At 70.5% G+C, this 55,814-nt stretch carries 57 protein-coding genes, 1 tRNA gene and 2 pseudogenes (2 of these 60 only partly in view); 28 read left to right on the plus strand and 32 right to left on the minus strand.

Annotated elements, in window-relative coordinates:
- Positions 1–327, minus strand: the start of a protein-coding gene (locus ACFUJR_RS04715; protein WP_383170199.1) for an SLATT domain-containing protein. 426 nt of this gene lie to the left of the window's left edge; 327 of the gene's 753 nt are visible here — the first part of the coding sequence; it begins with the start codon at positions 325–327; the stop codon falls past the left edge of the window.
- Between the two features lie 302 nt (positions 328–629).
- On the opposite strand from ACFUJR_RS04715, the gene ACFUJR_RS04720 reads away from it, so the two are divergent.
- The 7 genes from ACFUJR_RS04720 to ACFUJR_RS04750 all read left to right on the plus strand — a co-directional run bounded on the left by ACFUJR_RS04720 (position 630) and on the right by ACFUJR_RS04750 (position 7,336).
- Positions 630–965 (plus strand): YbaB/EbfC family nucleoid-associated protein, encoded by a 336-nt coding sequence (locus ACFUJR_RS04720; RefSeq protein ID WP_352190427.1) that lies wholly within the window; start codon positions 630–632, stop codon positions 963–965.
- Positions 966–1,115: 150 nt separating this feature from the next.
- Positions 1,116–1,715 (plus strand): recombination mediator RecR, encoded by a 600-nt coding sequence (gene recR / locus ACFUJR_RS04725; protein WP_383170136.1) that lies wholly within the window; start codon positions 1,116–1,118, stop codon positions 1,713–1,715.
- A 41-nt stretch (positions 1,716–1,756) separates the two neighbouring features.
- On the plus strand, positions 1,757–2,419 hold the full coding sequence (locus ACFUJR_RS04730; RefSeq protein ID WP_383170137.1) for a DUF5063 domain-containing protein: 663 nt from the start codon (positions 1,757–1,759) through the stop codon (positions 2,417–2,419).
- A 415-nt stretch (positions 2,420–2,834) separates the two neighbouring features.
- On the plus strand, positions 2,835–4,106 hold the full coding sequence (locus tag ACFUJR_RS04735) for an aspartate kinase (protein WP_383170139.1): 1,272 nt from the start codon (positions 2,835–2,837) through the stop codon (positions 4,104–4,106).
- The gene (locus tag ACFUJR_RS04740; protein ID WP_383170141.1) at positions 4,103–5,173 is read left to right on the plus strand and encodes an aspartate-semialdehyde dehydrogenase; all 1,071 of its coding nucleotides are present in this window, start codon (positions 4,103–4,105) and stop codon (positions 5,171–5,173) included. Before ACFUJR_RS04735 ends, ACFUJR_RS04740 begins: the two co-directional genes overlap by 4 nt.
- Before the next feature lie 280 nt (positions 5,174–5,453).
- Positions 5,454–6,185, plus strand: a complete 732-nt coding sequence (locus ACFUJR_RS04745) for a SigE family RNA polymerase sigma factor (RefSeq protein ID WP_383170143.1) — start codon at positions 5,454–5,456, stop codon at positions 6,183–6,185.
- Positions 6,182–7,336: a hypothetical protein gene (locus tag ACFUJR_RS04750; protein WP_383170145.1), complete on the plus strand. Its 1,155-nt coding sequence runs from the start codon at positions 6,182–6,184 to the stop codon at positions 7,334–7,336. The genes ACFUJR_RS04745 and ACFUJR_RS04750 overlap by 4 nt, the downstream gene beginning before the upstream one ends.
- A 161-nt stretch (positions 7,337–7,497) precedes the next feature.
- Here the strand turns inward: ACFUJR_RS04750 and ACFUJR_RS04755 are convergent, their stop codons facing one another.
- The 5 genes and pseudogenes from ACFUJR_RS04755 to ACFUJR_RS04775 form a co-directional block, all read right to left on the minus strand.
- Positions 7,498–8,238, minus strand: coding sequence for an SURF1 family protein (locus tag ACFUJR_RS04755; protein WP_383170147.1), 741 nt, complete (start codon positions 8,236–8,238; stop codon positions 7,498–7,500).
- Between the two features lie 22 nt (positions 8,239–8,260).
- On the minus strand, positions 8,261–10,084 hold the full coding sequence (locus ACFUJR_RS04760) for a S9 family peptidase (RefSeq protein WP_383170148.1): 1,824 nt from the start codon (positions 10,082–10,084) through the stop codon (positions 8,261–8,263).
- A 142-nt stretch (positions 10,085–10,226) separates the two neighbouring features.
- Positions 10,227–10,418, minus strand: a pseudogene (locus ACFUJR_RS04765) (hypothetical protein); the annotation flags it as partial.
- Positions 10,397–10,615, minus strand: a complete 219-nt coding sequence (locus ACFUJR_RS04770; protein ID WP_383170150.1) for a hypothetical protein — start codon at positions 10,613–10,615, stop codon at positions 10,397–10,399. The gene ACFUJR_RS04770 and the pseudogene ACFUJR_RS04765, both read right to left, overlap by 22 nt.
- A 94-nt stretch (positions 10,616–10,709) precedes the next feature.
- A complete protein-coding gene (locus tag ACFUJR_RS04775) occupies positions 10,710–11,798 on the minus strand; it encodes a protein kinase (RefSeq protein WP_383170151.1) in 1,089 nt (362 codons plus the stop codon).
- A gap of 198 nt (positions 11,799–11,996) precedes the next feature.
- On the opposite strand from ACFUJR_RS04775, the gene ACFUJR_RS04780 reads away from it, so the two are divergent.
- From ACFUJR_RS04780 to ACFUJR_RS04795, 4 genes are all read left to right on the plus strand, one after another.
- Positions 11,997–12,182 carry a hypothetical protein gene (locus ACFUJR_RS04780; RefSeq protein ID WP_383170153.1) on the plus strand — a complete coding sequence of 62 codons (186 nt, stop codon included), beginning with the start codon at positions 11,997–11,999 and terminating at the stop codon, positions 12,180–12,182.
- Between the two features lie 13 nt (positions 12,183–12,195).
- Positions 12,196–13,209: a hypothetical protein gene (locus ACFUJR_RS04785; RefSeq protein WP_383170155.1), complete on the plus strand. Its 1,014-nt coding sequence runs from the start codon at positions 12,196–12,198 to the stop codon at positions 13,207–13,209.
- Positions 13,210–13,341: 132 nt separating this feature from the next.
- Positions 13,342–13,779 (plus strand): NfeD family protein, encoded by a 438-nt coding sequence (locus ACFUJR_RS04790; protein WP_383170157.1) that lies wholly within the window; start codon positions 13,342–13,344, stop codon positions 13,777–13,779.
- Positions 13,780–13,809: 30 nt separating this feature from the next.
- Entirely contained in the window at positions 13,810–14,919 is a 1,110-nt protein-coding gene (locus tag ACFUJR_RS04795; protein WP_383170159.1) for an SPFH domain-containing protein, read from the plus strand.
- Between the two features lie 95 nt (positions 14,920–15,014).
- Here ACFUJR_RS04795 and ACFUJR_RS04800 read toward each other — a convergent pair whose 3' ends face one another.
- The 4 genes from ACFUJR_RS04800 to ACFUJR_RS04815 all read right to left on the minus strand — a co-directional run bounded on the left by ACFUJR_RS04800 (position 15,015) and on the right by ACFUJR_RS04815 (position 19,929).
- Positions 15,015–16,172: a site-2 protease family protein gene (locus ACFUJR_RS04800; RefSeq protein ID WP_383170161.1), complete on the minus strand. Its 1,158-nt coding sequence runs from the start codon at positions 16,170–16,172 to the stop codon at positions 15,015–15,017.
- Between the two features lie 431 nt (positions 16,173–16,603).
- A complete protein-coding gene (locus tag ACFUJR_RS04805; RefSeq protein WP_383170163.1) occupies positions 16,604–18,025 on the minus strand; it encodes a flotillin family protein in 1,422 nt (473 codons plus the stop codon).
- 54 nt (positions 18,026–18,079) lie between these two features.
- Positions 18,080–18,583 (minus strand): hypothetical protein, encoded by a 504-nt coding sequence (locus tag ACFUJR_RS04810; RefSeq protein WP_383170165.1) that lies wholly within the window; start codon positions 18,581–18,583, stop codon positions 18,080–18,082.
- Between the two features lie 284 nt (positions 18,584–18,867).
- A complete protein-coding gene (locus ACFUJR_RS04815; protein WP_383170166.1) occupies positions 18,868–19,929 on the minus strand; it encodes a PucR family transcriptional regulator in 1,062 nt (353 codons plus the stop codon).
- A gap of 228 nt (positions 19,930–20,157) precedes the next feature.
- Between ACFUJR_RS04815 and ACFUJR_RS04820 the strand changes: the two genes are divergently transcribed.
- Positions 20,158–20,559, plus strand: a complete 402-nt coding sequence (locus ACFUJR_RS04820; protein WP_383170168.1) for a hypothetical protein — start codon at positions 20,158–20,160, stop codon at positions 20,557–20,559.
- A gap of 70 nt (positions 20,560–20,629) precedes the next feature.
- Complete coding sequence (locus tag ACFUJR_RS04825; protein ID WP_383170170.1) at positions 20,630–22,609, plus strand: flotillin family protein; 1,980 nt, start codon at positions 20,630–20,632, stop codon at positions 22,607–22,609.
- A 220-nt stretch (positions 22,610–22,829) separates the two neighbouring features.
- Here the strand turns inward: ACFUJR_RS04825 and ACFUJR_RS04830 are convergent, their stop codons facing one another.
- Positions 22,830–23,315 (minus strand): nitroreductase family deazaflavin-dependent oxidoreductase, encoded by a 486-nt coding sequence (locus ACFUJR_RS04830; protein WP_383170172.1) that lies wholly within the window; start codon positions 23,313–23,315, stop codon positions 22,830–22,832.
- A gap of 103 nt (positions 23,316–23,418) precedes the next feature.
- Here ACFUJR_RS04830 and ACFUJR_RS04835 point away from each other — a divergent pair, with 103 nt between their 5' ends.
- Positions 23,419–24,075, plus strand: coding sequence for a hypothetical protein (locus ACFUJR_RS04835; RefSeq protein ID WP_383170174.1), 657 nt, complete (start codon positions 23,419–23,421; stop codon positions 24,073–24,075).
- Here ACFUJR_RS04835 and ACFUJR_RS04840 read toward each other — a convergent pair.
- From ACFUJR_RS04840 to ACFUJR_RS04860, 5 genes are all read right to left on the minus strand, one after another.
- Complete coding sequence (locus tag ACFUJR_RS04840; protein WP_383170176.1) at positions 24,033–24,560, minus strand: MarR family winged helix-turn-helix transcriptional regulator; 528 nt, start codon at positions 24,558–24,560, stop codon at positions 24,033–24,035. The two genes, ACFUJR_RS04835 and ACFUJR_RS04840, sit on opposite strands and share 43 nt — an antisense overlap.
- Before the next feature lie 43 nt (positions 24,561–24,603).
- On the minus strand, positions 24,604–25,617 hold the full coding sequence (locus tag ACFUJR_RS04845) for a PP2C family protein-serine/threonine phosphatase (RefSeq protein WP_383170177.1): 1,014 nt from the start codon (positions 25,615–25,617) through the stop codon (positions 24,604–24,606).
- Between the two features lie 829 nt (positions 25,618–26,446).
- Complete coding sequence (locus ACFUJR_RS04850) at positions 26,447–26,719, minus strand: hypothetical protein (RefSeq protein WP_383170179.1); 273 nt, start codon at positions 26,717–26,719, stop codon at positions 26,447–26,449.
- A 165-nt stretch (positions 26,720–26,884) separates the two neighbouring features.
- Entirely contained in the window at positions 26,885–27,094 is a 210-nt protein-coding gene (locus ACFUJR_RS04855) for a hypothetical protein (protein ID WP_383170180.1), read from the minus strand.
- Between the two features lie 4 nt (positions 27,095–27,098).
- Positions 27,099–27,656, minus strand: coding sequence for a DUF5994 family protein (locus ACFUJR_RS04860; RefSeq protein ID WP_383170182.1), 558 nt, complete (start codon positions 27,654–27,656; stop codon positions 27,099–27,101).
- Positions 27,657–27,931: 275 nt separating this feature from the next.
- Here ACFUJR_RS04860 and ACFUJR_RS04865 point away from each other — a divergent pair, with 275 nt between their 5' ends.
- Positions 27,932–28,426, plus strand: coding sequence for a DUF5994 family protein (locus ACFUJR_RS04865; RefSeq protein WP_383170201.1), 495 nt, complete (start codon positions 27,932–27,934; stop codon positions 28,424–28,426).
- 66 nt (positions 28,427–28,492) lie between these two features.
- On the opposite strand, the gene ACFUJR_RS04870 is transcribed toward ACFUJR_RS04865, so the two are convergent.
- Positions 28,493–29,692: a PP2C family protein-serine/threonine phosphatase gene (locus ACFUJR_RS04870; protein ID WP_383170184.1), complete on the minus strand. Its 1,200-nt coding sequence runs from the start codon at positions 29,690–29,692 to the stop codon at positions 28,493–28,495.
- 738 nt (positions 29,693–30,430) lie between these two features.
- Here ACFUJR_RS04870 and ACFUJR_RS04875 point away from each other — a divergent pair.
- From ACFUJR_RS04875 to ACFUJR_RS04885, 3 genes are all read left to right on the plus strand, one after another.
- Entirely contained in the window at positions 30,431–31,732 is a 1,302-nt protein-coding gene (locus ACFUJR_RS04875) for an ice-binding family protein (RefSeq protein WP_383170186.1), read from the plus strand.
- A gap of 169 nt (positions 31,733–31,901) precedes the next feature.
- A complete protein-coding gene (locus ACFUJR_RS04880) occupies positions 31,902–32,594 on the plus strand; it encodes a DUF5819 family protein (protein WP_383170188.1) in 693 nt (230 codons plus the stop codon).
- Entirely contained in the window at positions 32,584–33,816 is a 1,233-nt protein-coding gene (locus ACFUJR_RS04885; protein ID WP_383170190.1) for an HTTM domain-containing protein, read from the plus strand. The genes ACFUJR_RS04880 and ACFUJR_RS04885 overlap by 11 nt, the downstream gene beginning before the upstream one ends.
- Positions 33,817–34,044: 228 nt before the next feature.
- Here ACFUJR_RS04885 and ACFUJR_RS04890 read toward each other — a convergent pair whose 3' ends face one another.
- From ACFUJR_RS04890 to ACFUJR_RS04915, 6 genes and pseudogenes are all read right to left on the minus strand, one after another.
- Positions 34,045–34,575 (minus strand): NUDIX domain-containing protein, encoded by a 531-nt coding sequence (locus ACFUJR_RS04890; RefSeq protein WP_383170191.1) that lies wholly within the window; start codon positions 34,573–34,575, stop codon positions 34,045–34,047.
- Between the two features lies 1 nt (position 34,576).
- Positions 34,577–35,224, minus strand: a pseudogene (locus ACFUJR_RS04895) (tetratricopeptide repeat protein); the annotation flags it as partial.
- A 160-nt stretch (positions 35,225–35,384) separates the two neighbouring features.
- Positions 35,385–36,227: a hypothetical protein gene (locus tag ACFUJR_RS04900; protein WP_383170193.1), complete on the minus strand. Its 843-nt coding sequence runs from the start codon at positions 36,225–36,227 to the stop codon at positions 35,385–35,387.
- A gap of 93 nt (positions 36,228–36,320) precedes the next feature.
- A complete protein-coding gene (locus ACFUJR_RS04905) occupies positions 36,321–36,911 on the minus strand; it encodes a DUF488 family protein (protein WP_383170194.1) in 591 nt (196 codons plus the stop codon).
- A 360-nt stretch (positions 36,912–37,271) separates the two neighbouring features.
- Positions 37,272–37,345: transfer RNA gene (locus ACFUJR_RS04910), tRNA-Pro, on the minus strand.
- Between the two features lie 120 nt (positions 37,346–37,465).
- On the minus strand, positions 37,466–38,404 hold the full coding sequence (locus tag ACFUJR_RS04915) for a metallophosphoesterase (protein WP_383170196.1): 939 nt from the start codon (positions 38,402–38,404) through the stop codon (positions 37,466–37,468).
- Between the two features lie 74 nt (positions 38,405–38,478).
- Here ACFUJR_RS04915 and ACFUJR_RS04920 point away from each other — a divergent pair, with 74 nt between their 5' ends.
- Positions 38,479–38,943 (plus strand): GatB/YqeY domain-containing protein, encoded by a 465-nt coding sequence (locus tag ACFUJR_RS04920; protein ID WP_383170197.1) that lies wholly within the window; start codon positions 38,479–38,481, stop codon positions 38,941–38,943.
- Between the two features lie 86 nt (positions 38,944–39,029).
- Here ACFUJR_RS04920 and ACFUJR_RS04925 read toward each other — a convergent pair whose 3' ends face one another.
- Positions 39,030–41,264, minus strand: a complete 2,235-nt coding sequence (locus ACFUJR_RS04925; protein WP_383179565.1) for a transglycosylase domain-containing protein — start codon at positions 41,262–41,264, stop codon at positions 39,030–39,032.
- A 505-nt stretch (positions 41,265–41,769) separates the two neighbouring features.
- Between ACFUJR_RS04925 and ACFUJR_RS04930 the strand changes: the two genes are divergently transcribed.
- Entirely contained in the window at positions 41,770–42,114 is a 345-nt protein-coding gene (locus ACFUJR_RS04930; protein ID WP_026058363.1) for a WhiB family transcriptional regulator, read from the plus strand.
- 25 nt (positions 42,115–42,139) lie between these two features.
- Here the strand turns inward: ACFUJR_RS04930 and ACFUJR_RS04935 are convergent, their stop codons facing one another.
- The gene (locus ACFUJR_RS04935) at positions 42,140–43,525 is read right to left on the minus strand and encodes an ArsA family ATPase (RefSeq protein WP_383179568.1); all 1,386 of its coding nucleotides are present in this window, start codon (positions 43,523–43,525) and stop codon (positions 42,140–42,142) included.
- 29 nt (positions 43,526–43,554) lie between these two features.
- On the minus strand, positions 43,555–44,517 hold the full coding sequence (locus ACFUJR_RS04940) for an ArsA family ATPase (protein ID WP_383179562.1): 963 nt from the start codon (positions 44,515–44,517) through the stop codon (positions 43,555–43,557).
- Between the two features lie 72 nt (positions 44,518–44,589).
- Here ACFUJR_RS04940 and ACFUJR_RS04945 point away from each other — a divergent pair, with 72 nt between their 5' ends.
- From ACFUJR_RS04945 to ACFUJR_RS04965, 5 genes are all read left to right on the plus strand, one after another.
- Positions 44,590–44,748: a DUF4177 domain-containing protein gene (locus ACFUJR_RS04945; protein ID WP_017947820.1), complete on the plus strand. Its 159-nt coding sequence runs from the start codon at positions 44,590–44,592 to the stop codon at positions 44,746–44,748.
- On the plus strand, positions 44,748–45,230 hold the full coding sequence (locus tag ACFUJR_RS04950; protein ID WP_383179559.1) for a RidA family protein: 483 nt from the start codon (positions 44,748–44,750) through the stop codon (positions 45,228–45,230). The genes ACFUJR_RS04945 and ACFUJR_RS04950 overlap by 1 nt, the downstream gene beginning before the upstream one ends.
- Before the next feature lie 87 nt (positions 45,231–45,317).
- A complete protein-coding gene (locus tag ACFUJR_RS04955; RefSeq protein ID WP_383179556.1) occupies positions 45,318–46,355 on the plus strand; it encodes an NUDIX hydrolase in 1,038 nt (345 codons plus the stop codon).
- Positions 46,352–47,182: an MBL fold metallo-hydrolase gene (locus ACFUJR_RS04960; RefSeq protein ID WP_383179553.1), complete on the plus strand. Its 831-nt coding sequence runs from the start codon at positions 46,352–46,354 to the stop codon at positions 47,180–47,182. The genes ACFUJR_RS04955 and ACFUJR_RS04960 overlap by 4 nt, the downstream gene beginning before the upstream one ends.
- Positions 47,183–47,264: 82 nt before the next feature.
- Positions 47,265–48,149, plus strand: coding sequence for a prohibitin family protein (locus ACFUJR_RS04965; protein WP_383179550.1), 885 nt, complete (start codon positions 47,265–47,267; stop codon positions 48,147–48,149).
- A gap of 132 nt (positions 48,150–48,281) precedes the next feature.
- Here ACFUJR_RS04965 and ACFUJR_RS04970 read toward each other — a convergent pair whose 3' ends face one another.
- Positions 48,282–48,956, minus strand: coding sequence for a Crp/Fnr family transcriptional regulator (locus tag ACFUJR_RS04970; RefSeq protein WP_015034542.1), 675 nt, complete (start codon positions 48,954–48,956; stop codon positions 48,282–48,284).
- Positions 48,957–49,383: 427 nt separating this feature from the next.
- Between ACFUJR_RS04970 and nth the strand changes: the two genes are divergently transcribed.
- The 3 genes from nth to ACFUJR_RS04985 are packed head-to-tail and all read left to right on the plus strand — an operon-like array spanning position 49,384 to position 52,239.
- A complete protein-coding gene (nth, locus tag ACFUJR_RS04975) occupies positions 49,384–50,205 on the plus strand; it encodes an endonuclease III (protein WP_383171198.1) in 822 nt (273 codons plus the stop codon).
- Positions 50,206–50,265: 60 nt separating this feature from the next.
- Positions 50,266–50,982: an NUDIX hydrolase gene (locus tag ACFUJR_RS04980; RefSeq protein ID WP_383171128.1), complete on the plus strand. Its 717-nt coding sequence runs from the start codon at positions 50,266–50,268 to the stop codon at positions 50,980–50,982.
- A 57-nt stretch (positions 50,983–51,039) separates the two neighbouring features.
- Positions 51,040–52,239, plus strand: coding sequence for a MarP family serine protease (locus tag ACFUJR_RS04985; protein WP_383171132.1), 1,200 nt, complete (start codon positions 51,040–51,042; stop codon positions 52,237–52,239).
- Between the two features lie 149 nt (positions 52,240–52,388).
- On the opposite strand, the gene ACFUJR_RS04990 is transcribed toward ACFUJR_RS04985, so the two are convergent.
- From ACFUJR_RS04990 to acs, 5 genes are all read right to left on the minus strand, one after another.
- On the minus strand, positions 52,389–52,577 hold the full coding sequence (locus ACFUJR_RS04990; RefSeq protein ID WP_383171135.1) for a hypothetical protein: 189 nt from the start codon (positions 52,575–52,577) through the stop codon (positions 52,389–52,391).
- Positions 52,578–52,676: 99 nt separating this feature from the next.
- The gene (locus ACFUJR_RS04995; protein ID WP_383171138.1) at positions 52,677–53,621 is read right to left on the minus strand and encodes an alpha/beta fold hydrolase; all 945 of its coding nucleotides are present in this window, start codon (positions 53,619–53,621) and stop codon (positions 52,677–52,679) included.
- Positions 53,618–54,115 (minus strand): phage holin family protein, encoded by a 498-nt coding sequence (locus ACFUJR_RS05000; RefSeq protein WP_383171140.1) that lies wholly within the window; start codon positions 54,113–54,115, stop codon positions 53,618–53,620. The genes ACFUJR_RS04995 and ACFUJR_RS05000 overlap by 4 nt, the downstream gene beginning before the upstream one ends.
- A 37-nt stretch (positions 54,116–54,152) precedes the next feature.
- Positions 54,153–55,550 carry a Na+/H+ antiporter NhaA gene (nhaA, locus tag ACFUJR_RS05005; RefSeq protein ID WP_383171143.1) on the minus strand — a complete coding sequence of 466 codons (1,398 nt, stop codon included), beginning with the start codon at positions 55,548–55,550 and terminating at the stop codon, positions 54,153–54,155.
- A 250-nt stretch (positions 55,551–55,800) separates the two neighbouring features.
- Positions 55,801–55,814: the final stretch of an acetate--CoA ligase gene (gene acs / locus ACFUJR_RS05010; protein WP_383171147.1), read on the minus strand. 1,942 nt of this gene lie beyond the right edge of the window; only the last 14 of its 1,956 coding nucleotides appear in the window; the start codon falls outside the window, past its right edge — the gene reads right to left on this strand; its stop codon occupies positions 55,801–55,803.

The following is a 55,814-nucleotide window of genomic DNA, read 5'->3' on the forward strand; positions in this document are numbered from 1 at the left end:
CCAGCCCGCCGCACCGTCCGCCGCGCCCGTCAGATCGAGCAGCGGCAGCGCGGCGCCGACGACCACGCCCAGCGCCGTACCGAGCCGCAGCGCCCTGGCGCTGCGGCGCTTCCAGACCCGGTCGGACAGGTACCACTCCGCCGTGCTCAGCGCGTGCGACTCGACCCAGCGGTACAGCTCGTCCAGACGCTCCGCGGGCTCGCCCCAGTCGCCGAGCGGGAACGGTGTCCCGGTCAGATCGCGACGCGCGGCCGGCCGCCCGGGCTCTCCCGGTCGTCCCGGTTTCCCGGGCTGCGGCTGAGGCGGCTGCATCTCCGGCGGCTGCATCTCCGGCTGCTGGCTCACCGGGGCACTCCTCTGTTCAGCTCAGCGCTCGTGTCCTTCTGTGACGTGCGGTGCACGTGGTGCCTGCCCTTCCTACCGCCGAATGGTGGGCTGTGGGTCCGGAATCCCGGGATTTCCGCCCGCAAGAGGGTCTTGATCAGGTAGAGGAGCCCGCAGTTTCTCACTCGAAAGAGTTGTGGCGGCAGGCCGGGCACGGACCACGTAGGCTCGGCCGTACCGAACGTCAGTCGTCACATCAGTCGTCCGGATGTCATCCGTATACCGTCGAAATGCCAGGAGTGACCGTGATTCCCGGTGGTGGCCAGCCCAACATGCAGCAGCTGCTCCAGCAGGCCCAGAAGATGCAGCAGGATCTCGCGCGCGCTCAGGAGGAGCTCGCCGCGACCGAGGTCGAGGGCCAGGCGGGCGGCGGACTGGTGACGGCGACCGTGACCGGCTCCGGCGAGCTCCGCGGTCTGGTGATCGACCCCAAGGCGGTCGACCCGGAGGACACCGAGACGCTGGCCGACCTCGTCGTGGCCGCGGTCAAGGCCGCCAACGACAACGCCCAGCAGCTCCAGCAGGACAAGCTGGGCCCGCTGACGCAGGGCCTGGGCGGCATGCCGGGCCTGGGCTTCTGAGGCATTTGCCCGGGCCGTGTGGGCCGCTGAGGCACCTGCCTGGGCCGCCTGGGCCGCCGAGGTGCCCGGGCTTCCGGGGCGCTCGGGCTTCTAAGGCGCCCCCGCAGCCACTACCGTAAGAGACAAGCACTTCTGAGAAGGGCGCTCGCGTTGTACGAAGGCGTGGTTCAGGACCTCATCGACGAACTGGGCAGGCTGCCCGGCGTCGGTCCCAAGAGCGCCCAGCGGATCGCCTTCCACATCCTCCAGGCCGAGCCGACCGACGTACGCCGTCTCGCGCACGCGCTCCTGGAGGTCAAGGAGAAGGTCAGGTTCTGCGCGGTCTGCGGCAACGTGGCGCAGCAGGAGCAGTGCAACATCTGCCGTGACCCGCGGCGGGACATGTCGGTCATCTGCGTGGTCGAGGAGCCGAAGGACGTCGTGGCGATCGAGCGGACGCGTGAGTTCCGCGGTCGCTACCACGTCCTCGGCGGCGCGATCAGCCCGATCGAGGGCGTCGGCCCGGACGACCTGCGCATCCGTGAACTGCTCGCGCGGCTCGCGGACGGGACGGTCACCGAGCTGATCCTGGCGACCGACCCGAACCTGGAGGGCGAGGCCACCGCGACGTATCTGGCGCGGATGATCAAGCCCATGGGTCTCAAGGTGACGCGTCTGGCGAGCGGCCTGCCGGTCGGCGGCGATCTGGAGTACGCCGACGAGGTCACGCTCGGGCGTGCCTTCGAGGGGCGGCGACTGCTAGATGTATGACGACAGGGTCTGCGCGCCCGCGCCCGAAGGAGGCACCCGCGATGTCTGACGCCACACTGCACGCGATCACGCAGGACCCGGACGACTTCGCGGTCCAGATCGCCGACTCGATCGAGTCCTTCATCGTGGCGACCACGGAAGTGGCCAAGGGCGACGAGCCCGACAGCGCGGTGCCCTTCCTGCTTCTCGAGATCTCCCAGCTGCTGCTCGCCGGCGGCCGTCTGGGCGCGCACGAGGACATCCTCCCGGACGAGCGGTACGAGACCGACACGGGTCCGGAGCCGGACGTGGACGACCTGCGCGAGCGGTTCGCGACGATGCTCGACCCGGTGGACGTCTTCTCCGAGGTCTTCGACCCGTACGAGCCGCGCAAGGCGCCCGTACCGGCCCGGATCTCCGACAACCTCGCCGACATCGTCACCGACCTGCGGCACGGACTGGCCCACTACCGGGCGGGGCGCACGAGCGAGGCCCTGTGGTGGTGGCAGTTCTCGTACTTCTCCAACTGGGGCCCGACCGCCTCGGCGACCCTGCGGGCGCTGCAGTCCCTCGTCGCCCACGTCCGGCTCGACCAGCCCCTCGCGGCCCTGGACGGCCTCGACACGGACGAGGACCTGACCGAGGACGACCTCGCCGAGGAGGCGGGGCGCGTCATGGCGGAGGAGATCGCGGGCCCGCTGGGTCTGGACACGCTGAAGAAGTAGCTCCGCGCCACGGCGGGGCGTCCCGGCAGGGCGCCACGGCAGGGCGCCAGCGAGGCGTCTCGGCGGGGCGTCCCGGCAGGGCGCCAGCGAGGTGTCTCGGCGGGGCGTCCCGGCGGGGCGCCAGCGGGACGTCTCGACAGGCGCCACGGCAGGGCGCCGCGACGAGGCATCACGGCAGGCGAGCGTGCGGCGGCCGGTCGGCGGGGTGTGAGCCCGCGCACATCTCGGCCCGCCGCTGCGTACCCCCGGCTCTCCCGGGCAGGCAGACCCACCGGGCGGTCCGGTTCGCCCAGGGCGTGATCACTGACTGAGCGGGACATCTCAGGATGCGATATACGGTCGGCGATTCCGGGCCGCTCGTTAAACTGAGCCGACCGCAGTAATGACTGCGGCTGAGACTGACCGAGGAGCGCACGTGGGCCTTGTCGTGCAGAAGTACGGAGGCTCCTCCGTTGCCGATGCCGAGGGCATCAAGCGGGTCGCCAAGCGGATCGTGGACGCCAAGAAGAACGGCCACCAGGTGGTCGTCGTGGTTTCCGCGATGGGCGACACGACGGACGAGTTGATCGATCTCGCCGAGCAGGTATCCCCGATCCCTGCCGGGCGTGAGTTCGACATGCTGCTGACCGCCGGAGAGCGGATCTCCATGGCCCTGCTGGCCATGGCGATCAAAAACCTGGGCCACGAGGCCCAGTCGTTCACGGGCAGCCAGGCCGGTGTCATCACCGACTCGGTCCACAACAAAGCGCGCATCATCGATGTCACGCCGGGCCGGATCCGTACCGCCCTCGACGAGGGCAACATCGCCATCGTCGCCGGCTTCCAGGGAGTGTCCCAGGACAAGAAGGACATCACCACGCTCGGCCGGGGCGGCTCGGACACGACCGCCGTCGCCCTCGCCGCCGCGCTCGATGCCGAGGTGTGTGAGATCTACACCGACGTCGACGGCGTCTTCACGGCCGACCCGCGTGTGGTGAAGAAGGCGAAGAAGATCGACTGGATCTCCTTCGAGGACATGCTGGAGCTCGCCGCCTCCGGCTCCAAGGTGCTGCTGCACCGGTGCGTCGAGTACGCACGCCGTTACAACATCCCGATCCACGTCCGCTCGTCCTTCTCGGGGCTGCAGGGCACCTGGGTCAGCAACGAGCCGCAAGGGGACCGCAAGGTGGAGCAGGCCATCATCTCGGGCGTCGCCCACGACACGTCCGAGGCGAAGATCACCGTCGTCGGCGTGCCGGACAAGCCGGGCGAGGCCGCGGCCATCTTCCGGGCCGTCGCGGACGCCGAGATCAACATCGACATGATCGTGCAGAACGTGTCCGCGGCCTCCACGGGGCTGACGGACATCTCCTTCACGCTTCCCAAGGCCGAGGGCCGCAGGGCCATCGACGCCCTGGAGAAGGCGAAGGGCGCGATCGGCTTCGACTCGCTCCGCTACGACGACCAGATCGGCAAGATCTCCCTGGTCGGCGCCGGTATGAAGACGAACCCCGGAGTCACCGCCGACTTCTTCCGGGCGCTCTCCGACGCCGGTGTGAACATCGAGCTGATCTCGACCTCCGAGATCCGCATCTCGGTCGTCACCCGCGCCGACGACGTCAGCGAGGCCGTGCGCGCCGTGCACACCGCGTTCGGTCTCGACAGCGACTCCGACGAGGCGGTCGTCTACGGAGGCACCGGACGATGACCCCCAAGCCGACGCTCGCGGTCGTCGGTGCGACCGGAGCCGTCGGTGCGGTCATGCTCCAGATGCTCTCGCAGCACGCGGACGTCTGGGGCGAGATCCGACTCGTCGCCTCGTCGCGCTCGGCCGGCGGCAAGCTGGCCGTGCGCGGTGAGGAGACCGAGGTCCTCGCCCTGAGCGAGGAGGCACTGGAGGGCGTCGACCTCGCCCTCTTCCTGGTGCCCGAGGACATCGCGGCGCGCTGGGCGCCCATCGCCGCGGCCAAGGGCGCGGTGGTCGTGGACAGCTCCGCGGCGTTCCGGGCCGATCCGGACGTGCCGCTCGTGGTCCCCGAGATCAATCCGCACGCCGTACGGGTGCGGCCCCGGGGCATCGTCGCGAGCCCCGGCTGCTCCACGCTGGCGTTGATCGTCGCCGTGGGCGCGCTGCACGCCGAGTTCGGGGTCGGTGAGCTGGTGGTGACCGCCCAGCAGGCCGCGAGCGGGGGCGGGCAGGCGGGTGTCGCAGCCCTGCGCGAGCAGTTGTCGATGGTGGCCGGGACCGAGCTGGGCACGCACCCCGGTGACGTACGGCGGGCCGTCGGCGACGACACCGGACCCTTTCCCGGGCCGGTCGCGCTCAACGTGCTGCCCTGGTCGGGGGAGCTGCGGGAGGACGGCTGGTCCTCCGAGGAGGTGCGGCTGCGCGAGGAGACCCGCAAGATCCTCGGCCTTCCCGGGCTGCGTGTCGCGGCCACCTGTGTGCGCGTCCCGGTGGTGACCGGGCACTCGGTCTCCGTACACGCGCGTTTCGAGCGGCCGGTGAGCGTCGGGCGGGCGCACGAGATCCTGGCGACCTCGCCCGGAGTGGTGCTCTACGACGATCCGGCCGCGGGCGACTTCCCCACGCCCGCCGACGTCGTGGGCACGGATCCCGTCTGGGTCGGGCGTGTGCGCAGGTCGATGGACGACGAGCGGGCGCTCGAGTTCTTCGTCTGCGGCGACAACCTCCGCAAGGGCGCGGCGCTGAACGCCGTACAGATCGCGGAGTCGATCATTCGCCCCGAGCGTCCGGAAATCGACGACGACTGATCGTTCAGCTTTGTAGGATCTGTGGACGACCTGTGAGCAAATCGGCGTCAGGTGCCCCTTGAACTGGGATGACGACATGTTCGACGATGCTCTTCACCCCTTACCGCAACCGGTAGTTGGGTGTGATGCGTCTCTGGGCGCACCCATGTGGTGTGTCGGAGAACGTGCTGTGAAAACGGGGCATTGGGGAAGAACGGGTACGCATGAGGGTTATTGGTGCACCGTCAAAAACGGTGGCGTACTCGTACAACCCTGACGGGGGGACGCGTGTCCAACAGGCGTGGCAGAGGTACTCGACATCGCAGCCGTCGTCCCGCTCCGCGGCACGACAGCGGTCCCCGCGCGAGGGACGCTCACCGTTCCCGCACGCGGCACCGCGGGCTCCGTGGTGCGCCCGCTCAGGCGCCCGCGTCCGGCCGGCGGCATGCCGGTGATCGCCCCCATGCCCGCAGGGACCCGTACGACCGGCGTGTCAGGCATCCCCTCGCCACGCGAGAGCGCTGACGGCGTCGTGTCCGCGGGCACCTCCGTCGACCATCTGACCGAGACCTACCGAGCGCACTACCGCTCGCTGCTCGGTCTCGCCGCGCTGCTCCTCGACGACACGGCCTCCTGCGAGGACGTGGTCCAGGAGGCGTTCATCCGTGTCCACTCCGCGCGCAAACGGGTGCGGGACCCGGAGAAGACGCTGGCCTACCTGCGCCAGACCGTCGTCAACCTCTCCCGCTCCGCGCTGCGCCGCCGCATCCTCGGCCTCAAGCTGCTGTCGAAGCCGATGCCGGACATGGCGAGCGCGGAGGAGGGCGCGTACGACCAGCTGGAGCGGGACGCACTCATCAAGGCGATGCGCGGGCTGCAGCGGCGTCAGCGTGAGGTGCTGGTCCTGCGGTACTTCGCGGACATGACGGAGGCCCAGGTGGCCGAGACGCTCGGCATATCCCTGGGTTCGGTGAAGGCGTACGGCTCACGTGGCATCGCGGCGCTGCGCGTCGCTATGGAGGCGACGGCATGAGCACCGACGACACGAGGCCGGGCGGTACGAGGCCGAGTGGGCTGCCCGACGGCGACCGCGACGACATGGGACACGGGATTGTGAACGACGGGCCGGACAACGAGCGGGCCGACGGCCGCGACGACCTCTTCGGCGGCGACGAACTGACGCTGCGCAGGCTGCTCCACGGCGCGGTGGCCGACCTCGAGCCCACCGACGGAGCCCTCGACCACCTGCGCCGTGCCGTACCCGCACGGCGCACCCGCAAGCGTCAGGCCGTCGTCGGCTTCGCCGCGGCCGCCGTGCTGCTCGGAACCGCCGTCCCCGCCTTCGTGCACGTCGCCAACTCCGGCGGCATCACCGCCGACCAGGCCGTCAACGCCGGTCACGGCGAGCAGGCGCAGGGCGGTACGGGCTCCGAGACCGGTGTCGAGACCGGGGGGAACGGCGGCACGCCGACCGGCACCACCCCTCCGAGCCAGGGAGCCGAGGGCGGGGTCTCCGAGGACTCCACGAACGAGAGCGCGGGCGGCGGCTCGAAGTCCCCGTCCGGGGCCTCGCCGGTGTGCGACGCCGCGCAGCTGGCCGTCAGCTCGGTGCAGGCGGGCGGACCGGACGCCGAGGGGACGGTCTACGGCACCTTCCGCGTGGCCAACGTCTCCGGCGAGGAGTGCGTGGTGAGCGGCGACGGCAGCGTCGGCTTCCAGGCCCTCGGGGCGGCGAACCCGGCCAGGATCTCGGTCGTGGAGCACACCCCCGGGGACGCGGCGAGCGGCCTGCCCGACCCCTCGCAGGAGTCGTCCACGCTGCTCCTGAAGCCGGAAAAGGCGTACGAGGTGAAGTTCGCCTGGGTCCCGGCGGAGACGTGCCCGACCACGGACACGCCCCCGGACCCCGAGCCGACCCCGGACCCCGAGCCGAGCCCGAGCGTGGACCCGACTCCGAGTCCGACGAAGGACGGCGACGGCGCGGCGTCGGGAGCCTCGGGCTCGACCGGCAGCGGTGACGCCGTCGACGGCACGGCCCCTCAGTTCCGCCTGGACGGGACGCCCGCCGACGGCAGCGTCGCGATCAGCCACACGGCCGAGCCCGGCGGCCCCCAGGCGGCCACGACGATCCCCAACGCGTGCGCGGGCACCATCTACCGCACGGGCGTGCTGGACGCGTCGTAGCGCCCCTCCGGGGGCGCGGGTGGGCTGCCCGTGGCCCGGGGGCCGGGGGCGCGTGACCTGTGACCTGTGGCGCGGGGGCCTGTGGCCTGTGGCCCGGGGGCCGGGGCCCGTGACCTGCGGCCCCGGGCCCGTGACTCCCGCGGCCCGGGGCGCTCAGGCGTCTACAGGCCCAGGGCCGCGTCGCGGTGGGTCTCCGCCTCGCGGCGCAGGAGGCGGAACCACATGAAGACGACGAAGCCCGCGAAGACGAACCACTCCGCCGTGTAGCCGAGGTTCTGGAACGCCTTCAGGTCGAGCGACGTGCCCGCCGCGGCCGCCGCCGGGACCGGGGTCAGCCCGTCGGGGGAGTCCGTGAGCGTGATCCACGCGTCGTAGACCTCGTCGGGGACCAGGTTGACCAGCGACCCCGCGCTGATCATGCCGAGCTGGCCCTCCGGGAGGCCGCCCGCCGCGTGGACGCCCTTCGTCCCCGTGTTCTCGGACGCCTGGAGGGCGCCCACCACGGTGACCCGGCCCGACGGCGGGGCCGGTGCCTCCGCACCGGCCGGCATCCAGCCCCGTACGACCGGAAGCGACGTGCCCTCGTCCGTCTTCAACAGGGTCAGGACGTACGCGCCCGCACGGCCCTCCAGCTCACGGTCCGGCACCAGGAACTGCTCCCCGTACCGCCCGCTCGCCTCCGCGTGCCGGCCCGATGTCTCCTTGTCCACCGGCAGCAGCGCGCTCAGCGGCTCGGTCTTCAGCGTGCCCGGATCCGGGGCCTGCTCCGCCTCCCGGTGGGAGTCGACGCGGTCCTCGAACTTGCCCATCTGCCAGGTCCCCATGAAGAGGCAGAACGGGATCGCCAACAGGACGAAGACGTTGATCCCCCACCAGCGGGGCGTTTTCAGGAACCGGTACACCCCTCCACGGTACGCAGCCGCCTCACTCCGCGACCGGCCGGGTCCCCAGGTGACGCGCGGCGAAGTCGAGCTCCAGACGGACCTGCTTGATCCGCTCCTCCACCACCAGCGAGCCGTGCCCCGCGTCGTACCGGTACACCTCGTGGACCGCGCCCCGGGCGCCCAGCCGGTCCACGTAGTTGTCGATCTGGCGGATCGGGCAGCGCGGGTCGTTGACGCCCGCCGAGATGTACACCGGCGCCGTGACCCGGTCGACGTACGTCAGCGGGGACGAGGCCTCGAAACGGTCCGGCACCTCTTCCGGAGAGCCGCCGAAGAGCGTCCGGTCCAGCGCCTTCAGGGCCTCCATCTCGTCCTCGTACGCCGTCACGTAGTCCGCGACCGGGACGGCGGCGAGCCCGACCGACCAGGCGTCGGGCTGCGTGCCGAGCCCGAGCAGCGTCAGATAGCCGCCCCACGACCCCCCGGACAGCACCAGCCTGGCCGGGTCGGCGAGCCCCGAGGCGACCGCCCACTCGCGGACCGCGGCGACGTCCTCCAGCTCGATCAGACCGACCCGGTGCTTGAGCGCGTCCGTCCACTCCCGGCCGTACCCGGTCGAACCCCGGTAGTTGACCCGGACCACCGCGTAGCCGTGGTCCAGCCAGGCCGCCGGGCCCGAGGCGAAGGCATCGCTGTCGTGCCAGGCCGGCCCGCCGTGCACCTCGAAGATCGTCGGGAACGGGCCCTCGCTCTCCGCCGGCCGCTGGACCAGGGCGTGGATACGGCCGCCGGGGCCTTCCACCCAGACGTCCTCCACCGGCACCGACCCGGGCGCCCGCAGGCCGGGCGGGTCGAGGACGACCCCACCGTCCGTCGAGCGCACCTGCGGCGGCTCGGCGGCGGAGGACCACAGGAACTCCACGCTGCCGTCGGGGCGGGTCGTGGCCTCGGACACCGACCCGGCAGGGGTCTCGACCCGTACCAGCGCGCCCGTCGCGATGTCGTACCGCCACAGCTCGCTGCGCGCCTCGAAGCTGTGCACGATCAGCAGGCCGGTGCCGTCCGCGTACCACTCCGCCGAGACGTCGCCCGGCAGCTCCAGCCGGAGATCGGTCTCCCGGCCCGTCGCCACGTCCCACAGCAGCGGCTCCCAGCGGCCCCGCCGCTGGTGCCCGACGAGCAGCCGGGTGTCCCCGTCCACCGGCGCGAAGCCGAGGACCGCGAGGCCCAGCTCCTCCGTGCCGCCCTTGGAGTCGTCCAGCTCGGCCACCAGGGAGGAGTCCTCGGCGCGCAGGACCCGCAGGGCCGAGTGCATGGCGTCGCCGTGCTCCGTGTGCTCGATCGCGATCAGCGAGCCGTCGTGGGAGAGGTCCCCCACCCCGGCCGACTCCCGGTGCCGGTAGATCTCGACGGGCGCCGCCCCGTCCCGCACGAGATGGATCGTCGAACCCTCCTCGTCCGTCGAGCGGCCGACGACCACCGTGCCCTCCCGGCCGATCGCGAGCCCCGCCGGATACGAGGGGGCGAGCCCGGGCACGGCGGGCTCGTCCGCGCCGCCCCCGAAGGGCTGGCGCATCCACACCCCGAACTCGTCCCCGTCCTTGTCCGAGAACCACCAGATCCACCGGCCGTCCGGCGACAGCGTGCCGTCCGTCGTCCCGTTCGGCCGGTCCGTGACCTGTCGCTGCGCGCCGGTCTCGCGGTCCCAGGCGTACAGCTCGTACGTCCCCGTCGCGTTGGACACGAAAAGCGAACGGTCGGGCGCCTCCTCGGCCCACTCGGGAAGGGACACGCGCGCGGCCCTGAACCGCTGCTCCCAGGCGGGGACGTCGGAGGTGTCGGTGAACTCGTTGCTCTCGGTCATGGCCCCCATCATGCTCCGATCCGCCGACAATCCGTTCGCCTCGTCCGCAGCCTGTGGATAACTCCGGGCGCTGTCGGCCGCGGACCCCGTCGATCCGGATCACCGCACGCCCGCCCGCCAGATCCACTGTCGAGCGGTGCGGAGGGGCGCCGTCCTCCTCGTCGTCCCGCAGGACGAGGGCGCTCTGCCGCTCCTTGAACCGCTCCGCCTGCCCTGAGAGAACGTGGCGGCGGCCCCGCGCGTCGACGACGTGACCACGGCCGACAACTCCCGTACCGACGTGGCGACTCCGACGGTCTGTCGAGTCGGTGGTCAGCCTCCGGAACCGTCCGATGCCGACCCTGCCCGGGTTGCCCGTCCGGGCGCCCCGCCGAGTGTCTTCGACAGCCGGCTGCGGACGACGGCGGTGATCACGGCGCCCACGACGGCGGCGGCGCCGAGGCCCAGGGCCAGCACGGACGGGCCGGAGTCGGAGACGACCTCGGGGGGAACGGTGGCCGCCGCCTCGGCGACTGTCCGAAGGGGGTGCATGTCACCAGGGGACCGGACCGGGAGACGCAGGGCCAGTCGGCGGACCCCGTTCGGGTCACGGCGCGTCCCGTGGAGCCCGCGCGGCCCGGCCGGCTCACGACAGCCAGGCCATGCCGATCAGCAGGAAGACGACGAAGGCTATGCCGCCGGCGACGGCGGCGGTCTTCCTGGGGCGCCGCCGGGAGAGGGCCGCGAGGCCGCTCTCGCCACGGCGCGCCTGCCGCCGGGGCGGCGCGGCGGCCCGGGACCCGGGCTCAGGCCGGGAGGAGCGTGGCTGGGACCGCGGCTGCTGCGATCGGGGCTGCGCCCTCGGCTGGGGCCGGGACGGGGGCGCCGCGTGCGGTACGGGCCGGTGCGGGGGCTGCGGATGCTCGCGCCACGCGCCCGAGGTGAACCAGTCCGAGATCGCCTGGGCCGGAGGTCTCTGCTCCGGTTCCTTCGCCAGCAGCGTGAGCAGGTACGCCTCGAACGCGGCGGGCAGCCCCACCCCGAGCTGTCGGGGCGGCGCGGGCGGCGTGTCGATGTGCTGGTACAGCAGGGCGGTGGCGGTGTCGCCCTGGAACGGCGGCCGTCCGGTGAGCAGTTGGTACAGCACACAGCCGAGCGAGTACACGTCGGACGCGGGCGACGCGGTCCGGCCGAGGGCCCGTTCGGGGGCGAGGTAGAGGCCGGTGCCGACGATCTGGCCCGTGGTCGTGAGCGCGGCGGAGGGGTCGTCGACGAACCGGGCGATCCCGAAGTCCGCGAGCTTGACGGTCCCGTCCCCGTCGACCAGCAGGTTCCCGGGCTTGATGTCCCGGTGCACCACGCCCTCCCGGTGCGCGGCGGCGAGCCCGGCGGCGGCATGGGCGGCCACGACGGCCACCCGCTCCGCCGGCAGCACCAGGGGAGGCCCCCCGGGCTCGGAGGCGAGGCTCGACCCCTCGACCAACTCCATGACGAGGTACAGCTTTCCGTCCCACGTACCGAAGTCGAAGACCCCGACGACATGCGGATGACTCAGCCGCGCGGCGGTCTGCGCCTCCAGCCGGAACCGCTCGGCCGCGGAGGGATCGGTCTCGTGCCCCAGCATCAACTTGACCGCGACCGACCGCCCGAGCACCTCGTCGGTGGCCTGCCACACCTCGCCCATGCCGCCACGGCCGACGCACATGTGGAGCCGATATCGGTCCGCGACCAGCACCTGAGACCCAGCCTTTCGACGGTCGACAACCTGAGAGGAAGCACGCGTCGCCGTACTGCGCCGTCCGGCACCGATGCGGGTATCAGGGTAGAGCCGCTTGATCGACTTCCCACACGCACCCTGGCCCCACAGGCGGTCCCGGAAATCACTCAGGGGCCTGATAGCGTCCTCGACCGGATCAGCGGGGGAAGGGCGCGAATGCCCGGCATACGGGGGCGCACATGGCGCCTCTACGCAGTCGTCGGCGGGACGCCCGCGTCCGTCGTCGCCGGGGGCGTGCCGACCAGGCGTACACGCTCCGTACCGGACGTCTTCGCCGAGCGCTCCGCCGCTGCCCACCGCTGCGCCGCGCCCGCCGCGCGCACGACCACCACGGCACCGTGACAGGGGGAGAGAAGTGATCGGACGACGGGCCAAGGCGGGCGGGGGAGCGCTCGTCCTGGCGCTCACGGCCGGCGGGTTGATCTGGGGCCTCGGCCTGCGGAGTGACGACTCGGACGAGGTCCCCGCCGACACCTGCCGGGGCGCGCTGGCGGTCGAGGAGGCCGGGACGTTCTTCGGCGGAGCCGACCTGGAATTCGACGGCGACACCGGGGAATGGGTGGGCCACGAGACCGAACACTGCGCGGCATGGGCCCGCGGCCGGAAATCCAGTGGCGTGCAGCTCAGCCTGAGCATCCGCCCCGCAGCGGCCCACCGCGCCAGCGGTGCTGCGGAGAACGCCTCGGCGACGCCGATCGGATTCGGCTGGAACGGCTCCTTCGCCGTCAGGGACCGGCCCGAAGCCGCCGTCCTCGTCGACTGTGCCCCGCTGCCGGGCAAGGGCCTCCTCGTCCTGGCCCACGCGCGCCAGGACACCGAGGAACTCACCGACGCCCAGGTGCTTCAAGTGGCCCGGTTCACCACCGAGTCGGCCCGCCGCGCGGCGGAGCGCTTCGGCTGCGAGGGTGCTCTCGGCCAACGCCCCTCCTCCGTCGACCGCACCGGATGGCAGTCGCGCCCCGTCGCCCGGGCGGAGGGAACCTGCCGCGGCGTCGTCAGCTCGCGGGACGCGGCCCGGCTGGGGCTCACGACGGGGTCGGAGAAACCGGCCGGACGCGCACTCACCGAGGAGTGCTCCGTGAAGCTGCCGACCAAGGGCCACCACGTCCGGCTGACCGCGTACTACGGGCCCTCCGCCCAGCAGGAGATGTACCTGGACCGCCGCTACCCCGGCAGCGTGAAGGGCGCCGTCATGCGGTCGCACGACTGCGGGGGCGGCCTGGGGACCGCGTACTTCAAGTTCGAGGAGTTCCCGAGGCCGGACGCCGAGAAGGGGGTGCGTGGCAGCGTCGGCGGTGAGGACGTGGAGCGGCTGCTCACTGGCTTCGCCACCGCCTCCGGGGCTCGGCACGGTTGCCCCGTGGCCTGACCACCGGCGACGAGGGTGACCTCCGGTCGGCATCGGGGCGACGTGATCACAGATCGCGCTGGTTCGGCAGTTTCTGTACGGGTTTCGGGTGGGTAAGTGATGGATAGGGTTCCCCAGAGGGAGGCTGATTCGATGCCGTGGCTCGTATGGCTGCTCGCCGCCGCGGCGCTCGGTGTCGCGGAGTTCCTCACCCTGACGCTGGTCTTCGGGCTGCTGGCGGGTGCCGCCCTGGTCGCCGCCGTAGTCGCCGGTGTGGGCGTCGGCCTTCTCGGACAGCTCGTGGCGTTCGGGGTGGCGGCGGCAGCGGGTCTCCTCGTCGTGCGTCCTGTCGCGCTGCGGCAGATGGCCCAGGCGCCCCTCTCCCGTGAGGGCAGCGATGCGCTGATCGGCAAGCGGGCCGAGGTCATGCAGGAGGTCACCGCGAGCCGCGGTCTGGTCAGGATCTCCGGTGAGGAATGGTCCGCTCGCGCTCTCGACGAAAGCCTGGTGATCCCGGTGGGAGCGCTGGTGGATGTCATGGAGATCGAAGGCGCGACGGCTGTCGTCTACCCCCGCGAACTCCTGCCGTGAACGGCTGAACACGTCCCCGACGGAGGAATTGTGGATCCGTTTGTCATCCCGATTCTCGTGGCGGCGATCGTCGTCGTCTTCCTCGTGGCCGCCACGGTGCGGATCGTCCCGCAGGCGCGCCGCTACAACATCGAGCGGTTCGGCCGGTACCGGCGGACGCTGCAACCCGGCCTGAACTTCGTGGTGCCGGTGGCGGACCGGGTCAACACCAAACTCGACGTGCGTGAGCAGGTGTATTCGTCCGCTCCCAAGCCGGTGATCACCGAGGACAACCTCGTGGTGAACATCGACACGGTGCTCTACTACCAGATCACCGACCCGAGGGCGGCAGCCTACGAGGTCGCCGACTACCTGCATGCGATCGATCAGCTCACCGTGACGACGCTGCGGAACGTCATCGGCTCCATGGACCTGGAGGAGACGCTCACCTCCCGTGAGGAGATCAACGCCCGGCTCCGGGCCGTCCTCGACGACGCCACCGGCAAGTGGGGCATCCGGGTCAACCGCGTCGAGATCAAGGCCATCGATCCGCCGGCCACGATCAAGGAGGCGATGGAGAAGCAGATGCGGGCCGAGCGGGACAAGCGCGCGGCCATCCTGCACGCCGAAGGGGAGCGGCAGGCCAAGATCCTCACGGCGGAAGGTACGAAGCAGAAGGACATCCTGGAAGCCCAGGGCACGCAGCAGGCCATGATCCTGCGTGCGGACGGTGAGGCGAAGGCGGTGGAGCGGGTTTTCCAGGCCGTTCATCGCAACAATGCCGACCCGAAGATCCTTGCGTACAAGTACCTGGAGACGCTTCCGCACCTGGCGAAGAGCGACAACAACACGTTCTGGGTGATCCCGGGCGAGCTGACCGAGGCGGTTCGCGCCGTCACCCACGCCTTCGGCGATCATTCGACGACGGGTCTTCCCACATCCGCGCGACCGGAGGAGTCAACCGCCACCGATGCCGAGGGCACGGCGGACGAAGACGGGGCCCCGGAGCTGGAGGCGGGCTCGCCGCTCTCGCTCGACGCTGCCGCGGCTGCCGACGAGGTCGCGAAGCAGGCCGCCGCCGTAGTGAGCGACGCGAAGGCCGAGGCCGAGGCCGTGAGGGCGTCCGAGGTGCCGGGCCGGGGACAGACGTCCGGCGATTGAGCGCCGACGGCGAGGGCTCCTGGAATCCTGACGCCACCCCGCCGCGGTCGACGGGGCAGATGGAGGGGCGTCCCGCCGTTTGACGACCACCCGGTTCACAGGTCGTCCGTCTCCTTGTTCGGAACACCGCTCGTACCGCGGAGTGAGTGGCGCTGGACGAGGCGGGCGATGTCGCGCGTGGTGATGATGCCCACCAGGACACGGCCGTCAGTCACGAGGATCCGTATGCCGCTCCTGCTCGGGCGGGCCTTTTCGAGTACGTCTTCCAGGAGGTCGTCCGGCGCGCAGGTGGTGCACTGCGTCAGCGGGGTCGCCACATCACGTACGCGCAGTTCCCCGCGCTGCGTCACGGGGATCCTCGCGAACTGCGACAGGTCGACCAGGCCGTTGGGGCGACCGTCGAAGTCGATCAGAGGCAGCGTGGAATGGCGGGCCCGCAGAGCGACGTCGTCGACACAGCGTTCCACGGTGAGCCAGTCGGGGCAGGTCTCCACGGGGCTGGACATGGCGTCGGCCGCTCGCACCCCGCGCAGGGCTGTGGCCATACCGGCCTGCCGCCGCTCCGCGCCTGCGACGATCAGGACGAAGAACCCGATGACCAACAGCCACAGGCCACCCAGGGCACCGCGCAGGATGGAGACCCAGCCGCCGGCGATCAGCAGGAAGCCGAGTACCTGGCCGCTGCGTGCGGCCGCTCGCTCGGCCCTCTCCCGGTCTCCGGTACGCCACCAGATCACCGACTGCACCACACGCCCTCCGTCCAGGGGGGCCGCGGGCAGCAGATTGAACACACCAAGCAAGAAGTTCACCCACGCCAGCCACACCAGGACGGCGGCCGGTACCGCCCAGTGGAACAGCGCGTTCACCCCGACTCCCGCACCGAGCGCCGCCGCGCCGACGACGAAGCTGGTGAGCGGCCCGCCGACGGCCACCAGGAAGGCCGCGCCGGGCGTGCGCGGCTTGCCCATCTGGGTCATCCCGCCCAGCGCCCACAGGGTGACGTCCTGGACGGGGATGTCCTTCCTCCGGGCGATGATCGCGTGCGCCGCCTCATGCGCCAGCAGGCTTCCGATGAGCAGCAGCGCCCCCACCAGCCCGGCGACCGTGTAGGTGGCGGGCGACCGGTCCGGAACCCAGACGGGGAGGCTCTGGCTTCCCAGGCTGTACGCGAAGAGGACCACGAGCAGGGGCACGGTCCAGTGGATGTGCAGCGGCACTCCGAGGACCCGTCCGATCCGTACCGAGCCGTTCATCGCCGTCTCCCATGGCTCAAGCAGGCGGTCTTCCGTCCGAGCCGCAGGCTCCTCGGGACGCTCCCGGTGAGGGGATCGGTACGGTGTCCGCCTACTCAAAGTGTTGCTCGCCGGGCCGGCGCATGGGGTCCACCCACGAGCTGCCTTCGCACAGAGAGCCTGGCAACTCGCTCGCTGGACGGCTGGACGCAGGCCGCCCGGGCCGCCCGGGCGGCCGGGGCGGGAGCCGGTCACCCGCGCGGAGTCTTCGTCCGAGCACGACTCCTCGGCCACCGCCTGGGCGGGGGAGGACACGAGCGGCACGGCGCCGGCGACGAGCGCCGACAGGCCGACGAGTCCGACGAGTACCGCCCCCATACGTGGCCGCCCGTTCTCGTACGGCTCACCGTGCCGAGGAGCTCGTGTCACGCGGCCCCCGTCGGTCTCCTGTCTCAGTCGGTGATCTCGACCTGCGCGCTCGTCGTGGTCGGCACCGCCGCGGGCTCCGTCTTGCTGGTGATGCCCTGGAGGAGGGCGGCGAGGTCGACTCCGGTGGTGGAGGAGAGGAGTTCCATGCCTTGAGCGACGTTGTCGGTGACCGTACGGGACAGCCGGCTCGCCCCGTCCGTGGAGATGACGGTCATCTTGTCGATGGCCGACAGCGGCTCGGCCGCCTTGGCGACGACCTGAGGCAGGACCTCGACGAGCATCTGCAGGACGGCCGCGTCGCCGTACTGCGCGAAGGCGTCGGCCTTCTTCCGCATGGCCTCGGCCTCGGCGGAGCCCTTGGCGGCGATGGCGGCGGCCTGGGCCTCGCCCTCGATGCGTACGGCGTCGGCGAGGGCCGCGCGCTGCGCCTTCTCACCCTCACCGGTCAGGCGGGCGCGCTGGGCGTCGGCCTCGGCCTCCTTGACCAGGGCGATGCGACGGGCCTCGGCCTCCTGCTCGGCCTGGTAGCGGGCGGCGTCGGCGGGCTTGCGGACCTGGGTGTCGAGCTGACGGTCGGTGAGCGCTGCCTGCCGCTCGGCGACCTTCTCCTGCTCGGCGAGGATCTGCTGCTGGCGGTCGGCCTCGGCCAGCGGACCGGCGGCGTTGGCCTGGGCAGCGGCCTCGTCGGTCTGGGCCTTGATCTCGGCCTGCTTCAGGTAGAGGGTCCGCTGCGCGACCGCGATCTCCTCCTCCGCCTTGAGCCGGGCCTGCTCGGCGGCGCGGCGGGCGACGGCCTCGGCGATGTCGGCCTCCTGCTTGGCGCGGGCGGCCTCGGGGCGGCCGAGGTCCTCCAGGTAGGAGCCCTCGGTGGTGATGTCCTGGATCTGGAAGGCGTCCAGCACCAGGCCCTGACCCGACAGGCTCGCCTCCGCCTCCTCGGCGACCTGCCCGGCGAACGCGGCCCGGTCGCGGATGATGTCCTCCACCGACATCCGGCCCACGATGGACCGCAGCGCGCCGGAGAGCACCTCCTGCGTGAAGCCGACGATTCCGTCCTGCTGCATCAGGAACCGCTGGGCGGCGGCCCGGATCGAGTCCTCGGTGCCGCCGACCTTGACGATCGCGACGCCCTCCAGGTTGGCCTTCACACCGCGCAGCGTGACGGCCCCGCGGACGGCGACCGGAATGTGCCGGCTGGACAGGTCGAGGGTGAACTTCTGCTGCACGAACGGTACGACGAAGACGCCGCCGCCGACCACGACCTTCTGGCCGCTGTTGTCGGTGAACACCCGACCGGTCTGCGGATCGGTGGCCTGCTTGCCGCGCCTGCCGGTGATGATGAACGCCTCGCTCGGGCCGGCGACCTTGTAGCGCGTGATGACCACGAGGCCGAGCAGGACGACGAGTACGACGATGCCCACCACAGCGGTGAGAACAGGGCTCATGACGCACATCCTTGAAAGCGGAGCCGAAGAAACAGAGCAAGCGGGGGAGAGCGGTCAGCGCTCGACGGGGCGTACGACGACCGAGGTCGGCGAGAGCACCGACTCGACCCACACCTCGACGCCTCGCGGAACCGGGCCGGACGCCTTCGCCGCGTACTTCACCGGCTGACCGCCCAGGTAGAGCAGCACCTCGCCGTAGCCGTCCCCCGGAATGGCGGTGACGACCGACCCCGAAGTGCCGGTCAGGTCCTCGCCCCTCGGCGCGGGGGCGCCGTCGCGCATCAGCGCCCGGCTGAACTTCCCCGTCAGCCAGGCCACGACGACTCCCGCGACCACGCCCGCACCGGTGGCGCCACCGGCCCCCGCACCGGTGACCCCCATCGTGATCGCCCCCGTGAACCCGAGGGCCGACACGAATCCGGCGATCACGGGCAACGACAGAAATCCGTCAAGGCCCCCGCCGAGACCGTCGAGCACCCCCTCCAGTACCCCGTCGAAGACCAGGCACACGACCAGCAGTACCAGACCCGCGATGCCGAGACCGAGAAACCAAGCCATGTCGCCGCCCCCTCGGGTTTCACGCAGATGCGGGTGAACTTCTGCCCGTCGACGAATGTTCCCATGGAACCGCACATGAGTTCACTGCCGGGGTCCGGCACTCTTTGCGCGTTCTTGATGCCGCTGACGCGCGCCCGTCGCCTCCGACACGACCGAACCGAGGCGACGCGATCCACCGCCTGGTCCAGGGCCGGATGTTCCGCCTCCCCGACCACGAGCGGGTCGGTCCGGGCAGGAGTCCTGCGGCGCGTGCCCGACCGGCGCCGCCGTGTCGCGCCCAGCGGTCAGAGTTGCCGGCCGGGCCATCCGAGGAGGCGGGCCCCCACGACGGCGGTCTGGAGGGTGTAGCGCTGGGCGGGGTCGCTCGGGTCGGCGCCCGTCAGCTTGTTGATGCGGTCGAGCCGGTAGGTGACGGCGCGGACACTCAGGGAGAGACGCCGGGCGGTCTCGGCGGCCACGCAGCCGGTGTCGAAGTACGCGGTGAGGGTGTCGAGGAGCGGCTCGGCGCCGCCGCGGGCCTGCTGGAGCGGGCCGAGCGCACTGCGTACCAGGTCGGCCATGGCCTGCCGGTCACGGGTGAGGACCGGGTAGACCAGGAGGTCCGCGGCGTGCAGTACCGGGTCGTTCAAGTCCATGCGGTCGGCGAGGTCGAGGGCGTTCAGGGCCTCCTCGTACGAGTGGACGACTCCACCCGCTCCGGAGTGCGGCCGGCCGATCGCGACCTGGCCGCCGTCGGTGGCGGCGTACGCCTGCTTCGCGAAGTGGGTGAGTACGTCGGGCTCGTCGGCGGGCGCGACACAGATCAGCCGGCCGTCCTTGGTCGTGAGGAGGATGCGGCGGTTGCCGAAGCGGGCGACCAGCGAGGACTCGACGGTACGGGAGACCAGGTAGCCGTCGGCGTACGGCTCCGGTCCCTGGGCGACGGCCACGGCGTGGGCGTGGGACAGGAGCAGCCCGAAGCGTTCGGCCCGCTCGGCGAGGCGCCCGAGATCGCTCCTTCCGTAGAGCAGGTCATCGATGAACTCGCGTCGCGCCGCCTCTTCCTGGCGCACCGCCAGGAGCTGTGCCCGCTCGTGCCCTTCGGCGAAGGCGTCGATGGCCTGTTCGACGGCTGCCAGGAGCCGTTCGTCGGCGGTGCGGGGGAGCCTGGCCTGGGCCTGTCGTGCCGTCGCGAGGTGGGCGCGGACGAGAGGGCGCAGCCCGATACCGGCCTCCGCGGCCTGCTCCCCCCGGGCCCGCAGGCCCTCCAGCTCCTCGCGCGTCAGTCTCCTGCCGGTGGCGCAGACGCCGGCGAGGATCTCGGCGTACCCGTCGAGGTACTCCTGCACCGTGTTCTGTTCCGTCAAGGCCCCTCCCCGGATTCGTACGCGCCGTTGACGAGTTCCTGACGCGGAGACCCAAGGGTGACATGCCTTCAGTGAGGGGTCGCCACCGGCATCAAGACGGTGTCAAGACTGCCGGGTTACGGCAATGCGATCGGGGTTGCCGCTGCGGCAGGATGGTCCTGCCGGAGAAGTGGGCGCGGTTGTGATGCCGGGCGCCGGAAACCATGATGTGTCGGGAGGGGGCAGCAGATGGATGAGTGCCTGAGCGCTGCCGTCGGCTTTCCGACGATGCTGTTCGGTTCCGCCCTGGTCGTCGTGCTCGGGTTCTGGCTGCTGGTGCTGTCCGGTGTGGCGCATCGAGGGGCCTTCGACTCCGACGTGGACGCCGAAGCGCTGCGGCTCGGCGGAGTGCCCGTCGCGGTGTCGGCCTCTCTCCTCGTGGCGGTCGGCTGGGCCGTGAGCCTTTCCGGCTCGGTACTGCTCCATCGCGTCGACCTGCCGGAGGCCGCGGCTTCCCTGCTCTCCGTACTCCTCCTGTTCGTGGCCCCGTTCGTCTCCTGGCGCGCGACGAGGTGCCTCGTCCGGCGGCTGGCGAAGTTCTTTCCTGAGGAACCCGGGCCGTCCCGGCCCGACTTCGCCGATCTCACCTGACCCGACGCTCTCCCTGGCGGTTCGTTCAGGAAAGCCGCCCACCACACTTCACCTCACTCGGGGATTTCTCATGGATGCCATCACCATGGGCATCGGCGTGCTCGTCGCCGTCGCCCTGCTTGCCACCTTCACTCTCCTGTTCGTACTCAGCCGGCTGTTCCGGAAAGTGGAGCAGGGCAAGGCGCTGATCGTGTCGAAGATGCGGAAGGTCGACGTGACCTTCACCGGTCAGGTGGTCCTGCCCGTGCTGCACAAGGCCGAGGTCATGGACATCTCGGTGAAGACGATCGAGATCAGCAGGACCGGCCGGGACGGGTTGATCTGCCGGGACAACATCCGCGCCGACATCCGGATCTCGTTCTTCGTGCGGGTCAACAAGACCGCCGAGGACGTCATCAGGGTCGCCCAGGCCATCGGTACCCAGCGGGCCAGCGACAAGGAGACGCTGCAGGAGCTGTTCAACGCCAAGTTCTCCGAGGCGCTCAAGACCGTCGGCAAGCAGCTCGACTTCACCGACCTGTACACCAAGCGCGAGGAGCTGCGGTTCCGGATCATCGAGATCATCGGCATCGACCTCAACGGCTACAGCCTGGAGGACGCCGCGATCGACTACCTGGAGCAGACTCCGCTCTCCCAGCTCGACCCCGGCAACATCCTGGACGCCCAGGGCATCCGCAAGATCACGGAGCTGACGGCCGTCGAGAACGTGCGGACCAACGAGTTCCGCCAGCACGAGCAGAAGGAGATCACCCGGCAGAACGTCGACGCCCGCGAGTCCATCCTGGAACTGGAGCGGCGGCAGGCGGACGCCGAGATCAAGCAGAAGCGGGAGATCGACACCGTACGCGCCCGGGAGGAGGCCGAGACCGCACGGGTGGTGGAGGAGGAGCGGCTGCGGGCTCAGAGTGCCTTTCTCAAGACGGAGGAACAGCTCGGGATCCAGCGCGAGAACCAGGCCCGTGAGGTCGCGGTCGCGCAGAAGAACCGCGAGCGGGTCATCGCCGTCGAGAACGAGCGGATCGAGAAGGACCGCCTGCTGGAGGTCATCGCCCGGGACCGGGAGACCGAACTGAACCGGATCTCCGCCGAGAAGGAGGTCGAGGCCGAGCGGCGGGACATCGCCGAGGTCATCCGCGAGCGGATCGCGGTCGACCGCACGGTCGCGGAGCAGGAGGAGTCCATCAAGCGGCTGCGCGCGGTCGAGGAGGCCGAGCGCGGCCGGCAGGCCGTCATCATCGCCGCCGAGGCCGAGGCGCAGGAGAAGCTCGTCAAGGACATCAAGGCCGCCGAGGCCGCCGAGCAGGCCGCCGTCCACCGCGCGGCCGAGGAACTCACCCTCGCGGAGGCCCGGAACAAGGCCGCCGACATGGATGCCCGCGCCAAGATCCGCCTCGCCGAGGGCGTCCAGGCGGAGGCGGCGGCCGAGGGCCTGGCGGCCGTGCAGGTTCGGGAGAAGGAGGCCGACGCGATCGAGAAGGCCGGCCGTGCCGAGGCCGTCGGTACCCGGGAGAAGGCCCTGGCGGAGGCGACCGCGATCGGCGAGAAGCTGAAGGCGGAAGCCGCGGGTCTGACCGAGAAGGCGGCCGCGATGGCGGCGCTCGACGAGGCGTCCCGTACCCATGAGGAGTACCGGCTGCGTCTGGAGGCGGAGAAGGACATCCGTCTGGCAGGGCTCGAAGTGCAGCGGCAGGTGGCAGAGGCGCAGGCCACGGTCCTCGCGACCGGCCTGGAGAACGCCGACATCAACATCGTCGGCGGCGAGTCCGTCTTCCTCGACCGGCTCGTGCAGTCCATCGCGCTCGGCAAGTCCGTCGACGGCTTCATGGAGCACTCGCAGACCGCGCAGGCGCTCGCCGGTCCCTGGCTGAGCGGAGACGGGTCCTTCACGGAGGACCTGACCAGGGTGCTCGGCTCCCTGTCCACCGCCGACGTGCAGAACCTCAGCGTGTCCGCGCTGCTGGCGAAGGTCATGAAGTCCGGGGTCCTGGACGGAGCGGCTCCAGCGGCCCCGGCCGACACGCAGGCGCTGAACGGCGCCGCCAGGAACTGACCGCCCACGGGGGAGCGGTCGGAGGTGGCTGAGCTGTCACGGGGGTGCGGCTCAGCCACCTCGATCACGTTGCTCGCACAGGAGCCGGAGCAGAAGCGGGTTCGCCGCCCTCCTGGTGTTCGGCGTGCTGCGCACCCCGCAGCTCTTCGGAGCCCTCCCCGCGTTGCCCGGCCACGTCCGCCGAACCTCGCTGCCCACCGCCTCGCAGCCGTGCGGCGCGTCAGCGGTCGGTGGCCTCCAGCCGGACGAAGGGGATCTGTTCTCCCGCGGCGCGGTAGGCGGCGTCGGAGCCGTCGACCGTGAAGCCCATGTAGCCGCAGAGCGTGCGTGCGGCCCGTGGGTGCCTTCGCGCGTAGTCGACCATGATCCGGCCGCCCTCCTCCGATGGCGGAAACCGTGCGGTGACCACCTGGTAGCGGCGTCCGAACTGGATCGTGGCCTGAGGGGTGCTGCGGAGGTTCCGGTACCACTGGGCATCCGCACCGAAGCCGGAGGCGACGGTCCAGGTGCCGCCGAGGCGGTTGTGGTCGACCACTTCCAGGACCACCTCACGCGATCGCCCCGACTTCCGGCCCGTGTGGATGAGCAGCAACAGGCGCCCTGCGAAGAGCGGGCCGAGCCCGCCCCGGTAGAGGTGGATCGGAAGCCGGGCGAGGCGGCGCCTCCAGCCGGAGGGAGGGCGGGGGCGTCGAGGTGCGGGGGACATCTGACGGCTCCTGGCGCGAGAGCGGTTGCCTGGCGGCTTCGGTTCGATAACACCTGGTTGGCTGGTATTACTCGTCTGAGGTGAACCATTGCATAGTCTTAATGTGAGGGTAAGGGAGCGACTGGTCGACAGACTCCTCGGTGCCGCCGCATACGAGGGCTCCCCTCCGCTGGGGCTGGTGACCGAGGGACTGGTGGTCGCCGGCGTCGGTCCGGGCCTGATCGTGGGTGCCGGGGTCGTATCCGTTCTCGTCGGCCTGCCCCCGCCGCAGGTCGTGGCCGCTGTCGCCGTGGCTGTCGCCGCCGTCGCCCTGCACCTTCTGATCATCCGGGCGGGCCATGTGTTCGTCGCGGCTGTCGCGGTCCTGGGCGCACTGCTCGCCTCGGTGGCCTCGGGTATCGCGGTGGAGGCGGTGCTGACCGGGGCCGGACGTACCCAGGACGTGGTCGTGACCACCGTCGCGTACGAGCCGGCGGGAGACCCCGCGTACTACTGCTCCGTCCGACGGCAGGACGGCTCTCCGGTCGAGGCGAGACTGTGGAGGGGCTGTGGCCCCTCGGTGACTCCAGGAGACCTGATCGGCATGGTCTACGACCCCGCGGGCAGGGTGGCTCCACGCGGTGTCGCCGGGCCCGGCAACCTGCTGAAGGGCGCTGCCGCGTCCGTACTTCTCCTCTTCGCGTTCGCCGTGCTCTGCTTTCTCGCCGTCGTACGGTCCTACCGGGTGCCGTCCACCGGATCGGTCCAGCCGAGGGGATGAGCACCCATCCCGCCCTCGTCGAAGGCAGGTTCCCGCCCTGCCGCGTTGAAGGCGTCGAGCGCCTCCACCAGGGCGCTGCGCTGGGCCGGTTCGAGCCGCCGCAGGACAGCCGTGATCTCCCCGCGCCGACGGGCGGTCACGTCCTGGACGACACGCCCTCCCGCCTCGGTCAGGCTCAGCTCGGTCTCCCGGCGGTTGTCCGGATTCGTCCGACGGCTCATCAGGCCGGAGGCGATCAGCCGGTCCACCATGCGCATCGCGGTGGACGGCTGCACGCCAAGCTGTTCCGCCAGCGCCACCAGCTTCGACGGCCCGCGCGTGGAGAGCACCACGAGCATCCGGAACTGAGGCAGGGTGATGCTGTCCTCGACCGTCGCGAGCGACCGGGCCGAGAGCGCTACGAGCAGCCGTGACGCGGTCAGCACCGCGCGTGTGACGGCCTCGATGTCGTCCTGGACCGGGTCGGTCTCCTCGTGCTCTCGCATACGGACCTTTGTACCGCGTGCCGGCGGGAGGGCCGAGACCGGCTCAGTTGGCCGTTTCGTGCGAGCGGTATCGCAGCAGCAGCATCGCGGCGTCGTCCCCGAGCGGCCCGCCGGCGTGCGCGACGATGTCGCCGTGCAGGGCGTCGAGGGCGAGCTCGGGGCTGTCGGCCTTCAGCAGGTGGAGCCGGGACGCTAGGGGGTAGAACTCTCCCGCGCCGTCGCGTGCTTCGGTGACGCCGTCCGTGTACAGCAGCAGCTGGTCGCCGGGGCGGAACACCGTCCTCAACGTCTCGGGGCCCACCGCTCCATGGAGACCGAGCCCCAACGGCAGTGCCCGCTTCTCCGGATCGAGGAACCGTGCCGAGCCGTCCGCGTGGACGAGCAGGGGCGACGGGTGACCGTAGTTGAGCAGGGCGACCGTCCGGTCCTCACGGATCTCGGCGATCACCGCGGTGACGAATCGCTCCCCGCTCAGGGCTCGGTTCATGGTCCGCTCCAGCCTGGTGCTGACGCCCGTGAGATCGGGCTCGTCATGCGCGGCCTCACGAAACGCCCCGAGCACGTCGGCGGCCGTCTCGACCGCGTCGAGCCCTTTGCCCTGGACGTCGCCGACGATGACCCGTACGCCGCCGGGCGACGTGACGACCTCGTACAGGTCCCCTCCGATGCGCGCCTCGGCGACCGCGGCCGTGTACGAGACTGCGGCGCTCAGCCCGCCGGCGGTACGGGGCACGGGGCGGAGCAGGACCCGCTGCGCCACCTCCGCGATCGAGCGGACACTGGCCAGCTCGGCCTCTCGGCGCTCACGCATGACGGCCGCGAGCAGACCGGCGGCGGTGACGCCGGCCACCGAGATCAGTGCCGTCGTACCGCGGCGTCCGGGAAAGAGACCGTCGTACCAGCCCAGCGCCAGGCACAGGAACAGGGCCAGCGCCCCGATCGCCGCGGTACGTTGCGGGCCGCCGGTGAGCCCGGCGAACGCGGGCCCCAGCGCGACCAGGGGCAGCAGACCGACGGTCGGTCCGGCGGTGATGTCGGCGAGCGCGGTGACCGCCATGACGAGGTAGGGAAGAACGGACAGGGCGCGTGTTCCGGCTGGCGGCGGATTGGACAAGGTGCTCCCCGGGGGTCCGGCGGTGACACCCTCGGCGCACGCCCGGCACCGCCCCGTGCCGCGAACCCGACGAAGGTGCCTGGCTACCTTTAGCCTATGCAACGATCCTGGGTGGGGCGGAGCCCTTCGCGCATGGGTTACCGAATCGATTCCGACGGACGCGGCTCCAGAGCGCCTCTCGCCGGCCGGGGCGATTCACCGACGCGCAGGTGTATCTGATGCCACGTCGCTCGCTGAGCGTCCACCGCGACCCACATCCGTGGGAGAGAGCCGATCAGGATCGTCTCCCGGATGTCTCCGCAACGATCCCCGAAACCACTCAGGGGCCCGACCTGCTCTCGCGGATCAGGCCCCTGACCTGGTGTTTCAGCTGTCGGGGTGGCGGGATTTGAACCCAAGGCCTCTTCGTCCCGAATGAGGTTCGGTCCGGATCTTCACCGGCCGGTTTGTCGTTTCGCCTGGTCACAGCGTTGGTGAGCATTGGGCTCGGGCGGTGTCGCGGGGGCTTGGGGAGCAAGTCGGCTCCCAGACGGCTCCCAGGAGGGACATGCCTACGGTGCCCACCGGGAGCGAACCCGTGCCATGGGCTTGGGAGGGGGACTAGCGTCCGCGCGGGCCCTATGGCGGCGGTCGTCACAACGGCCCCAGCGCATTCACTCCGCCGAGGCCGCCCTTCCGGATCGCCACACGTGAGCGTGTTCGATCCACGTTCCATTCTACGACTGCGGGCCGGACGGGCCGAGAGGGAGAGCGGGCCATCGGGTAGTCCGGCTCAGCCGCGTTCTTCCTCTTCCGCCTCCATGCGGCGGATTCCCTGGTGGGTGAGGGAGACCATCGCGGGTGTGTTGCCCGGTTCCCAGTCGACGGTGATCAGTTCCTCGCCGGCGAGGTAGGTGCAGGCGGCGGCCAGGTCTTCCTCCGGGATGCGCAGGTCGTTCCGTAGTTTCCGCCCCGGGATTCCGAGGAGACGGTTGCCTTCGGTGGCTTCGTAGAGGGCGGTCAGGACCCGTTCGCGGTAGCCCTGTCGCTCGCGGAGTGTCGCCATGACCGAGCCTTTCATAGACGTGAGGAACGGCCGACGCTCGCCGTGTCGGTCGGGTACAAGGGGCTTGGTTCCTACCACCGGCGTAGCGAGAGGCCGGCGGGTGGGTTGTCCCGGGTGTCGGGTGCCCCACCCGCGGCCTTCGGTCGGAGGAGTGGTCTGAGGTGGTCAGGGCCAGGTGCCCGTACGGCTGCGGCTGGGCGCTTGCCCTGACGAACTGCGGGGGCTGTGGCCGGGTGGACGGGCGATGGCCGGGTAGGGGTCGCTGAAGTGGTGGGCCGCGATGCGTGCGTCGTGCTGGGCGTTGAGCTGGTGGATCAGGCGGATGCCGAGCGCGATCAGGAGGGCGCCTGCCGCGAGCGCGATCAAGGTCTCCATGACGTCACCTCCGCGGGTTCCCCGGCAGGGGGATCATCCGCGCGCCGACGACCGGGTGCCGGAGCGGCGGCAGGACGGCGGACCCGCCTTCGGTCTCCCAGGCGTCCTCGCCGCTTCGGGCGTCCCGCGAACGGCGGCCGGTCGCGGCCTCGTCGGACATCAGGACGCCGGCGGTGAGGCTGCTGCCGGGGATGGCGGCGGCGGTCATGAGCCGGGCGGCTGCGGCGGGTTCGGTCTCGGGCGGGATCACCAGCAGGTCGCAGCGGCCGACGGTGTAAGAGAGCAGGATCATCTTGTCGGGATCCTGTTCGGTGAACCAGCCGACGTGGACGGTGTGCCCGGTGGCAGGGACCTTGTGCGGGACGACGGGCCAGCGGGTGGGGTTCACCGTGACGCGTGTGATGCGTCCGTACCGCCCCTCGAGTGCGTCGACAAGTGCCGGAAGTTCGGCGGTGAGGTCACGCGAACGAGGCCACCAGGCGCCGTCCAAGAGGCCGGCGAGTGTGGTCTTCGGTGTCAGCGACAGGCGCGCCGAAAGCGCGGGTGCGACGGTGGTGGTCATGATCGCGGACCCGTCTCCGGGCCGCCCTGCAGGGCGGCCCAGTGTCTTGATCGCCGGAAACGACGTCCGCGTGGGAGCGGGTGTTCGAGTTACTCCCGGTATCTCAACCGTACTCCGCAACGGGGCCGGACGAGCCGTTCTGACCAGGCGACTTCCGACCGGGACCCCTCCAACATTCGCGGCCATGACGACGGGCACGGGGAGTACCGTGAGACCACGGCGGTATCGCGCCGGCCATGAGGTGTCGGCGGCCCCGCGCAGGCAGGCGGACTGTCATCGCCGAACCCGAGACCCCCACCCCTCCCCAGCTCCTCCCGGACGAGATCCACCGAGCGGTGAAACCCGGCACCGCTCTGCTCCGGCTGCGGACGACCCACTCCCGCGAAGGCGTCCTGGACGGCGCCTGGCGGCCCCGCTCCCGCGACGTGGCGACCGAGCTGCCCGCCCTGATCCGGGCGCTCACCACGCACCTCGGCCCCGTCACGCGCGTCGGCCTGGACACGGACGCCTGGGAGGAGGTCCCGACCCGCGTGGTCGTTGACGACCGGGTCGTACACCTCGACTCCTTCCCCGTCGGCGACGACACCGTCCTCATCACCCGGGGCGACACCGACCACTTCGCCCTGATGGTGGTGCCCCCGGACACGACACCCGACGCGGCACGTGACGCCATGGCCCGCGCGGTCCGAGCCGACAACGTCACCCAGGCCGCCGAGATCCTTGTCGCCACGCTTCCCGAACCGGTGGCACACCGCCCGGAGTCGGCATGATCAGGATGGCGAAGTTCCTGGCGCCCTGCAGGCCGCCTCACCGGCGCCTCACGGCACGGCCCTCCGTCATCCACGCCACTCGACCAGGACCAGCGTGGCGTCGTCCGAAGTGGCATTGCCCCGTGCCCGTTTGAGGGTGTGGGAGAGGTCCCGTACCACCGCGCGGACCTCTCGGTCCGCCCGCTCCAGTCGGTTTACCCAGTCGATCAGCTGGTCCTCGCCGAACTCCTCTTGTCCGCTCTCGTGTTCCTCGATCAACCCGTCGGTGAAGCAGAGGACGCGATCCCCCGGTTCGAGCGTCACCTCGCTGACCTGCGGCTGTGCTCCTCCGAAGCCCACGGGCAGGGTCGTGGGGCTGTCCAGGCGGCCTACGACGCGGTGCCCGCGGATCAGAACGGGGGCGGGGTGCCCGGCGTTGACCCACTGGAGGCGGCCGGTGTTCGTGTCCAGCCGCATCATCTGCGCGGTCACGAAGTGGTCAGGTGCGAACTGCTCGGCCACGGCCCGGTCCATGAAGAGGTAGATCTCGGACAGCTCGATGCTGATGCGGCGGGCGTGCCGGTACGCGCCGATGGCCACGGTGGCCATCGTGGCCGCGTCCAGACCGTGGCCCATGGCGTCGATCATGGCGAGGTGGAAGGTGTCCCCGTTCAGGGCGTAGTCGAAGCTGTCGCCCGCCACGTCGTAAGCGGGCTCCAGAACGCCGGCGACGGCGACGCGCGGCGTCACCAACGTCAGCGGTGGCAGCAGCGACCACTGGATCTCGGCGGCGACGCTCATCGGTTCGCTGCGACGGGTCCGGAAGAAGAGGTCGGTATAGCCGTTCTTGGTCTGCATCATGTCGGCGATCAGCCCGGCGATCCTGCGCAGCAGGCGGCGGTCGTCGTCATCGACGGCGTCCAGCGTGACGGCCAGAACGCCCGCCTGGTCGCCCCCGTCCAGCATCGGCAGCAGGACCCGTACGCCGTCGGCCAGCACGAGTTCGACCGGGCGCGAGGTGAGGAAACACCGGCCGGCTTCGGAGTCGTCGATGGGCTGCGGTTCCCCACCCGCCAGCCCTTCGCCCGGCAGGGGGACCAGCCGCTGCTGCCCGTAGTCCTGGAGCAGGATCTGCGGATCCCGTCCCCCCAGCCGCGCCACCGTGTCAGCGAGCACCGGCCCGACCAGATGCGGCGGCAGCTCGTGGGCCCGGTCCAGGAGCCCGCCCAGCAGCCCCTCTCCGAAGCTCTCCGAGCGATCCGGATCCCCGGCCGATCGGACTGCCATCCCGCTTCCTCCCACAGGGCGACGGACGGGCTGCGCAGCGCCTTGACGCTGCTGCCCGGCGGGCACGGGAGCGAGGCCCGTTACCGGCGATCTCGCCACCAGGATGCGCCTCGACGGCAGAGGACGCCACACGGGTGCCATCGAAGGTCGCCGCTGTACACACTGTTGCCGGAAGGCACCCCGGCGTACCGACTGATCGGAGCCGAACCTGGGAGGCTGTCGACGACATGTACCGGAAGGATGCAGGGGCGCCGGACCACCCAGAGACGCCCCAGGCGGCATGTTGTACGCCTCCGCCAGCGGGAAGCGGCTCGGGCACGGCTCGCTCTGGTCGCTGTTCGCCATGGGCCGCCCGAGCCCCCTGCGCCTGCCGCAGACGGCCCAGCGGACGGATCGATCGCCACGCCCGCCCGGGGGCGTTTGCGAAGTCACCCGACCGGCGGCATCTCTCCGAGCGCGGCGGGGTTGGATTTATTGGGCAGGTGTGCGGTCCTGCCCCGCATGCGCTAATCGAGCTCCACCCTTTCGGGGAAATATGGGATTACCGACGATGCGATTCTGAGTATTTTAATCGGACTTCGCGCCGTTGAATCTGTTTGTATTAATCCCCCCCTCCCGCCCTTACTCCGTGTCGGCGCGTGAAATTACCCGCGTAATATGCGGCGACAGCTAGAAGGCTTCCGGGTGATCGGTAGGGCCCGGCATGCCACGGCCCCCCCCACAGAAATTGGCCTCTTGATGAAGCTGCACATCCCTCAATCGGCTCAGCGCCGCGTTCGGTCCGGCGGACTGGCCTCAGCCCTCGCCGCGACGGTTGCTGCCGTGATGGTCGCTGTAACGCCGACGCAGGCACTGGCCATCGCGACGCCCGTACCTCTCGGCACCACCGCCAGCTACTCCGTTCTGGCTGGTCAGGGAGTCACCAACACCGGCCCCTCGGTGATCGACCACGACCTCGGGACGCACCCGAACCCGGCCATCACCGGATTCCCGCCCGGACTCGTACTCGGCGCGGTGCACGCTGCGGACGCTCAGGCCCTTCAGGCCAAGAGCGATCTGGTCGTGGCGTACAACCAGGCAGCCGGCCAGGCGCAGGACTTCGCGCTTCCGGCAGGAATCGGCGGGGGTCAGGAGCTGCTTCCGGGCGTCCACACGGCCACATCGGGTGTCGGGCTCACCGGTGATCTGATCCTGAACGCCGGCGGAAACCCCAACTCGGTCTGGGTGTTCCAGATCCCTGAAGCCCTGACGACGGCGTCCAGCAGCCGCATCCTGCTCACGAACGGCGCCTCGCCGTGCAACGTGTACTGGCAGATCGGGAGCTCGGCGACCATCGGCACGACCTCCACCTTCATCGGCACCATCATGGCTCTGACCTCCATCTTCGTTAACCAGGGGGCGAGCATCGAAGGCCGGGCGCTGGCCCGTAACGGCGAGGTGACGCTCAACAACAACAGGATCTTCCTCGGCGGGTGCGCCACCGGTGGAACGACGACCGGCACGACGACCGGCACGACCACCGGTACGACTACGGGAACGACCACCGGGGCGACCGCAGGAACGACCACCGGCACCACGACCGGGGCGACGACGGGCACGACCCTGGGCCTCATCGGCGGCAGCCTCATCGGCGGACCGAGCGTCGGCCTCGTGAGCGGCGGCACCTCGGGCAACATCTCCGGCAACACCTCCGGCAACACCGCGGGCAACACCGCCGGGAACACCACGGGCGGGGACACGTCGGGCATCACCGCCGGGAACACGACCGGCGGAGCCGTCACCGGCGGGAACGGCGGCAAGCCGGACCACGGCGGACCGGAGCAGGGCGGACCGGGTCACGGCGGACCGGACCACGGCGGGCCGGAGCAGGGCGGACCGGGTCACGGCGGGCCGGACCACGGCGGGCCGGGCCACGGGCACGACGAAGGACCCGGTAAGCCGGGCCACGGCCACGACGGCCACGGCGACAAGCCGGACGGGCACTACGGCTACGGCAACAAGCCCGCGGGCATCGACAGTCACGAGGACCACGAGGGCTAGGCAGCAGCCTGCACGAAGCCCGTTCACGGGATGACGGCGCGCGGCGGAATCCTCAGCGAATCCGCCGCGCGCCGTACGCCGTCGGTGAGAGTCGCAGCGACCTCAGGCGCGAGCAGCACATACGAGAAAGACAGGGTGGGCGGTGTCGAGCGGAATTGAATCAGCGGCCGTGAAGGAACTTCAGCAGTCCGATTCCGATCCGGTCTCCCCGCCACGTCCTGACGGAGCGGGCGCGCCGGACAGGCCGGCCACGGGCGCCCGTGCCCTGAAGACGGGGCTGTACACGGCCGTGGTCCTGTGTCTGATGACGACCCTGGTCCATGTCGTCGTGGTGTTCCTGCACGTGGCTCCGTCCAACCCCGTGTCGAAGCGGTACAGCACACAGGTCAACGGCTGGGTGTACCCACTCTTCGAACAGAATTGGCGCCTCTTCGCCCCGGACCCCGACTCCTTCAACCGGCGAGTCCTGGCGAGAACCGCACACACCGACTCCAACGGATCGGTACGGGTGAGTCCCTGGTTCGATCTCGCCGCCGTGGATAATTCCGCGGTCGACCACAACGCATTTCCGAGCCACACGGCTCAGAACCTTCTGCGCCGCGCCTGGAGCTCCTATGTCGAAACACATGGAGGGAGCGACACGGCGCGCTCGGAGCGGGCCGTGATGCTGCAGAAGTACCTGAGCAACATCGCAGCGGACCGAGTCGCCGCCCACAACGACGGCGGCACCTTCGAATTCATTCAGCTCCGGGTCATCACCCTCCCCATCGCCGCGCCCGGCACACCCGTCGGGAGCCCCCCGCCGGCGCCCACAGAGAACCGACTCCTGCCCTGGTGGAAGGTGACCCCCCATGGGAAATGAGCAGATCCCCCAACTCCCGCCTACGGCAGCCGCACCACACCGACCCGCGGGCCCCGAGACCTCGCTCTTCGGCACGGCCCACCGCTGGCTCCTCGACCGGATCAGCGCGCTGTGGGCCCTTCTCACCGACCGGCCGGTGTCCCTGTACGCCGCCTCGGTCCTGCGCATCGGCTACGGGCTGCTCTACCTGATCTTCCTGCTCCGCGAATTCCCCCACCGTGCCGAGATCTGGGGACCCGACTCGCCCTGGACCCCCGCGCTTGCAGCACAGCTCTTCGACCAGACGGGCTGGAACAGCTTCCTGATCCTGTCCGACAGTCGCGCCTACTTCGAGCTCTGCTACGTACTGGCCCTCGTCACGTCCGCGCTCTTCACGCTGGGCTGGCGGACCCGGATCATGGCCGTCCTCTTCGCCGTCGTGGTGACCTCGTTCCATGCACGAGCGATCTTCATGACGGACGGGGGCGACAACCTGGTCCTACTGATGTCCCTCTACCTCGTCCTCACCGCCTGCGGTCGCCGCTGGTCCCTGGACGCGCGCCGTGAGCGGCTCAGGGCGGCACGTGCGGGCAACCCGCCAGGGCCGGTCAGGAGCGCCTACACACAGCAACTCCGTGACGCCCGCATCACCCTGACCACGGTGGTGCACAACTGCGCGATGTTCGTCATCGCGGCACAGGTCTGCGTCCTCTACGGATCAGCCGGCCTGTACAAGGTCCAGGGCCCCACCTGGGGCGGCGGCACCGCTCTCCACTACGCGCTGAACCTCGAACTGTTCCAGCCCTGGCCCGCGCTCTCCCACCTCGTGGCCGAGTACCCGATGGCGATCGCGATCGTCGGCTACGTGACGGTGCTCCTACAGGTCGCCTTCCCGTTCGTGCTCTTCGGCAGGCTCAAGTACCCCGTTCTGACCGTGCTGCTCGGCATGCACATCGGCATCGCCGTACTCATGGGGCTGCCCCTCTTCTCCGGGGCGATGATCGTTGCGGACGCCGTGTTCCTGCCCGACCGCTTCTACACGTTCCTGCCTCACCTGTGGCGGCGCGCGACGCGGCGCACGAGGGTGCGGCAGCCGGCGCCCGGCCGAGCCGCGGGACCCGGTTCCGTACCGTCGCAGGGCCGGCCCGACGCGTCCACAGCGCCCGACCCGAAGCGTCGAGCCGCTCCGGCCCTGCAGAAGGGCACGGCACTCACCACCGGGCTCGCGCCCGACCAGAGCTGAGCGAGCGCGGACAACGGTCCGGGCACTTCCGGTCCATGGGTAGGCGAATGCCATGACAAGCAGGTGCCCGTGCGTCGGGAATACCGTGAATTGACGGCCCGCTCGACATGACACCCAGTCAGGAGACCCACGATGGGGCCGTGCCAGCTCCCCCGTAGAGGGGCGGATCCGACCATGGCCGATGTCAGAGCTCTCCTGAGCGGTTCCGCCGGGACCGTGCGAGCCAGACTACTTCCAGCCGTCCAAGGAGACCTGTGGCCCGTCGGTGAGGTAGCGGTGGAGGGCGCTGGCGGTGGTGTCGACGAAGGCTTCAGGGATGGCGTCGGCGTCGATCCAGCGGACCTGGGCGTGCTTGCGAGGTTCGCGGTTCTCGGGTTCGCCGGTCCATTCGTGGGCGGCGAAGACGACGGTGAGGAAGCCGTTGGGGGCTTCGACGCCCCACGCGCCGTGGATGACATGGGCGACTTTGAGGGACTCGGGCTTCACCGTGAGGCCCGTCTCCTCGTAGAGCTCGCGGACCGCGGTCTCGGTGATGGGCTCGCCCGGTTCGCTCTTGCCGACGGGGAGGTCCCACATGCCCTGGGCGAACTTGGCGTTCTGGCTGCGCTGGAGGAGGACGACGCAGTTGGTGGCCTTGTCGTGGACGATGACGGCGGCGACCAGCAGGGTCATCGAGTCGAGCGCCGGCTTGAGGGCTTGGGAGCGGTCGTCGGTCTGCTGGGCCACGGGGTTCCCTTCGTCGGGCGGGTTGTTGGGCATGTTAGGCGAGGGCCTCGCGTGCACGGCGGGCGAGATCGGCGGCGCCGGGCACCTTGCGCCGCTGGTAGACCGCGAGGGTGGAGCGGATCGAGGAGATCGCCTTGCGGGTGCGATCTGAGGTCATGCCCTCCATGAGGACCAGGGCCTGGGTCCAGGCGGCGACCGCTTCGTCGGCGCGAGCCTGGGCAGCGAGGCTGTCGCCAAGGTCGGCGTGGGTGAGGGCATGAACGCGCTTGTACTTCTCGGGGTCCCAGCGGGTGAGGGCGTCGCGGTGCTGCTGCTCGGTGCCGATGTGGTCGGCGAGGTCGGTGAGGGTGCGGGCTGTGTGGCTGGCCACGGTGCCGGCGGCGGGGCCGCTCACACGGGAGTAGCTGGGCTGGGGGCCATCGTCTCGTAGGAGGGCGTCCTCAGCGGCAAGCAGGGCGCGCGCGGCCAAGGGGCTTTCGTTCACGGCGGCGTAGGCGCGGGCGTGGGTGATGTGGAGGAGGGCCTCGGTCTGGCCGTCGACGTGGCCGAGTCCAGCCCGGAGGGCGCCTTCGACGAGGTCGACGCAGTGGTGGGGCTGCTTGAGGCTGAGGGCCTGGTGGGCGAGGGCGCGCATCATCCAGGCCCCGTGGCCGTGGGGGTCCGCCTCGCAGGCGAGTTGGTAGTCTCGCACGACACCGGGCCAAGGGCCTGCACCCGAGCACACGTGACCCCGGGCATGCGCAAGCGCCTCATGCTCGGTCTCACCGAGCAGTGGGAGATAGCCCTCGCGGCCCGCCGCGCGATGTGTCCTCGCTCGCCGGTACGCGTGCTGGACCGCCTTCTCACAGCTGCCTGACGCCCGCACCGTCTATACGGAGAACAGGTCGTCCTGGACGAAGTCGACGACCTTCCGCTGGGGGTAGAAGAGCCCCAACAGCATGAACGTTCGTGGATGCGCAGCGATGTTGCCGACGAAGCAGTGGACCGCCCGATCCGGGGTGACCATGCGCTCGAACCACCGCTCGCGCAGCTTGTCCAGGACGGCCTGTTCCGCCATAGGTGCGCCGGAACTTCCGGTAGGACTCGCCGGCCTCCCAGTCCTTCAGCCCCATGTCGTGCCCCGTGCAGGCGTCGTCCGCGCAGCGGAACCGGTACCGGAACTCGAATGGCACCCACTCCAGCCGCCGCAGGTCCTGGTCGAACAGGTCCAACTGATCCGCGAGGGCGGCCTTCCCGGCGGGCCACGGTTCTGCCTCCGTCAGCCGGAAGTCGGTGATCTCCGTCGGCCGGAAGATGCCGAGCGAGGTCCCGTTGGTCTCCTGGTCGCGCTTGATGGCGCAGAGCGAACGCGCGACGAGGGGCTCGACGTACGAATAGCGCCGCTTCCAGCCGTCGGATGTCGGAAGCTGCTCGATGACTTCCAGCGTTTCGAGGTCGGGCCGCAGGCTCTCGGGGCGTCTGTCTCCGTGGTGCGGGCGGACGTCGACCTCGATGATCGAGTACTTCGTGAACTGGGCGCTCTGCTCCAGCAGTCGGAACGGGACCGGGAAGAGCCGCACATGCTGCGGGCGTCCTTGGTCCAGCCGGATCCCGGCGACACAGCTCGTCTCGCGGTACTTCGACGACAGCTCCGGATACGTCTTGACCGTGATCATGATCCTTGCGCGCTGCCGGTCGCCGGCCATGCTGTCCCCCTCCTCCTATGAATCGCCCAGGTTCAGAGGAGAAAGGAGTGGCAGCCGCCGGTCAAGACCGACGACATTGAGGTTTCGCCGGGATCAGGTCAGCGGCCGCACGTCCACCGCGGCCCGCTTGCGGACCGTGTCCAGGACGACCTTGCGGTGGCAGCGCTCCTCGTCCTTCTCGAAGCACAGCACAGCCACGCGGGACTGCGCGGCGTGCTCGGCCAGGCGATCGAGATCCGTCTGTGCCTCGTCCGACCGCAGCACACTGCGGAACCGGGCACGTCCCACACTCACGCGACCGTCCCAGAACGGAGCCCGGTTCTCCTTCGGGTTCCCCAGCGCGCGCAGGTGCGTGTACTCGATGCCGGCCTCGGCTAGCGCGTTGCCCAGCCGTGTCTTGCTGAAGCCGGGCTTACGACTGATCGGGGTGAGCCGGACGTCGGCCACCACCTGGATGTCGCAGTCCAGCAGGGAGGAGACGAACGAATCGATGTCGCGCCCCTCGTACCCGGCGGACCAGAGCCCGGGAACCGGCCTCGCCTGCCGGAAGAGCTCCTCCAGTGGCACGTTCAGCGCTTCCGCGATGTCGCCCACCGTGAAGAAACTCGGCTGGATCGCTCCCTCGCTCTCCAGCCGCCGGAGGGTACTCATGCCGACTCCGGCCTCTTTGGCGAGACGCTCCACCGACCATCCGCGCTCCTCGCGCAGAGACCGGATGTGCCGTGCGAGCGCTCGAGCCCGGGGGGGCGTGGTCGGAGCTGTTCGCGGAGAGTCGAGCGGCCATGGGCGGTGATCCTAACGGGCTGCGAACCATGTCGTCCTGCGGTCCTGGGGGCGAAGCACGTTTCCGGCCGGTGGGAGGGGGCGATTCACGAACGCGCAGGAGGATCGGAGGTCACGGCCGTGCCACCCACTCCCCACAGTGCCTCCTCCTGGGAGACCCCGACCAAGATCGTCTCCCAGATTTCTCCCAAACGATCTACAAAGCCAGTCAGGGGCCTGATTCGATTTCTCGAATCAGGCCCCTGATCTGGTCTTACTCTGTCGGGGTGGCGGGATTTGAACCCACGACCTCTTCGTCCCGAACGAAGCGCGCTGCCAAGCTGCGCTACACCCCGATGTCACTGCTCTGTTCTTCACGTCGCGGCGACATCGATTACTTTAGCCCACCCGCGCCCTGAGACGAAATCCGGTTTTCGCGGCACCGCGCCGCAGGTCGGGCGGGGTGCCCAGGGCCGTCAGTCGCGGGCGGTCAGGGTCAGCAGTGTCGCCTCCGGGGGGCAGGCGAAGCGGACCGGGGTGAAGCGGTTCGTGCCACAGCCCGCCGAGACGTGCAGGAACGAGGTCCGGCCGTCCACCGTGTGGGTGGAGAGGCCCTTCACCCGGTCCGTGTCCAGGTCGCAGTTGGTCACCAGCGCGCCGTAGAAGGGGACGCACAGCTGGCCGCCGTGCGTGTGGCCCGCCAGGATCAGCCCGTAGTCGTCCGCCGTGAACGCGTCGAGCGTCCGCAGGTACGGGGCGTGCACCACGGCCATCGAGAAGTCCGCGGACCGGTCCGGGCCGCCGGCCACCCGCTCGTACCGGTCCCGCTTGATGTGCGGGTCGTCCAGGCCGGTGAAGGCCAGGTCCAGGCCGGACAGCTTCAGTCGGCCGCGGGTGTTGGTCAGGTTCACCCAGCCCGCCTCGTCGAAGGCGTCCCGCAGCCCTTCCCACGGGTTGTGCACCGCGCCCACCACCGGCTTGTTGCCGTTGAGGCCGTGGCGACCCTGGGCCTTCTCCAGCAGGTAGCGCGCGGGGTTGCGCAGCCGCGGCCCGTAGTAGTCGTTGGAGCCGAAGACGTACACGCCCGGGAAGTCCATCAGCGGCCCGAGCGCGTCCAGGACCTCCGGGACCGCCTCGGTGTCCGAGAGGTTGTCGCCGGTGTTCACGACGAAGTCCGGGCGCAGCCCCGCGAGCGACTGCAGCCACTTCCGCTTCTTGTGCTGCCCGCACACCATGTGGATGTCGGAGACCTGAAGGACCCGCAGGTCCCGCATCCCGCGCGGGAGCACCGGGATCGTCACCCGGCGCAGCCGGAACGAGCGGGCTTCGAAGCCCGCCGCGTAGACGAGTCCGGCCGCGGCCGTCGCCGTGAGACCTGCCGTGATCTTCAGGGGGATCCCGTACCGTGCGCGCATCCCCCCATCGTCGCAGACCCGATGGGCGGAAATGCGCGGGCGGTCCGGCCATGGCACCTGACACACTTGGGGACATGACCACGCTCAAGGCCAAGCTTCAGGACGACCTCAACGCCGCCATCAAGGAGCGCGACGAGCTGCGCTCCTCGACGCTGCGCCTCACTCTCACCGCGATCACCAAGGAGGAGGTCTCGGGCACGACCAAGCGCGAGCTCTCCGACGACGAGGTGCAGAAGGTGATCGCCAAGGAGGCGAAGAAGCGCCGTGAGGCCGCCGAGGCCTTCGCCCAGGGCGGTCGTGCCGAGTCGGCCGAGCGCGAGAAGGCGGAGGGCGTGATCCTCGACGCGTACCTGCCGAAGCAGCTCGGCGACGACGAGCTGGAGCAGATCGTCGCCGCGGCGGTCGCCGAGGCCGCGGGCGCCGGAGCCGAGGGCCCGCGCGCCATGGGTGCCGTCATGAAGATCGTGAACCCGAAGGTCGCGGGCCGGGCCGAGGGCGGGCGTGTCGCCGCCGTCGTGAAGAAGCTGCTCGCGGGCTGACCGTCCGCCCGGACGGCCGACGACGAACGACCGAGGGCGCCTCCCCGGTGCGGGGAGGCGCCCTCGGTCATGTCCTGCCGGCCGTCCTAGCGGCCGTTGCCGCCGCCGTTGCCGCCTCCGCGGCTGCTCCCGCCGCCGATCAGGTCCGGCGGGAGGGTGATCTCCGGGAAGCCGGGCTTGTCCCGCCCGGGCTTCTCGTCGTCACCCGGCTTGGGCTTCTCCTTCTCCTTCTCCTTGTCCTCGGGCTTCTCGCCACGCGGTACGGAGATGGGGGCGAAGGAGGGAGTCTCGGAGGCGTTCAGCGCCCCGGTCATCGCGATCTTCCAGATCGGGCCCGGGAGGCAGCCACCACAGACCTTGCCGTAGTACTCGCCGCCGATGGTGATGTTGTACATCGACTGCTTCTCGCCGACGTCGTCACCGACCCACACCGCGGTGGACAGGTTCGGGGTGTACCCCACGAACCAGGCGTCCTTGCGGTCGTTCGTCGTTCCCGTCTTGCCGGCGTTGTCGCGGTCGCTCAGACCCGCCTTCGTACCGGTGCCGTCCTCGACGACGCCCTTCAGCATCTGGTTGATGGTGTCGGCCGTGCGCTCGCTCATCGCCCGCGAGCACTCGGTCCGGGGCACCTTCAGCTTCTCGCCGTCGGCGGTCTTGATCGACTCGATGGCGATCGGGGTGCAGTACGTGCCGCGGTTGGCGAAGGTGGCGTAGACAGCCGCCATGTCGAGCGGGGTGGCCTCGACCGAGCCGAGCGTGATCGAGGGGCTCTGCTTGACCTTCTTGCCCAGCTCCCGCTCGTACCCGACCTTCTTCGCCATCGTGATCGTCTCGCACAGGCCGGCCATCTGCTCCAGCTTGGCGAAGTACGTGTTGATGGACTTGCCGAGCGCGCTCGTCATGTCCCAGGTGCCGGTCTCGGACTTGAGCTCGTTGTTGACTTCCCAGTTGGCGTACCCCGCCGGCTTGCCGTCGCAGCGCGTGTACGAGTTCTCGGGCACGTTGATCTGGGCTCCGGTGGAGAAGCTCTGCGCCGGGCTCAGCCCCTTCTCCAGGGCCGCAGCCGCCGTGATCGGCTTGAACGTCGAACCGACCTGGAAGCCGTACGTGGTGCCGCCCATCTTGCTGCCGACGGCCAGGTTGAGCGTGGTCTGGTGCTGCTTCTGGTCCAGGCCGTACGGACGCGACTGGCCCATCGAGAGGATCTTGCCGCTGCCCGGCTGGACCTGGACGACCGAGGCGGCGACCTTGTCGTCCTCGTTGATCTTCGCGACGGCCGCCTTGTTGGCCGCCTCCTGCGCACGCGGGTCGAGCGTGGTCCGGACGGTCAGTCCGCCGAGGTTCCACAGCTTCTGCCGCTCCTCGACCGTCTTGCCGAAGACCGGGTCGGTGAGGATCGTCTTGCGTACGTAGTCGCAGAAGAAGCCGGCGCCGTCGACGGCGGTGATGCAGCCGTTCTTCGGGGCCTTCACCTTCAGCTTGACCGGCGTGGCCATGGCCCGGTCCGCCTCCGCCTGGCTGATGTCCTTCACGTCGGCCATCCGCTGGAGCACCACGTTGCGGCGCTTGGTGGCTTCCTGGAGGTCGTTGACCGGGTCGTAGCGGCTCGGCGACTGGACGAGGCCGGCCAGCATCGCGGCCTCCTCCACCTTGAGGTCGGCTGCGCGCTTGGAGAAGTAGCGCTGGGACGCCGCCTCGACGCCGTAGGCCTGCTGACCGAAGAAGGTGATGTTGAGGTAGTTCTCGAGGATCTTCTTCTTCCCCAGCTCCTCCTCGACCTGGATCGCGTACTTCAGTTCGCGGACCTTGCGGCCGATGGTCTGCTGGGTGGCCTGGGCGACCTTCTCGGGGTCGTCACCGGCCTCCTCGACGAAGACGTTCTTCACGTACTGCTGGGTGAGCGTGGACGCGCCCTCGGACACGCCGCCCGACTGGGCGTTGCGGTTGATCGCGCGCAGCACGCCCTTGAGGTCGATCGCCCCGTGCTCGTAGAAGCGCGAGTCCTCGATCGCGACGATCGCCTTCTGCATGTACGGGGAGATCTTCTCCAGCGGCACGACCTTCCGGTCGCGCGAGTACACGGTGGCGAGGGTGCCGCCCTCGGAGTCGAGGATGGTGGTGCGCTGACTCAGCGGTGGTGTCTTCAGGTTGGACGGGATCTCGTCGAACCCCTCGACCGTGCCCTTCGCCGCGAGCCCCAGTGCTCCGGCCGCGGGCAGGGCGATGCCCGCCAGCACGGCTCCGGAGAGCACACTGACACCGAGGAACTTGGCGGCCTGCTGGGTCCCGGTCAGACCTCCGCCCGAGCGCTTCTTTGCCATGAGGGGCAGCCTAATCCGTAGTGACCGGCGTTCCGCAGGAGCGGGGGCGTCTCGGAGCGTTCGCGTACCAGACCGTGACATCCGAGCGGCCCGGGGACCTGCGCCGCTATTCGCCGGACACACGTATATGCCTTGGCCTAAGCTGCTCCCAACTGTCACAGCAGTGTGGTTCAGCATCAAGGCCCGGGCGTGACATCGGCAGGAACTCCCTTGGACCCGAACCTGGGGAAGTCATGCCCGATTCCGCCCCGTGCGTCACTCGACGCCCCATGTGACTCCGTCACAGCCGGGCGAACTGTACCGGTTCGCCGGTTTGGACTCGTATGTCCATCGGTCACTCCCCTGGGTGATCTGCCGCGTACGCATAGTCCGTTCGGACCATTCAAGATTGGGCCCGAAGGGGGTGTTGCGCTGTGCCCACCTTCCGTAACGTCACCAACTGGCAGCGGTGAATATGCCGCTACCGCCGTGGGGGAGCCTCGATTCGGGAGAGGACGGCGCCGGTATGGGCTGGGTAGCTGACTGGAGTGCGCAGGCGGCCTGCCGCACTACCGATCCGGATGAACTTTTCGTGCAGGGAGCGGCGCAGAACAGAGCCAAGGCGGTGTGCACCGGCTGTCCGGTGCGGACCGAGTGCCTGGCCGACGCGCTCGACAACCGCGTGGAGTTCGGCGTGTGGGGCGGCATGACGGAGCGCGAGCGCCGTGCCCTGCTGCGCCGACGGCCGACCGTCACCTCGTGGCGGCGACTGCTGGAGACCGCGCGCACGGAGTACGAGCGGGGAGCGGGCCTGCTGCCCGTGGCGATGGAGGACGACGCGACGTACGAGGCGTACGCGGCGGTGGGATGACCGGGCGTCGGTAACCCGCCTCCGGTCAGGCCGATCGCATACGGCCGGCCGTGAGCCGGTCACCGATGGCCCGAAGCCCTGCCAGATCGTGGACGTCGCCGGGCAGGGCGGCGACTTCGGCGACAGCCACCTCGGGGTGGAGCGCCGTGAACCGGTCGCGCGTGCGCTGCTCGCGCGTGAGCACCTGCATCCGCTCGGCATGGAGACGGAGCAGGCCGGCGGTCAGCTGCTGGATGGAGGCTACGTCGTCGTCGGCTGTGGGGGCAGCCTCGGCGTGGGAAGAACGTGCGTCGGCAGTGCTCGGGGTCATGCTCGGGGTCGTGCTTGTGCTTGTGCCGACGGTCGTGCTCGGCGTCGTGCTCGTGCTGGTGGTTCCGGCGGCGGTCGCGGTGTCGGACGACTCGGCGTCCGACTCGGGTGCAGTGGCCCGGGAGCCACGCAGTCCAGTCTTCCCGGCGCCCTGATCCACAATGCGCCCCTCGTCAAGATTTTCCGCCGCGGCCCGCGCGCGCTCGGCCGAGAGCCGGGCCGCACCACTGCCGTGGACGCGGTTGAGAACGAGCCCGGCCAGCGGCATCTCCTCCGCCGCCAGCCGCTCCACGAAGTACGCCGCCTCGCGCAGCGCGTCCCGCTCCGGCGTCGCGACCACGAGAAACGCCGTGCCCGGGGCCTGGAGCAGCTTGTACGTCGCGTCCGCCCGGGTCCGGAAGCCGCCGAACATGGTGTCCATGGCGGCCACGAAGGTCTGCACGTCCTTGAGGAACTGACCCCCGAGCAGCTTTCCCAGCGTTCCCGTCATCATCGACATGCCGACGTTGAGGAACTTCATCCCCGCCCGGCCGCCCATTTTCGCCGGGGCCATCAGCAGCTTGATGAACTTCCCGTCCAGGAAGGACCCGAGCCGTTTCGGCGCGTCCAGGAAGTCGAGCGCGGAACGCGACGGCGGAGTGTCGACCACGATCAGGTCCCACTCGTCCCGGGCCCGCAGCTGCCCGAGCTTCTCCATCGCCATGTACTCCTGCGTACCGGCGAAACCGGCCGAAAGGGACTGGTAGAAAGGGTTCTCCAGAATCGCCCGGGCCCGCTCGGCGTCCGCGTGCGCCTCGACGATCTCGTCGAAGGTCCGCTTCATGTCGAGCATCATGGCGTGCAGCTGTCCGTCCCCGGACGCCTTGATCCCGTCCACCCTGCGCGGCACGTTGTCCAGCGAGTCGATCCCCATCGACTGCGCGAGCCGCCGCGCCGGGTCGATCGTCAGGACGACGACCCTGCGGCCCCGCTCCGCCGCCCGTACGCCGAGCGCCGCCGCCGTCGTCGTCTTGCCGACACCGCCCGCGCCGCAGCAGACGATGATGCGTGTGCCCAGGTCGTCGATGAGCGGATCCAGGTGCAGGACGGGCACGGAGTCCAGATCGTTCGCCGCTGCGTTCACCGAATCCGTCACACGCCCACCCCTTGCTTCCGCAGGTCCTTCGCCAGCCGGTACAGGCCCGCGATGTCCGCCCCGTCCCCCAGGAACGGCAGCTCGTAGGCCGGTACACCCAGCTCCATGAGCACCGCCCGCTGCTCGCGCTCCAGTTCCACCCGCTGCGCGTGCTCGGCCGCCTGCTCCAGGAGCGGTTCGACCAGCTTCGTACCTCCGCGGATACCGGCCGCGGCGAGGGTCCGCGCCACCGCGTCCCGGTGGTCGCCGGAGGCCGCCCGTACCGCCGCCTCGTCGAGGACGTGCGGACGGACCATGTTCACGATGACGCCGCCCACCGGCAGTTCGGCCGCGCACAGCTCCGCGATGCCGTCCGCGGTCTCCTGGACCGGCATCTCCTCCAGCAGGGTCACCAGATGCACGGCCGTCTCCGGGGACTTCAGGACCCGCATCACGGCCTGCGCCTGATTGTGTATCGGGCCGATCCGGGCGAGGCCCGCGACCTCGTCGTTCACGTTGAGGAAGCGGGTGATCCGCCCGGTCGGAGGCGCGTCCATGATCACGTGGTCGTAGGTGTAGCCGCCGTGCTTCTCGCGCCGGCGGACCGCCTCGCAGGCCTTGCCCGTCAGCAGCACGTCCCGGACGCCGGGGGCGATCGTCGTCGCGAAGTCGATCGCACCGAGCTTCTTCAGGGCCCGGCCCGCGCTGCCCAGCTTGTAGAACATCTGGAGGTAGTCGAGCAGGGCGCGCTCGGCGTCGATGGCCAGCGCGAAGACCTCGCCGCCGCCCGGGGCGACGGCGATCTTGCGCTCCTCGTACGGAAGCGCCTCCGTCTCGAAGAGTTGCGCGATGCCCTGCCTGCCTTCGACCTCGACGAGAAGGGTCCGCTTGCCCTCCGTGGCGAGGGCGAGCGCGAGTGCGGCGGCGACCGTCGTCTTACCGGTACCGCCCTTGCCGCTGACGACCTGGAGCCTGCTCACGCCTTCGAGCCTAACCACTGGAGCGGCCGGCTAAGCAGGAGGCTGCCTGTGGCAGCGGATACAGTCGGCTCCATGACCAAGTGGGAATACGCGACCGTGCCCCTTCTCGTGCACGCGACGAAGCAGATTCTGGACACCTGGGGCGAGGACGGGTGGGAGCTCGTCCAGGTCGTCCCCGGGCCGAACAACCCCGAGCAGCTCGTGGCCTACCTGAAGCGGGAGAAGTCCTGATGAGCGGAGCCGCGAAGGGCGCCGTCGAGGCGAAGCTCGCCGAGCTGGGCCTGACCCTGCCGGAGGTCGTGCCGCCGCTGGCCGCCTACCAGCCGGCCGTCCGGTCCGGTGTGTACGTCTACACCTCGGGCCAGCTCCCGATCGTGGCCGGCAAGCTCCAGCTGACCGGCAAGGTCGGCGCCGAGGTCACCGCCGAGGAGGCCAAGGAGCTCGCCGCCACCTGTGCGCTGAACGCGCTCGCGGCCGTGAAGTCGGTCGCGGGTGACCTGGACCGGATCAAGCGGGTCGTGAAGGTCGTCGGCTTCGTCGCCTCGGCCGCCGACTTCACCGGGCAGCCGGGCGTCGTCAACGGCGCCAGCGAGCTGCTCGGCGCGGTCCTCGGCGACAAGGGCGTGCACGCGCGCAGCGCCGTGGGCGTGGCCGTGCTCCCGCTCGACGCCCCGGTCGAGGTCGAGGTCCAGGTGGAGCTCGTCCAGGACTGACCGCCGAACGCCGGACGCAGAGCCGGTTCTCCCGTCCCGGGGGAACCGGCTCTCGTGCATCCGGGTAGTTGCGCATACCATCCGGCCATGTCGAATGGTCAGTGGTACCCACGGGAATGGCCCGACCGCATCCGCGCTCTCGCCGCGGGCGAGCTCACCCCCGCGACCCCCAAGCGGGCCGCCACGGTCCTGCTGCTGCGCGACGGTACGGAGGGGCCGAGCGTCCACATGCTGCGCCGTCGCGCCTCCATGGCCTTCGCGGGCGGCGCGTACGCCTATCCCGGCGGCGGCGTCGATCCACGCGACGAGCATCTGGTGCGCTGGGCCGGACCCTCCCTGGAGACCTGGGCCGAGCGTCTGGGCGTCACGGGTACGGCACAGGCTCAGGCGATCGTCTGCGCCGCCGTGCGCGAGACGTTCGAGGAGGCGGGCGTGCTGCTCGCCGGGGAGACCCCCGACTCCGTGATCGGGGACACCACCGGCGAGGACTGGGAGAAGGACCGGGAGGCGCTGGTCGCCCACGAGCTGTCCTTCGCCGACTTCCTCGACCGGCGCGGTCTCGTGCTGCGCTCGGACCTGCTCGGCGCGTGGGCGCGCTGGATCACGCCGGAGTTCGAGCCGCGGCGGTACGACACCTGGTTCTTCGTGGCCGCCCTGCCGGCCGGCCAGCGGACCCTCACCCAGGCTCTCGACTCCGCTCGAGCAGGGGAGACCCCCATCGCCTCGTCGGAGGCCGACCTTTCGGTCTGGATCCGCCCGGCGGAGGCGGCGGCCGGTTACGACCGGGGCGAGCTGACGATGATGCCGCCGACCATCTCGACCCTGCGCGCGCTCACGCACTTCGGTTCGGCCGCCGAGGCGCTGGCGGCGGCAGCGGGCCAGGACCTCACCCCCGTACTGGCGCAGGCGCGCCTGGAGGGGGACGAGCTGATCCTGAGCTGGCCGGGCCACGACGAGTTCACCAAGCACATCCCGACGGATCAGGCCGGGGGCGCCGCTCCGGGTGCGACTCCCGGGACGCCGGGTGCGGATCCGGGGACGCCGGGAGTGGACCCGGGGACTCCGGGCCCGGATCCCGGGACTCCGGGCGCGGGGCCGGCTCCGGGGCCCGGAGGTGCGCGGTGAGCGACGCGGCCGCACTGCCCGGGCAGCCCCGGGGCGGAGTCCTCTCCGGGCCCGCCACCGCCCGCGCCGTCAACGTCCTCGCGCCGAACCCGTCCGCGATGACCCTGGACGGCACGAACACCTGGATCGTCTCCGAGCCCGGTTCCGACCTCGCCGTCGTCATCGACCCCGGCCCGCTCGACGACGGCCACCTGACGCGGGTCGTCGAGACCGCGGCCGAGCTGGGCAAGCGGGTCGCGCTCACCCTGCTCACGCACGGCCACCCGGACCACGCCGAGGGCGCCGGCCGGTTCGCCGAGCTGACCGGGACTCATGTGCGGGCTCTGGACCCGGCGCTGCGGCTGGGCGACGAGGGGCTGGCCGCCGGGGACGTCGTCACGGTCGGCGGTCTGGAGCTGCGGGTCGTACCGACGCCCGGCCACACCTCCGACTCGCTCTGCTTCCATCTCCCCGCCGACCGCGCCGTCCTGACGGGCGACACGATCCTGGGGCGCGGCACGACGATGGTGGCCCATCCCGACGGGCGCCTCGGCGACTATCTGGACTCGCTGCGCCGGCTGCGCTCGCTCACGGTCGACGACGGCGTCCACACCGTGCTGCCGGGCCATGGGCCGGTCCTGGAGGACGCCCAGGGGGCGGTGGAGTTCTACATCGCGCACCGGGCCGGCCGTCTCGCCCAGGTCGAGACGGCCGTCGAGAACGGTCACCGGACCCCCTCGGAGGTCGTCGCCCATGTCTACGCGGACGTGGACCGCTCGCTGTGGCCCGCCGCCGAACTCTCCGTACGGGCCCAGCTGCAGTACCTGCGGGAGCACGGACTGATCTGACCCCACCGTCGAGGGCGCGCGGGTCCTTGTCTTACGCTCCGCTTACTTTGCCGCTGCAGACCGTCCCTCGGGGGGAACGCCCATGTTCGTCATAGCCATCCTGCTGCTCATCGCGGCAGTGGTGCTCTTCTTCGTCGCCCGCTCCAGCGATTCGAAGGGGCTGAAGCTCGGTGCGCTCGGCGCCGTCATCGCGGGTGCCTTCTCGCTGATCGTCAGCATGACGTACGTGGTGAGCGCGTACGAGGTCGGCGTCCCGGTCGCGTTCGGCAGGGTGGGCTCGCCGATGACCTCGGGTTTGCACGTGAAGTCGCCCTTCACCGATGTCACGACCTTCTCCACCCGCCCCGTCGACCTCAACCTCTCCGACAAGGACGTGGTCGAGGTCCGCTCCTCGCAGGGCGGCGTGATGGAGGTGGAGGTGACCGTGAAGTGGGCGGTCACGCCGGCCAAGGCGGTCGAGCTGTACCGGCTCGCGGGCAGCGAGGAGGCCATCCAGCAGCGCCTGGTCTACCCGGACAGCCGGGAGATCGTCCGTAACGTCTTCGCCCGCCACACGAGCGAGCAGGGCTACGCGACCGACCGCGAGAAGATCAACGCCGAGATCGGCACGCTCATCAAGGAGCGCCTCGCGCCCCGCGGGATCGACGTCACGGCCGTCAACCTGCGCAACGTGAAGCCCTCGGCTGCCCTGCAGGACCAGATCGACCGCAAGATCCAGCAGCAGCAGGCGACCGAGCGCGCCACCGAGGCGTCCCGTACGGCCAAGGCGGAGGCCGACCGGCGCCGTATCGAGGCCGAGGGCATCGCCCGTGCCAACAAGATCCTCAACGACTCGCTGACCGACAAGGTCCTGATGAACCAGTGCATCGACGCCTACAAGGAGGCCGCGGCGAAGAACCCGGTGTACGCGGTTCCGTGCGGCTCCGGCAGCGGCACCCCGCTGATCGTGGACGGTACGAAGCGGTAGTCGTCCCTGGCGTACGAGAAAGGCCGCCCGGTCATGGACCAGGCGGCCTTTCTCGTACGTACGGAGTCGCCGCGGGAGTCGCCGCCGGAATCGGCTGCTGCGAGTCGGCTGCCGTGCGCCGGCTGCTGCGAGCTAGCGCGAACGCTTCGCGAGGCGCTCGACGTCCAGCAGGATCACGGCGCGGGCCTCCAGGCGGAGCCAGCCGCGCTGGGCGAAGTCCGCGAGGGCCTTGTTGACCGTCTCGCGGGAGGCGCCGACCAGCTGGGCCAGCTCCTCCTGGGTGAGGTCGTGGACGACGTGGATGCCTTCCTCGGACTGCACGCCGAAGCGGCGCGACAGGTCGAGGAGCGCACGGGCGACACGGCCCGGCACGTCGGAGAAGACCAGGTCGGACATCTGGTCGTTGGTCTTGCGGAGCCGACGGGCGACCGCGCGCAGCAGGGCGGTGGCCACCTCGGGGCGGGCGTTCAGCCAGGGCTGGAGGTCGCCATGGCCGAGGCCGAGCAGCTTGACCTCGGTCAGCGCGGTCGCGGTGGCGGTGCGCGGGCCCGGGTCGAAGAGGGACAGCTCGCCGATCAGCTCGCCCGGGCCGAGGACGGCGAGCATGTTCTCGCGGCCGTCGGGGGACGTGCGGTGGAGCTTCACCTTGCCCTCGGTGACCACGTACAGGCGGTCGCCGGGGTCTCCCTCGTGGAAGAGCGCGTCGCCACGGGCGAGGGTCGCTTCACTCATCGAGGCGCGCAGCTCCGCGGCCTGCTCGTCATCGAGCGCCGCGAAGAGCGGGGCGCGCCGCAGAACGTCGTCCACGAGTTCTCTCCTATGTCGACCTGCTCAGGGGATCTTGATCCCATGATGCCGGACGCACAAAACAGTGCGATCAATCACAACAAGTTTGACGTACCGAACCGCTCTTCCGTACGCCAGGGGCCCGATTGGGTCGTGATCGGCCATGCCCAGGGCGGATGTCGGTGGTGGCGCTTAGGCTGGACGGGTGTCCAACTCGCCGGTGAGAGCGCAGGCCAAGGGGGCTGGAAGAGTGTCGGCCAAGGGTAATTCCGCTGTGGGCGAACAGGGTACGCCGAAGCGGACGAATGCCACGAAAGACCCTGTGAAGGCCGCCAAGAAGCCCGCAAAGCGGCCCGCGAAGCCGGCTGCGAAGGCCACGGCGACCTCTGCGGCGAAGCCGGCCCGGAAGGCCGTGTCGAAGGCCGTCTCCAAGACCGCTCCGAAGGCCGTGTCGAAGGCCGTCTCCAAGCCCGCTCCGAAGGCCGCGAAACCGGAGTCCCGGCTCGCGATGGTCCGCCGCGCCCGGAAGATCAACCGTGAGCTGGCCGAGGTTTTCCCGTACGCCCATCCCGAACTGGACTTCCGGAACCCCTTCGAGCTCCTCGTCGCCACGGTCCTCTCCGCCCAGACGACCGACCTGCGGGTCAACCAGACCACCCCCGCGCTCTTCGCGACGTACCCGACGCCCGAGGACCTGGCCGCCGCGGTCCCCGAGGAGGTCGAGGAGCTGATCAGGCCCACCGGCTTCTTCCGCGCCAAGACCAAGTCGATCATGGGCCTCGCCGCGGCCCTCAGGGACGACTTCGGCGGCGAGGTCCCCGGTCGCCTCGACGACCTGGTCAAGCTGCCCGGCGTCGGCCGCAAGACCGCCTTCGTCGTCCTCGGCAACGCCTACGGCGTGCCTGGCATCACCGTGGACACCCACTTCATGCGCCTCGCGCGCCGCTGGAAGTGGACCGAGAGCGACGACCCGGTGAAGATCGAGGCCGAGGTCGCCGAGATCTTCCCGAAGAGCGAGTGGACGATGCTCTCGCACCGCGTGATCTTCCACGGCCGCCGGATCTGCCACGCCCGCAAGCCCGCCTGCGGTGCCTGCCCGATCGCCCCGCTCTGCCCCGCGTACGGGGAGGGCGAGACCGACCCGGAGAAGGCGGCGAAGCTTCTGAAGTACGAGAAGGGCGGCTTCCCGGGCCAGCGCCTCAACCCGCCCCCGGACTACCCCGGGCGCCCGGCCGCCCCCGCTCCCGGTGTGGCCCCGGGGGCCGAATGAGGCGGAGCCCGAGGGAACGAACCCACGCACGGATCGCGTTGTGAATCATCGGGGGTGCCTATGACGCGCACGGAAGAAGAGACCGGGCAGACGACCCACGGCGTGGGGACCGGCGGGCTGCTCAGACGGGACGGCCTGCCCGACTGGCTCGCCCCCGTCGACCGGGCGGCGCGCACCGTCCAGCCCGAGCAGCTCAGCCGCTTCCTGCCGCCCGCGAACGGCGCCGGACGCCAGTCCGCCGTCCTCATCCTCTTCGGCGAGGGCGAGCGCGGCCCCGAACTGCTCCTGATGGAGCGCTCCGGTTCGTTGCGCTCCCACGCCGGTCAGCCCTCCTTCCCCGGCGGCGCCCTCGACCCGGAGGACGGCGATCCCGCCGACGGAGGCCTGCTCCGGGCAGCCCTGCGCGAGGCCGAGGAGGAGACCGGAGTCGATCCCTCCGGCGTCCAGCTCTTCGGCGTCCTGCCCCAGCTCTACATCCCGGTCAGCAGCTTCGTCGTCACCCCCGTCCTCGGCTGGTGGAGGAACCCCAGCCCGGTCGGGGTCGTCGACCCCGCCGAGACCGCCCGGGTCTTCACCGTCCCCGTGGCGGATCTCACGGACCCCGCCAACCGCGCGACCACCGTCCACCCCAGCGGCCACAAGGGCCCCGGGTTCCTCGTAGCATCCGCTCTGGTCTGGGGTTTTACGGCCGGAGTGATCGACCGGCTCCTCCACTACGCCGGCTGGGAGCAGCCGTGGGACCGGGCCAGGCAGGTCCCGCTCGACTGGCGCTCATGACAGGCTGAACCCCCGGAGCCCGGGGCGACCGAAGACGAAACTGCGAGGCTATTGACGGTGAACGTGCTGGACATCCTGTTGCTGCTCGCCGCCGTCTGGTTCGCGATCATCGGTTACCGCCAGGGATTCGTGGTCGGCATCCTGTCGGTCATCGGCTTCCTGGGTGGCGGCCTCGTCGCCGTCCTCCTGCTCCCGGTCGTCTGGGACTGGCTGACGAACCACTCCGAGGTCTCCACCACGGCGACGGTCGTCTTCGTGGTCGTCGTGATCGTCTGCGCCTCCGTCGGCCAGGCCTTCACCACCCATCTCGGGAACAAGCTGCGCCGGCACATCACCTGGACGCCGGCGCGCGCCCTGGACGCCACCGGCGGTGCGCTGGTCAACGTGGTCGCGATGCTCCTCGTGGCCTGGCTGCTCGGCTCGGCCCTCGCCGGGACCTCGATGCCCACGCTCGGCAAGGAGGTCCGCAGCTCCAAGGTGCTGCTCGGCGTCGAGCAGGTGATGCCGGATCAGGCGTCGACCTGGTTCACGAACTTCACCTCGACGCTGGCGCAGAACGGCTTCCCCCAGGTCTTCAGCCCGTTCGCCAACGAGCCCATCACCGAAGTCAGGCCGCCGGACCCGGCGCTGGCCGGAAGCCCGGTCGCCGCTCAGGCCAAGCGCTCCATCGTCAAGGTCGTCGGTACGGCCCCGAGTTGCGGCAAAGTGCTCGAAGGAACCGGCTTCGTCTTCGCCGACCGCCGGGTCATGACCAACGCCCATGTCGTCGGCGGCGTCGACGAGCCGACCGTCCAGATCGGCGGCGAGGGCAAGCTGTACGACGCGAAGGTCGTCCTCTACGACTGGCAGCGCGACATCGCCGTGCTGGACGTGCCCAACCTGGACGTCGAGCCGCTGCAGTTCACCGAGGAGGACGCCCGCAGCGGCGACAGCGCGATCGTCGCGGGCTTCCCCGAGAACGGCTCGTACGACATCCGTTCGGCGCGCGTCCGGGGCCGTATCAGCGCCAACGGCCCGGACATCTACCACCGTGGCGAGGTCCGCAGGGACGTCTACTCCCTGTACGCGACGGTCCGCCAGGGCAACTCCGGCGGCCCGCTGCTCACCGAGGACGGCAAGGTGTCCGGCGTGATCTTCGCCCGCTCGCTCGACGACAGGAACACCGGCTACGCGCTGACGGTCGACGAGATCCGGGACGACATCGTCCAGGGCCGCGCGGCGACACAGCAGGTCGACAGCCAGGGATGCGCGCTGTAGGCGGCTGTGCCGCTGTGCGCCGCGGCGGGTGGGCGTCCGGTTTGGGTGTTCGCCCCGGTCCGGGTGTTCGCCCCGGTCCGGGTGTGGGTCCCGGTCCGGGTGTTCGCCCCCGGGACCGGGCGCGTTCTCCCCGGTCCCGGGGGGCGCGATCAGTCCCGGGTGTGCCTGAGCCGGGCCGAGACCCAGCGGGCCCGGCGGCGCAGGATGCGCGGAATGCCGATGTCCTGCACCGGATGTGAGCGGCCCTGTTCCTGCGGACCGCTCCTCTCGTGTGAGCTCGGCCCAGCGGCCGAGCGGCGGTTGCGTGCCGTGTCACCGTAGTCGTGCGTCCAGCCCATACCCCGACGTCTGCCCGTGGCCCAAGGTCGGTAACCGCCCGGGGGCCCGCCAATTGGAGTATGCGCCGGGCACATGGCCGTTCGTGGAACGGCCGTACGTCACCGGTCCGGCTCGGGGTCCTTGAGCCAGTTGACGAGCTCCGAGGAGAACGCCTTCGGGTCCTCCTCGTGGGGGAAGTGCCCGAGGCCGTCGAAGAGCCGCCAGCGGTACGGCGCCTCCACGTACTCGCCCGAACCGGCCGCGCTCCGCGTCCGCATCGCCGGGTCCAGCGAACCGTGCAGGTGCAGTGTCGGTACCCGCACCGGGCGCTTCATACGCCGGTTGAACTGGATGCCGTCGGGCCGCGCCATGGACCGCACCATCCAGCGGTACGGCTCGATCGAGCAGTGCGCCGTCGACGGGATGCACATCGCCCGCCGGTACACGGCGAGCGCCTCCTCGTCCGGCAGTCCCGGGCCCGACCAGTCCTCGATCAGCCGGCCGACCAGGGCCGCCTCGTCCGCGACGAGTTGACGCTCCGGCAGCCAGGGACGCTGGAACCCCCATACGTACGATCCTGCGCGCGACTGGGAGAAGTCGGAGAGCATCGCGGAGCGCCAGCGGCGCGGGTGCGGCATCGAGGAGACCGCGAGGCGGCGCACCAGCTTCGGCCGCATGACGGCCGCGGTCCAGGCGAGGTATCCGCCCAGTCCGTGGCCGACGAGCGCCGCGTCCGGTTCGCCCAGGGAACGGACGACGCCGGTGATGTCGAGCGCCAGGTTGGCGGGGTCGTAACCGCGGGGCGTACGGTCGCTGCCGCCCACGCCGCGCAGGTCCATCGCCACGGCCCGGAAGCCGGCGTCGGCGAGAGCAGGCAGCTGGTGGCGCCAGGTCCACCAGAACTGCGGGAAGCCGTGCAGCAGCAGGACGAGCGGTCCGTCGCCCATCTCGGCGATGTGGAAGCGCGCGCCGTTGGCGGCCACATCGCGGTGGGTCCAGGGCCCGTCGATCCGTACGGGGCTGCCGACGGGGCCGCTGCCGTTGCTGCTGTCAGGGACGGTCATGTGGACGAGCGTCCCACAGCGGCGACCTTCTCCTGGACCGCGGCGGGCAGAGCCGCCCGTTCGGGGCGGGGGTGCGGCTTGGCGTTCTGCAGGATCGCGGCCGTCTGCTTGGCCGAGTTGATGGACTTCTCCGGCCGCTTGACCTTCTTGAACTTGGCGTAGGCCACCAGCCCGAGCAGCCCCGCGAGCAGCACGTTCGCCGTGAAGGAGAGCAGGAAGCACCAGGCGAGGTTCCAGCCGCCCTCGCCGTTGTGGCCACCGGTCCAGCTGTTGATGCCGTAGGCGAGCGCGAAGCTCAGCATGGGCAGCGAGAAGAGGAGCATGGTGATGGCACCCACGCTGATCACGCTGCCCAGGGCACCCCGCTTGACGTCCTGCCGGATCTCGGCCTTGGCCAGGGCGATCTCGTCGTGCACCAGCGCGGACATCTCGGCGGTCGCCGAGGCGACCAGCTGACCGAGGCTGCGCTCGGCTCCGTTGACCGGGTCGCTCATCGCTGCTCCCTCTTCTCTTCTACGGTCCGACCTCAGATCATGCCGGACTGTCGCCGTCATCGCTCGATGCCCCCGCCAGTCGGGCGCGCTCGCGATGCTCGGCGGCCTTCCTGTCGTAGATCTCGGCCATCCTCAGGTGGAACGACGGGTTGTCCTGTTCGTACACGTCCGGGATGCCGTCGTGGTCGTCGTCGCGGTCCTCCTCGGCGCACAGCGCCTGGTACTTGCGTACCCGCAGCTTGAGCAGGACCGAGGCGAGCAGGGCCGCGATCAGCGAGCCGATCAGGACGGCCGCCTTGACCTCGCCGGTCAGGACCGCGTCGCCCTCGAAGGCCAGTTCGCCGATGAGGAGCGAGACGGTGAAGCCGATGCCCGCGAGGGTGGCGACGGCGAAGACGTCCGGCCAGGCCAGGTCCGGGTTGAGTGATGCCTTGGTGAAGCGGGCGGCCAGCCAGGTGCCGCCGAAGATGCCGACCGCCTTGCCGACGACCAGACCGAGGACGACACCGAGGGTGACGGGCTGGGTGAACACGTCGCCGAGGGACTTTCCGGAGACGGTGACCCCGGCGGAGAAGAGTGCGAACAGCGGCACGGCCAGGCCCGCGGAGAGCGGCCGGATCAGGTGCTCGATGTGCTCGCCTGGGGAGTGCTCCTCGCCTTCGTGACGGGTGCAGCGCAGCATCAGGCCCATGGCGACGCCGGCGATGGTGGCGTGGACGCCGCTGTTGTACATCAGGCCCCAGACGACCAGGGCGAGCGGAACGTACACGTACCAGCCGCGGACGCCCTTGTGCAGCAGCAGCCAGAAGAGGAGGAGGCCGGCGACGGCACCGCCGAGCGCGGCGAAGTTCAGGTCGCTGGTGAAGAAGACCGCGATGATCAGGATCGCGAAGAGGTCGTCGACGACGGCGAGCGTGAGCAGGAACGCGCGCAGTGCCGACGGCAGCGAGGTGCCGATGACGGCGAGCACGGCGAGTGCGAAGGCGATGTCGGTCGCGGTCGGGACGGCCCAGCCGTCCATCGAGCCGCCGCCGATGGCGTTGGTCAGGACGTAGACGAGCGCGGGCGCGGCCATGCCGCAGAGCGCGGCGATCACGGGGAGCGCGGCGGCCTTGGGGTCGCGCAGCTCGCCCGCGACGAGCTCGCGCTTGAGCTCGATACCGGCGACGAAGAAGAAGATCGCGAGGAGGCCGTCGGCCGCCCAGTGCTGGATGGAGAGGTCGAGTCCGAGCGCGGCGGGGCCTATGTGGAAGTCCCGTACCGTCGCGTAGCTGTCACTGGCGGGGCTGTTCGCCCAGACGAGCGCGGCGATGGCGGCCACGAGCAGGAGCACGCCACCGACGGTCTCGGCGCGCAGTGCGTCGGCCACGAACTGTCGCTCGGGCAGTGACAGACGGCCGAGGAACCTGCGGTCGGTGGGGGTGGGTGCGGGCACGGGCGGCGACCTCCGGTCGGTTGGGCAGCACAAAGTACATGCCGACCAGACTTCCCGGCGCACCTAGGTGTTTCCGTCACGTCTTTGACGCGATCTTTACTTTACCTAACGAGCGGGGATTGTGTCCGGTGACCCTCACTCTAGGGACAGAACCGCGCTCCGGCCCGTGGTGGACACGGAGGGGGGTGCACGCAGGGCAGCCCGCCCCACGCGACGTGGGGCGGGCTGTCGGCCGACAGGGGCCTGCGGCTCAGTCCTCGCTGG

Origin of the sequence: Streptomyces sp. NPDC057271, from assembly GCF_042668715.1 — a bacterium.
GTDB lineage: Bacteria > Actinomycetota > Actinomycetes > Streptomycetales > Streptomycetaceae > Streptomyces.

Bases quoted from the DNA above. Each gene is read 5' to 3' on its own strand.
- ACFUJR_RS04900 (WP_383170193.1), bottom strand. From the start codon at position 36,227: ATGGCCGGCGACCGGCAGCGCGCAAGGATCATGATCACGGTCAAGACG.
- ACFUJR_RS04750 (WP_383170145.1), top strand. From the start codon at position 6,182: ATGAGCACCGACGACACGAGGCCGGGCGGTACGAGGCCGAGTGGGCTG.
- ACFUJR_RS04830 (WP_383170172.1), bottom strand. From the start codon at position 23,315: ATGTCCCCCGCACCTCGACGCCCCCGCCCTCCCTCCGGCTGGAGGCGC.
- ACFUJR_RS04825 (WP_383170170.1), top strand. From the start codon at position 20,630: ATGGATGCCATCACCATGGGCATCGGCGTGCTCGTCGCCGTCGCCCTG.
- ACFUJR_RS04805 (WP_383170163.1), bottom strand. From the start codon at position 18,025: ATGAGCCCTGTTCTCACCGCTGTGGTGGGCATCGTCGTACTCGTCGTC.
- ACFUJR_RS04945 (WP_017947820.1), top strand. From the start codon at position 44,590: ATGACCAAGTGGGAATACGCGACCGTGCCCCTTCTCGTGCACGCGACG.
- ACFUJR_RS04820 (WP_383170168.1), top strand. From the start codon at position 20,158: ATGGATGAGTGCCTGAGCGCTGCCGTCGGCTTTCCGACGATGCTGTTC.
- ACFUJR_RS04860 (WP_383170182.1), bottom strand. From the start codon at position 27,656: ATGACCACCACCGTCGCACCCGCGCTTTCGGCGCGCCTGTCGCTGACA.
- ACFUJR_RS04800 (WP_383170161.1), bottom strand. From the start codon at position 16,172: ATGAACGGCTCGGTACGGATCGGACGGGTCCTCGGAGTGCCGCTGCAC.
- ACFUJR_RS04965 (WP_383179550.1), top strand. From the start codon at position 47,265: ATGTTCGTCATAGCCATCCTGCTGCTCATCGCGGCAGTGGTGCTCTTC.
- ACFUJR_RS04885 (WP_383170190.1), top strand. From the start codon at position 32,584: ATGGGAAATGAGCAGATCCCCCAACTCCCGCCTACGGCAGCCGCACCA.
- ACFUJR_RS04845 (WP_383170177.1), bottom strand. From the start codon at position 25,617: ATGGCGGTCACCGCGCTCGCCGACATCACCGCCGGACCGACCGTCGGT.
- ACFUJR_RS05000 (WP_383171140.1), bottom strand. From the start codon at position 54,115: ATGAGCGACCCGGTCAACGGAGCCGAGCGCAGCCTCGGTCAGCTGGTC.
- ACFUJR_RS04790 (WP_383170157.1), top strand. From the start codon at position 13,342: ATGCCGTGGCTCGTATGGCTGCTCGCCGCCGCGGCGCTCGGTGTCGCG.
- ACFUJR_RS04915 (WP_383170196.1), bottom strand. From the start codon at position 38,404: ATGCGCGCACGGTACGGGATCCCCCTGAAGATCACGGCAGGTCTCACG.
- ACFUJR_RS04760 (WP_383170148.1), bottom strand. From the start codon at position 10,084: ATGACCGAGAGCAACGAGTTCACCGACACCTCCGACGTCCCCGCCTGG.
- ACFUJR_RS04840 (WP_383170176.1), bottom strand. From the start codon at position 24,560: ATGCGAGAGCACGAGGAGACCGACCCGGTCCAGGACGACATCGAGGCC.
- ACFUJR_RS04920 (WP_383170197.1), top strand. From the start codon at position 38,479: ATGACCACGCTCAAGGCCAAGCTTCAGGACGACCTCAACGCCGCCATC.
- ACFUJR_RS04780 (WP_383170153.1), top strand. From the start codon at position 11,997: ATGCCCGGCATACGGGGGCGCACATGGCGCCTCTACGCAGTCGTCGGC.
- ACFUJR_RS04950 (WP_383179559.1), top strand. From the start codon at position 44,748: ATGAGCGGAGCCGCGAAGGGCGCCGTCGAGGCGAAGCTCGCCGAGCTG.
- ACFUJR_RS04740 (WP_383170141.1), top strand. From the start codon at position 4,103: ATGACCCCCAAGCCGACGCTCGCGGTCGTCGGTGCGACCGGAGCCGTC.
- ACFUJR_RS04870 (WP_383170184.1), bottom strand. From the start codon at position 29,692: ATGGCAGTCCGATCGGCCGGGGATCCGGATCGCTCGGAGAGCTTCGGA.
- ACFUJR_RS04810 (WP_383170165.1), bottom strand. From the start codon at position 18,583: ATGGCTTGGTTTCTCGGTCTCGGCATCGCGGGTCTGGTACTGCTGGTC.
- ACFUJR_RS04995 (WP_383171138.1), bottom strand. From the start codon at position 53,621: ATGACCGTCCCTGACAGCAGCAACGGCAGCGGCCCCGTCGGCAGCCCC.
- ACFUJR_RS04930 (WP_026058363.1), top strand. From the start codon at position 41,770: ATGGGCTGGGTAGCTGACTGGAGTGCGCAGGCGGCCTGCCGCACTACC.
- ACFUJR_RS04850 (WP_383170179.1), bottom strand. From the start codon at position 26,719: ATGGCGACACTCCGCGAGCGACAGGGCTACCGCGAACGGGTCCTGACC.
- ACFUJR_RS04890 (WP_383170191.1), bottom strand. From the start codon at position 34,575: ATGCCCAACAACCCGCCCGACGAAGGGAACCCCGTGGCCCAGCAGACC.
- ACFUJR_RS04990 (WP_383171135.1), bottom strand. From the start codon at position 52,577: ATGGGCTGGACGCACGACTACGGTGACACGGCACGCAACCGCCGCTCG.
- ACFUJR_RS04980 (WP_383171128.1), top strand. From the start codon at position 50,266: ATGACGCGCACGGAAGAAGAGACCGGGCAGACGACCCACGGCGTGGGG.
- ACFUJR_RS04925 (WP_383179565.1), bottom strand. From the start codon at position 41,264: ATGGCAAAGAAGCGCTCGGGCGGAGGTCTGACCGGGACCCAGCAGGCC.
- ACFUJR_RS04875 (WP_383170186.1), top strand. From the start codon at position 30,431: ATGAAGCTGCACATCCCTCAATCGGCTCAGCGCCGCGTTCGGTCCGGC.
- ACFUJR_RS04730 (WP_383170137.1), top strand. From the start codon at position 1,757: ATGTCTGACGCCACACTGCACGCGATCACGCAGGACCCGGACGACTTC.
- ACFUJR_RS04955 (WP_383179556.1), top strand. From the start codon at position 45,318: ATGTCGAATGGTCAGTGGTACCCACGGGAATGGCCCGACCGCATCCGC.
- ACFUJR_RS04855 (WP_383170180.1), bottom strand. From the start codon at position 27,094: ATGGAGACCTTGATCGCGCTCGCGGCAGGCGCCCTCCTGATCGCGCTC.
- ACFUJR_RS04770 (WP_383170150.1), bottom strand. From the start codon at position 10,615: ATGCACCCCCTTCGGACAGTCGCCGAGGCGGCGGCCACCGTTCCCCCC.